Annotated in this window: 55 protein-coding genes and 1 tRNA gene (2 of these 56 running past the window's edge); 30 read left to right on the forward strand and 26 right to left on the reverse strand. The window is 67.3% G+C overall.

All coding sequences use genetic code 11. The features are described from left to right. The 3 genes in view from coaD to HNP47_RS00825 are tightly spaced (at most 25 nt apart) and all read left to right on the forward strand, a layout consistent with a single transcriptional unit that may run on beyond the window. Positions 1-14, forward strand: partial view of a pantetheine-phosphate adenylyltransferase gene (gene coaD, locus HNP47_RS00815; protein ID WP_017504115.1) — the end only. The gene continues 472 nt to the left of window position 1, outside the view; the window shows 14 of its 486 coding nt (coding positions 473-486); its start codon lies beyond the left edge, outside the window; its stop codon occupies positions 12-14. Positions 15-27: 13 nt separating this feature from the next. Beyond that, entirely contained in the window at positions 28-903 is an 876-nt protein-coding gene (locus HNP47_RS00820) for a peptidylprolyl isomerase (protein ID WP_184277593.1), read from the forward strand. A 25-nt stretch (positions 904-928) separates the two neighbouring features. Further along, on the forward strand, positions 929-1,804 hold the full coding sequence (locus HNP47_RS00825) for a peptidylprolyl isomerase (protein WP_221414876.1): 876 nt from the start codon (positions 929-931) through the stop codon (positions 1,802-1,804). Here HNP47_RS00825 and HNP47_RS00830 read toward each other — a convergent pair whose 3' ends face one another. Further along, complete coding sequence (locus HNP47_RS00830; protein WP_184277596.1) at positions 1,805-2,905, reverse strand: Ppx/GppA phosphatase family protein; 1,101 nt, start codon at positions 2,903-2,905, stop codon at positions 1,805-1,807. Between the two features lie 145 nt (positions 2,906-3,050). Between HNP47_RS00830 and hspQ the strand changes: the two genes are divergently transcribed. Together hspQ and phhA are read left to right on the forward strand one after the other, a co-directional pair. After that, complete coding sequence (hspQ, locus tag HNP47_RS00835) at positions 3,051-3,359, forward strand: heat shock protein HspQ (protein WP_017504111.1); 309 nt, start codon at positions 3,051-3,053, stop codon at positions 3,357-3,359. Positions 3,360-3,414: 55 nt separating this feature from the next. After that, positions 3,415-4,290, forward strand: a complete 876-nt coding sequence (phhA, locus tag HNP47_RS00840) for a phenylalanine 4-monooxygenase (RefSeq protein ID WP_184277598.1) — start codon at positions 3,415-3,417, stop codon at positions 4,288-4,290. A 6-nt stretch (positions 4,291-4,296) separates the two neighbouring features. On the opposite strand, the gene HNP47_RS00845 is transcribed toward phhA, so the two are convergent. Genes HNP47_RS00845 through HNP47_RS00865 form a run of 5 tightly spaced genes read right to left on the reverse strand, consistent with a single transcriptional unit; the run spans position 4,297 to position 10,596 of the window. Beyond that, on the reverse strand, positions 4,297-5,583 hold the full coding sequence (locus HNP47_RS00845) for an MFS transporter (RefSeq protein ID WP_184277600.1): 1,287 nt from the start codon (positions 5,581-5,583) through the stop codon (positions 4,297-4,299). Positions 5,584-5,590: 7 nt separating this feature from the next. Then, complete coding sequence (astB, locus tag HNP47_RS00850; protein WP_184277602.1) at positions 5,591-6,928, reverse strand: N-succinylarginine dihydrolase; 1,338 nt, start codon at positions 6,926-6,928, stop codon at positions 5,591-5,593. Then, complete coding sequence (astD, locus tag HNP47_RS00855) at positions 6,925-8,340, reverse strand: succinylglutamate-semialdehyde dehydrogenase (protein ID WP_184277604.1); 1,416 nt, start codon at positions 8,338-8,340, stop codon at positions 6,925-6,927. The genes astB and astD overlap by 4 nt, the downstream gene beginning before the upstream one ends. Further along, positions 8,337-9,344, reverse strand: a complete 1,008-nt coding sequence (locus tag HNP47_RS00860; protein WP_184277606.1) for an arginine N-succinyltransferase — start codon at positions 9,342-9,344, stop codon at positions 8,337-8,339. The genes astD and HNP47_RS00860 overlap by 4 nt, the downstream gene beginning before the upstream one ends. A 1-nt stretch (position 9,345) precedes the next feature. Continuing rightward, complete coding sequence (locus HNP47_RS00865; protein WP_184277608.1) at positions 9,346-10,596, reverse strand: hydrolase; 1,251 nt, start codon at positions 10,594-10,596, stop codon at positions 9,346-9,348. Positions 10,597-10,692: 96 nt separating this feature from the next. Between HNP47_RS00865 and HNP47_RS00870 the strand changes: the two genes are divergently transcribed. Then, on the forward strand, positions 10,693-11,235 hold the full coding sequence (locus tag HNP47_RS00870; RefSeq protein WP_184277610.1) for a hypothetical protein: 543 nt from the start codon (positions 10,693-10,695) through the stop codon (positions 11,233-11,235). Continuing rightward, positions 11,235-11,576: an arsenate reductase (glutaredoxin) gene (gene arsC / locus HNP47_RS00875; RefSeq protein WP_184277612.1), complete on the forward strand. Its 342-nt coding sequence runs from the start codon at positions 11,235-11,237 to the stop codon at positions 11,574-11,576. Before HNP47_RS00870 ends, arsC begins: the two co-directional genes overlap by 1 nt. A gap of 312 nt (positions 11,577-11,888) precedes the next feature. On the opposite strand, the gene HNP47_RS00880 is transcribed toward arsC, so the two are convergent. The 4 genes from HNP47_RS00880 to HNP47_RS00895 all read right to left on the reverse strand — a co-directional run bounded on the left by HNP47_RS00880 (position 11,889) and on the right by HNP47_RS00895 (position 19,378). Further along, positions 11,889-16,127, reverse strand: coding sequence for a translocation/assembly module TamB domain-containing protein (locus HNP47_RS00880; protein WP_184277615.1), 4,239 nt, complete (start codon positions 16,125-16,127; stop codon positions 11,889-11,891). Continuing rightward, positions 16,124-17,914: an autotransporter assembly complex family protein gene (locus HNP47_RS00885; protein ID WP_184277617.1), complete on the reverse strand. Its 1,791-nt coding sequence runs from the start codon at positions 17,912-17,914 to the stop codon at positions 16,124-16,126. The genes HNP47_RS00880 and HNP47_RS00885 overlap by 4 nt, the downstream gene beginning before the upstream one ends. A gap of 44 nt (positions 17,915-17,958) precedes the next feature. Beyond that, positions 17,959-18,222 (reverse strand): hypothetical protein, encoded by a 264-nt coding sequence (locus tag HNP47_RS00890; RefSeq protein WP_184277619.1) that lies wholly within the window; start codon positions 18,220-18,222, stop codon positions 17,959-17,961. 73 nt (positions 18,223-18,295) lie between these two features. After that, positions 18,296-19,378, reverse strand: coding sequence for a CaiB/BaiF CoA-transferase family protein (locus HNP47_RS00895; protein ID WP_184277621.1), 1,083 nt, complete (start codon positions 19,376-19,378; stop codon positions 18,296-18,298). 94 nt (positions 19,379-19,472) lie between these two features. Here HNP47_RS00895 and HNP47_RS00900 point away from each other — a divergent pair. Continuing rightward, positions 19,473-19,549, forward strand: a tRNA-Lys gene (locus HNP47_RS00900). Between the two features lie 45 nt (positions 19,550-19,594). Here the strand turns inward: HNP47_RS00900 and HNP47_RS00905 are convergent. After that, positions 19,595-22,024, reverse strand: coding sequence for a PAS domain-containing protein (locus HNP47_RS00905; RefSeq protein WP_184277623.1), 2,430 nt, complete (start codon positions 22,022-22,024; stop codon positions 19,595-19,597). 112 nt (positions 22,025-22,136) lie between these two features. Between HNP47_RS00905 and HNP47_RS00910 the strand changes: the two genes are divergently transcribed. Further along, on the forward strand, positions 22,137-22,676 hold the full coding sequence (locus HNP47_RS00910) for a hypothetical protein (RefSeq protein ID WP_184277625.1): 540 nt from the start codon (positions 22,137-22,139) through the stop codon (positions 22,674-22,676). Between the two features lie 3 nt (positions 22,677-22,679). Here the strand turns inward: HNP47_RS00910 and tgt are convergent, their stop codons facing one another. The 3 genes from tgt to HNP47_RS00925 all read right to left on the reverse strand — a co-directional run bounded on the left by tgt (position 22,680) and on the right by HNP47_RS00925 (position 25,088). Next, positions 22,680-23,792 carry a tRNA guanosine(34) transglycosylase Tgt gene (gene tgt, locus HNP47_RS00915; protein WP_184277627.1) on the reverse strand — a complete coding sequence of 371 codons (1,113 nt, stop codon included), beginning with the start codon at positions 23,790-23,792 and terminating at the stop codon, positions 22,680-22,682. Next, entirely contained in the window at positions 23,793-24,266 is a 474-nt protein-coding gene (locus tag HNP47_RS00920; protein ID WP_161638665.1) for a hypothetical protein, read from the reverse strand. Positions 24,267-24,329: 63 nt separating this feature from the next. After that, the gene (locus HNP47_RS00925) at positions 24,330-25,088 is read right to left on the reverse strand and encodes a tRNA1(Val) (adenine(37)-N6)-methyltransferase (protein WP_184277629.1); all 759 of its coding nucleotides are present in this window, start codon (positions 25,086-25,088) and stop codon (positions 24,330-24,332) included. Between the two features lie 198 nt (positions 25,089-25,286). Between HNP47_RS00925 and HNP47_RS00930 the strand changes: the two genes are divergently transcribed. The 4 genes from HNP47_RS00930 (at position 25,287) to HNP47_RS00940 (ending at position 28,196) form a co-directional block, all read left to right on the forward strand. Next, positions 25,287-26,228 carry a polyprenyl synthetase family protein gene (locus tag HNP47_RS00930; RefSeq protein WP_260394661.1) on the forward strand — a complete coding sequence of 314 codons (942 nt, stop codon included), beginning with the start codon at positions 25,287-25,289 and terminating at the stop codon, positions 26,226-26,228. Then, entirely contained in the window at positions 26,225-26,860 is a 636-nt protein-coding gene (locus tag HNP47_RS00935; protein ID WP_184277633.1) for a squalene/phytoene synthase family protein, read from the forward strand. The genes HNP47_RS00930 and HNP47_RS00935 overlap by 4 nt, the downstream gene beginning before the upstream one ends. 131 nt (positions 26,861-26,991) lie before the next feature. Beyond that, positions 26,992-27,351 (forward strand): hypothetical protein, encoded by a 360-nt coding sequence (locus HNP47_RS16155; RefSeq protein WP_221414877.1) that lies wholly within the window; start codon positions 26,992-26,994, stop codon positions 27,349-27,351. Beyond that, positions 27,336-28,196 (forward strand): MFS transporter, encoded by an 861-nt coding sequence (locus HNP47_RS00940; RefSeq protein ID WP_221414878.1) that lies wholly within the window; start codon positions 27,336-27,338, stop codon positions 28,194-28,196. Before HNP47_RS16155 ends, HNP47_RS00940 begins: the two co-directional genes overlap by 16 nt. 19 nt (positions 28,197-28,215) lie before the next feature. Here HNP47_RS00940 and trmFO read toward each other — a convergent pair whose 3' ends face one another. Continuing rightward, on the reverse strand, positions 28,216-29,610 hold the full coding sequence (gene trmFO, locus HNP47_RS00945; protein ID WP_184277635.1) for a methylenetetrahydrofolate--tRNA-(uracil(54)-C(5))-methyltransferase (FADH(2)-oxidizing) TrmFO: 1,395 nt from the start codon (positions 29,608-29,610) through the stop codon (positions 28,216-28,218). Between the two features lie 76 nt (positions 29,611-29,686). Between trmFO and HNP47_RS00950 the strand changes: the two genes are divergently transcribed. Continuing rightward, positions 29,687-30,466 (forward strand): hypothetical protein, encoded by a 780-nt coding sequence (locus HNP47_RS00950; RefSeq protein ID WP_184277637.1) that lies wholly within the window; start codon positions 29,687-29,689, stop codon positions 30,464-30,466. 20 nt (positions 30,467-30,486) lie between these two features. Here the strand turns inward: HNP47_RS00950 and HNP47_RS00955 are convergent, their stop codons facing one another. Continuing rightward, on the reverse strand, positions 30,487-31,143 hold the full coding sequence (locus HNP47_RS00955; RefSeq protein ID WP_184277639.1) for a 3-oxoacid CoA-transferase subunit B: 657 nt from the start codon (positions 31,141-31,143) through the stop codon (positions 30,487-30,489). A gap of 2 nt (positions 31,144-31,145) precedes the next feature. Next, positions 31,146-31,871: a CoA transferase subunit A gene (locus HNP47_RS00960; RefSeq protein WP_017504088.1), complete on the reverse strand. Its 726-nt coding sequence runs from the start codon at positions 31,869-31,871 to the stop codon at positions 31,146-31,148. 332 nt (positions 31,872-32,203) lie between these two features. Here HNP47_RS00960 and HNP47_RS00965 point away from each other — a divergent pair, with 332 nt between their 5' ends. From HNP47_RS00965 to HNP47_RS00995, 7 genes are all read left to right on the forward strand, one after another. Next, positions 32,204-33,229, forward strand: a complete 1,026-nt coding sequence (locus HNP47_RS00965) for a cyclopropane-fatty-acyl-phospholipid synthase family protein (RefSeq protein ID WP_184277641.1) — start codon at positions 32,204-32,206, stop codon at positions 33,227-33,229. Between the two features lie 11 nt (positions 33,230-33,240). After that, positions 33,241-33,654, forward strand: a complete 414-nt coding sequence (locus tag HNP47_RS00970) for a DUF2177 family protein (protein WP_184277643.1) — start codon at positions 33,241-33,243, stop codon at positions 33,652-33,654. Positions 33,655-33,758: 104 nt separating this feature from the next. Further along, on the forward strand, positions 33,759-35,009 hold the full coding sequence (locus HNP47_RS00975) for an oligosaccharide flippase family protein (protein WP_184277645.1): 1,251 nt from the start codon (positions 33,759-33,761) through the stop codon (positions 35,007-35,009). After that, positions 34,993-36,141 (forward strand): UDP-galactopyranose mutase, encoded by a 1,149-nt coding sequence (gene glf, locus HNP47_RS00980; RefSeq protein ID WP_184277647.1) that lies wholly within the window; start codon positions 34,993-34,995, stop codon positions 36,139-36,141. Before HNP47_RS00975 ends, glf begins: the two co-directional genes overlap by 17 nt. Continuing rightward, positions 36,138-37,052: a glycosyltransferase gene (locus HNP47_RS00985; protein ID WP_184277649.1), complete on the forward strand. Its 915-nt coding sequence runs from the start codon at positions 36,138-36,140 to the stop codon at positions 37,050-37,052. The genes glf and HNP47_RS00985 overlap by 4 nt, the downstream gene beginning before the upstream one ends. After that, positions 37,037-38,275, forward strand: coding sequence for an O-antigen ligase (locus HNP47_RS00990; RefSeq protein WP_184277651.1), 1,239 nt, complete (start codon positions 37,037-37,039; stop codon positions 38,273-38,275). Before HNP47_RS00985 ends, HNP47_RS00990 begins: the two co-directional genes overlap by 16 nt. Next, a complete protein-coding gene (locus HNP47_RS00995; RefSeq protein WP_184277653.1) occupies positions 38,251-39,483 on the forward strand; it encodes a glycosyltransferase family 4 protein in 1,233 nt (410 codons plus the stop codon). The genes HNP47_RS00990 and HNP47_RS00995 overlap by 25 nt, the downstream gene beginning before the upstream one ends. On the opposite strand, the gene HNP47_RS01000 is transcribed toward HNP47_RS00995, so the two are convergent. The 3 genes from HNP47_RS01000 to HNP47_RS01010 all read right to left on the reverse strand — a co-directional run bounded on the left by HNP47_RS01000 (position 39,429) and on the right by HNP47_RS01010 (position 42,158). Further along, positions 39,429-40,484 (reverse strand): glycosyltransferase family 1 protein, encoded by a 1,056-nt coding sequence (locus HNP47_RS01000; protein WP_221414879.1) that lies wholly within the window; start codon positions 40,482-40,484, stop codon positions 39,429-39,431. The two genes, HNP47_RS00995 and HNP47_RS01000, sit on opposite strands and share 55 nt — an antisense overlap. Further along, positions 40,477-41,568 carry a glycosyltransferase family 4 protein gene (locus HNP47_RS01005; protein ID WP_184277655.1) on the reverse strand — a complete coding sequence of 364 codons (1,092 nt, stop codon included), beginning with the start codon at positions 41,566-41,568 and terminating at the stop codon, positions 40,477-40,479. The genes HNP47_RS01000 and HNP47_RS01005 overlap by 8 nt, the downstream gene beginning before the upstream one ends. Before the next feature lie 128 nt (positions 41,569-41,696). Beyond that, complete coding sequence (locus tag HNP47_RS01010; protein ID WP_017504078.1) at positions 41,697-42,158, reverse strand: peptidylprolyl isomerase; 462 nt, start codon at positions 42,156-42,158, stop codon at positions 41,697-41,699. A gap of 72 nt (positions 42,159-42,230) precedes the next feature. Here HNP47_RS01010 and HNP47_RS01015 point away from each other — a divergent pair, with 72 nt between their 5' ends. Further along, complete coding sequence (locus HNP47_RS01015; protein ID WP_055753232.1) at positions 42,231-42,941, forward strand: RlmE family RNA methyltransferase; 711 nt, start codon at positions 42,231-42,233, stop codon at positions 42,939-42,941. A 4-nt stretch (positions 42,942-42,945) separates the two neighbouring features. Here the strand turns inward: HNP47_RS01015 and HNP47_RS01020 are convergent, their stop codons facing one another. Then, a complete protein-coding gene (locus HNP47_RS01020) occupies positions 42,946-43,491 on the reverse strand; it encodes a DUF2061 domain-containing protein (protein WP_184277657.1) in 546 nt (181 codons plus the stop codon). A 127-nt stretch (positions 43,492-43,618) separates the two neighbouring features. Here HNP47_RS01020 and guaB point away from each other — a divergent pair, with 127 nt between their 5' ends. From guaB to guaA, 5 genes are read left to right on the forward strand one after another with little or no spacing between them, the layout of a single operon-like run. After that, the gene (gene guaB / locus HNP47_RS01025) at positions 43,619-45,076 is read left to right on the forward strand and encodes an IMP dehydrogenase (RefSeq protein WP_066550937.1); all 1,458 of its coding nucleotides are present in this window, start codon (positions 43,619-43,621) and stop codon (positions 45,074-45,076) included. A gap of 6 nt (positions 45,077-45,082) precedes the next feature. Beyond that, on the forward strand, positions 45,083-45,478 hold the full coding sequence (locus HNP47_RS01030) for an MAPEG family protein (protein WP_184277660.1): 396 nt from the start codon (positions 45,083-45,085) through the stop codon (positions 45,476-45,478). Positions 45,479-45,487: 9 nt separating this feature from the next. Further along, positions 45,488-46,897, forward strand: a complete 1,410-nt coding sequence (locus HNP47_RS01035) for an RsmB/NOP family class I SAM-dependent RNA methyltransferase (RefSeq protein ID WP_184277662.1) — start codon at positions 45,488-45,490, stop codon at positions 46,895-46,897. Beyond that, entirely contained in the window at positions 46,894-47,607 is a 714-nt protein-coding gene (locus tag HNP47_RS01040; protein ID WP_184277664.1) for a 5'-methylthioadenosine/S-adenosylhomocysteine nucleosidase, read from the forward strand. Before HNP47_RS01035 ends, HNP47_RS01040 begins: the two co-directional genes overlap by 4 nt. Next, positions 47,604-49,166 (forward strand): glutamine-hydrolyzing GMP synthase, encoded by a 1,563-nt coding sequence (gene guaA, locus HNP47_RS01045; protein WP_184277666.1) that lies wholly within the window; start codon positions 47,604-47,606, stop codon positions 49,164-49,166. The genes HNP47_RS01040 and guaA overlap by 4 nt, the downstream gene beginning before the upstream one ends. A gap of 237 nt (positions 49,167-49,403) precedes the next feature. Here the strand turns inward: guaA and HNP47_RS01050 are convergent, their stop codons facing one another. From HNP47_RS01050 to HNP47_RS01070, 5 genes are read right to left on the reverse strand one after another with little or no spacing between them, the layout of a single operon-like run. Then, entirely contained in the window at positions 49,404-49,838 is a 435-nt protein-coding gene (locus tag HNP47_RS01050; RefSeq protein ID WP_184277668.1) for a heme-binding protein, read from the reverse strand. A gap of 18 nt (positions 49,839-49,856) precedes the next feature. After that, a complete protein-coding gene (locus tag HNP47_RS01055) occupies positions 49,857-50,576 on the reverse strand; it encodes a hypothetical protein (protein WP_184277670.1) in 720 nt (239 codons plus the stop codon). Positions 50,577-50,609: 33 nt separating this feature from the next. After that, a complete protein-coding gene (locus HNP47_RS01060) occupies positions 50,610-51,437 on the reverse strand; it encodes an alpha/beta fold hydrolase (RefSeq protein WP_184277672.1) in 828 nt (275 codons plus the stop codon). 48 nt (positions 51,438-51,485) lie between these two features. Continuing rightward, a complete protein-coding gene (gene tehA, locus HNP47_RS01065; protein ID WP_184277674.1) occupies positions 51,486-52,499 on the reverse strand; it encodes a dicarboxylate transporter/tellurite-resistance protein TehA in 1,014 nt (337 codons plus the stop codon). Further along, positions 52,492-53,388, reverse strand: coding sequence for a hypothetical protein (locus HNP47_RS01070; RefSeq protein ID WP_184277676.1), 897 nt, complete (start codon positions 53,386-53,388; stop codon positions 52,492-52,494). Before HNP47_RS01070 ends, tehA begins: the two co-directional genes overlap by 8 nt. Positions 53,389-53,624: 236 nt before the next feature. On the opposite strand from HNP47_RS01070, the gene HNP47_RS01075 reads away from it, so the two are divergent. The 3 genes from HNP47_RS01075 to HNP47_RS01085 all read left to right on the forward strand — a co-directional run. Then, on the forward strand, positions 53,625-53,990 hold the full coding sequence (locus tag HNP47_RS01075; protein WP_184277678.1) for a response regulator transcription factor: 366 nt from the start codon (positions 53,625-53,627) through the stop codon (positions 53,988-53,990). Positions 53,991-54,358: 368 nt separating this feature from the next. Then, a complete protein-coding gene (locus HNP47_RS01080; RefSeq protein WP_260394665.1) occupies positions 54,359-56,020 on the forward strand; it encodes an ATP-binding protein in 1,662 nt (553 codons plus the stop codon). Between the two features lie 160 nt (positions 56,021-56,180). After that, positions 56,181-56,603 carry the start of an aldo/keto reductase gene (locus tag HNP47_RS01085; protein WP_184277682.1) on the forward strand. 450 nt of this gene lie beyond the right edge of the window, so the window shows 423 of its 873 coding nt (coding positions 1-423); the start codon lies at positions 56,181-56,183; the stop codon falls past the right edge of the window.

Consider the following 56,603-nt stretch of genomic DNA (forward strand, 5'->3'; position numbering starts at 1 on the left):
TCAAGAACGGTTAGGGTACATAAGACCATGCGTAAGGCCATCATCGCAGCGACCGTCGCCGCTCTTCTCGCGGCTGGCGCGGCCCAAGCCCAGACACAGGCCCCCGCTGTGGCGCAAACGGCGCCGGCGGCGTCCGACTGGCGCGCCATTGCGCCGGAAAACCTGCTCGTTATCGATACGTCCAAGGGCCGGGTGCTGGTCGAACTGATCCCCGTCGCCGCGCCCAACCATGCGGAACGCATCCGCACCCTGGCCAATCAAGGCTTCTACGATGGTCTGAAGTTCCATCGCGTCATCCCTGATTTCATGGCGCAAACCGGCGATCCTAAGGGCACGGGCGAGGGCGGCAGCGAGTTGCCGGACCTGAAGGCCGAGTTCAGCTTCCGTCGTGGGCGCGACGCCGGCTTCGTCGCGGTGCCCAGCGTCGGCGCGGGCGTGCGCGGCCTGGTCGGCGATCTGCCGGTCCAGACCCAACCCGACGCCCAAATGATGGTCACCGCCGACTTCAAGGTCGACGCCCACGGCCTGTTCTGTCCCGGCGTGCTGGGCATGGCCCGCTCGGGTTCGCCCGACAGCGCCAACAGCCAATTCTTCCTGATGATGGGCGCGCGCGAACAGTTGGACGGTATCTACACCGCCTTCGGTCGCGTGGTGTCCGGCCTGGATGTGGTCGGCAAGCTGAAGAAGGGTTCGGACGCCGAGGACGGCAAGGTGACCGATCCCGACACCATGACCCGCGTCCGCATGGCCTCGGCTCTGCCCGAAGCCGAGCGGCCGACGGTACGCGTCCTGAACGCCGGCAGCGCCTCCTTCGCAGAACGGATCGCCACGACGCGCGCCGCGCGCGGCGCCGCCTTCAGCGTCTGCGATGTTCAGCCGGTCGCCGAGGTGACGGGCGGCTGACGCTTCTTAAACGGGGGAGGGGACGATGACGATACGAACGATGGCGATGGCGGCGGCTTTGCTGGCTGCGACGGCGGGCGCCGCCCTGGCGCAAGACGCGACCGCCGTCCCCGCGCCTCCGCCGCCGCCTGGTGAATGGAGGACCATCGCGCCCGAGAACCTGCTGGTCATCGACACCAACAAGGGGCGGGTTCTGGTCGAACTGGCGCCCGAGATCGCGCACGCCCATGTCGAACGCATCAAGTTGCTGGCGTCGCGCGGCTTCTTCGACAATCTGGTCTGGCACCGGGTGATCGACTGGTTCATGGCCCAGACCGGCGATCCGCTGGGCACGGGCGAGGGGCAGAGCTGGTATCCCGACCTAAAGGCCGAGTTCACCTTCCGCCGTGGCGCGGACATGGCCTTCACTCCCGTGGCGGCCCCGGTCGGCGCCCTGGTCGGCTTTGTCGATTCCATCCCGGTTCAAACCCAGCCCGACGCCCTGATGTCCGGCACCAGCGACAAAAAGGTCCACGGTTGGGCTCTGTATTGCCCGGGCGTCGCGGGCATGGCGCGTGACGAGGGCAATGACACCGCCAACAGCCAGTTCTTCCTGATGCGTCAGGCCTATCCGGCGCTGGACAAGCGCTACACCGTCTGGGGCCGCGTCGTGTCCGGTTTGGACATCGTGCGATCGCTGAAGGCCAGCGACACGCCGGATGGTCTGGTGCAGGGACCGGATCAGATGACCCGCGTTCGCGTGGCGTCGGATCTGCCCGCAGCCGAACGTCCGACGGCCGCCGTCCTCAACACCAACTCCGCCACCTTCCAGACCCTTGCGCAGCAGGCGCGTCAGGCGCGTGGCGCGGATTTCTCGGTCTGCGATATCGAACTGCCGGTGCGCGTCACGCCCGCCGCCTGATCAGGCGGCGGGGGCCGGCCGCCCCCGACCGCGCCGCCGACGCCGTCCCCTCGGCGGCTTCTTGTCCTCGCGCATCCTTTGCAGCAGCAGGCCTTCGCGCAGGCCCCGATCCGCGACCCGCACCCGTTCCGACGGCCAGGCGCGCTGCACCGCTTCCAGGATGGCGGCGCCCGCCAAAACGAGGTCCGCCCGATCGGGACCGATGCAGGCCTCGCGCGCCCGGCCGTCCGGACCCAGCGCCTTCAGCCGATCCGCCGCCGCCTCGCAGTCGGCGCGCGTCATCCACAAGCCATCGACCCGGTCGCGATTGTAGCGCGGCAGGTTCAAGTGAATGCCCGCCAAGCTGGTGATTGCACCCGAGGTGCCGACCAGATGCGCCCGGTTCTGCCGGAACAGGTCCAGCATCGGTTCGTCGACGATCCCGCCCGCTGCAATGGCCGCGCCCATGTCGGCGACCATCGCCTCGTACCAGGCCTCGCCGGAGTTCGGCGGCTCGGGATGCCGCTCGGCCAGGGTCACGACCCCCACCGGCGCCGACATCCAGGCGGTGGTCGTCCAGTCGGTCCCGCTGCGCTTCAGCCACGACATCTCGGTCGAGCCGCCGCCGACATCGATGACCAGCACCGCCTCGGCCTTGGGGTCGATCAGGTTCAGGCATCCCTCGACCGCCAGCCGCGCCTCCTCGGCGGGATCGATGATCCTCAAACGCAGGCCCGTGCCCTTGCGCACACGGTCGATGAAGTCGGCGCCGTTCTCGGCCGCCCGGCAGGCCTGGGTGGCGACGGCGCTCAATCGCGCCGAATCGACGCCTTTGCGCACGATCCGCTCGGCGCACAGGGCCAGGGCGTCATAGGCTCGGTCCATGGCGCGCGGGTCCAGAAGGCCCGTTCGCGACAGCCCTTCGCCCAGCCGCACGATGCGGCTGAAGCTGTCGACCACGCGAAAGCCTTCGCGTGACGGCCGCGCGATCAGCAGCCGGCAATTGTTGGTCCCCAGATCGAGCGCGCCATACAGCGGCGCATCTCGACCCGACGCATCCCGTGAACGGGAAGGCTGGGACCGCTCGTCGCGCCGTCGAGGCGCGCCGTGGGTCTCCGGCATGGGCCGTCATCCGTTGTGGGCGGTCCAAAGCGGCGCCCGTCCTGATCAGCCTAACCTGCCAAGATCGTCCGCGCCAAGCCATTCTGTCAGGAAGATGAACAGACCGGCAGGCATTGGGGTCATACGCTGAATCGTATGAAGCGCGATGACCCGCATTCAGACCGCACGTTTCGCCATCGGCCAGATCGTCCGCCACCGCGACGACGCCTTTCGTGGCGTCGTGATGGATGTCGATCACGCGTACGAGGGACCGGCCGGTGAAAGCGGCTTGGTCAGACCGGACCAGCCCTTCTACCGCGTCTTCGCCCTGGGAGAGGATGGAGGCTTCGTCGCCTACGCCGCCGAGGGCGCTCTCGAAGACGGCGATTCCGTCCTGCTGCCCGACGACGCCGAGCGGTGGTTCACCACCGACGGCATGGGCCACCACGCACCGCTGGACGAACGTCTGCACTGACGGTTGGAAGCCGTGGCGGCTCCGGGCTAGGATGGCGGCAAAAGAGGAATACGCCATGTCCGACTTCGAACACGTCTTCGAAAAGCCGCCCGAGGGCGCGGCCGCCGACTGGACCATTCCCCAGAACTGGGCCGCCTATACTGAGGTGGAGCACCAGACCTGGGACACGCTTTACGCCCGGCAGATGAAGATCCTGCCGGGGCGCGCCTGCGACGCCTTCATGCGTGGACTGGACGCGCTGGATCTGAATGCTGGCGGCATTCCCGACTTCGACGTGATCAATCCCAAGCTTCAGGCCCTGACCGGCTGGACGGTCGTCTGCGTGCCGGGCCTGGTCCCGGACGAGGTCTTCTTCGACCATCTAGCCAACCGCCGCTTCGTCTCGGGTCAGTTTATCCGCAAGCCGGACCAGCTGGATTACCTCCAAGAGCCCGACATCTTCCACGACGTCTTCGGCCACGTTCCGATGCTGACCGACCCCGATTTCGCCGCCTATATGGAGGCCTATGGCAAGGGCGGACAGCGCGCGGCCAGCGTGGGCATGCTGCCGAACCTGGCGCGCCTGTACTGGTATACGGTCGAGTTTGGCCTGATGAAGGAGGCGGACGGCCTTCGCATTTACGGCGCCGGCATCGTCTCCTCGGCGACCGAGAGCGTCTTTGCTCTGGACGATCCGTCGCCCAACCGCCTGGGGTTCGACCTGGAGCGGGTGATGCGGACCCTGTACCGGATCGACGACTTCCAGCAGGTCTATTTCGTCATCGACAGCCTGGAAGCTCTGAAGGACGAGACCCTCAAGGACTTCGGCCCGGTCTATGCGGCGTTGAAAGGCAAGGACGACCTTGCCATCGAAACCGTTCTGCCGACCGACCAGGTCTTCACCCGCGGCACCCAGGCCTACGCCCAGCGCGGCGGGCGGTTCGCGGCGTGATCGCCGTCAGGTGTGCGTGATCAGGCTGTTGTGCTTGGTGTCGCGCATGCGGATGAAGGTCAGCAGCGACAGCCCGATCATCCCGGTCACGTACCAGAAGAAGACGCTCTCGACGCCCGCGCCCTTCAGCCACAGCGCCACATATTCTGCCGTGCCTCCGAACACCGCATTGGCGATGGCGTAGGGCAGCGCGACGCCGAGGGCGCGGATGTGGGCAGGAAACAGCTCGGCCTTCACCACCGCATTGATCGCGGTGTAGCCCGACACGATCACCAGCCCGGCCAGCGCCAAGAGGAAGGCGATAAACGGGCTCTCGACCGTCGATAGGGTTGTCATGATCGGCACAGTGCACAACACCCCCAGCACGCCGAAAGCGATCATAACGGGACGCCGTCCCACCCTGTCCGAAAGCGCGCCGACCGCCGGCTGAAGCAGCATGAAGATGAACAGGGCCGCCGCGCTGATTTCTGTCGCCGTGTTCTTGGAAAATCCGCTCGTATTGACCAGGAACTTCTGGAGATAGGTCGTGTAGGTGTAGAAGGCCAAGGTGCCGCCGGCCGTCAGACCCAGCACCATGAACGCCTCTTTCGGGTGTTTCAGGATCAACTGCACGGCGCTGGATTTCGGGGCGTCCTTGGCCGCGGTCGCCTTATGCGTCTCGTCCAGCCGGCGACGCAGCCAGAAGACGACGACCGCCAGGCCCGCGCCGACGAAGAAGGGAATGCGCCAGCCCCAAGACGCCAGCGCCGTCTCGCTCAACGTATTTTGCAGCACGATCAACAGCAGCAGGGCGATCAACTGACCCGAGATGAGGGTGACGTACTGGAAGCTGGACCAGAAGCCCCGGCGATGCGGCTCGGCCATTTCGGACAGATAGGTGGCGCTGGAACCGTATTCTCCGCCCACGCTCAGCCCCTGCAACAGCCGCGCGAACAGCAGCAGCGCCGGCGCCGCCAAGCCGATGGCGGCATAGCCGGGCGTCACGCCGATGATCAGCGAACCCGTGCACATCAGGGTCACCGAGAGGGTCAACCCCGCCTTGCGACCTTTGCGGTCAGCATAGACCCCCATGATCCACGCCCCGATGGGCCGCATCAAGAAGCCCACCGCAAAGACGGCGGCGGCGCTCAGCAGTTGCGCCGTCGGGTCTTCGCTGGGGAAGAAGACCGGCGCGAAATACAGGGTGAAGGCCGCATAGGCGTACCAGTCGAACCACTCCACCAGATTGCCGGCCGATCCGCCGACGATATTTCTTAATCGGCGGGCGGGGCTCATGGGCGCTGCGGTCGTCATGGCCGGATCAGCCTCTCTGGAAGGGGTAGAAGTCGCCGCCTAGTCCCAAGATCGCCGTCAACTCGTCCAGCGCACCGCGGCTTTCCGTGAGCAGATCAGGGTCGGCCAGGTCGGCGGGGCGCAGTTCGTCGCGGTACCAGCGCCCGGCCCAATCCGACAACCGCGCATGCAGATCGTCGGTCAGGCGCATGGCTGGGTTCGTCGCTGCCAACTCGGCCTCGGTCAGCACGACACGCAGGCGCAGGCAGGCCGGTCCGCCGCCGTTGCGCATCGACTGGCGCACATCGACGTAACGGACCCGGCCGATCGGACCGTTGGAGGCGGCCAACGCTTGCGCCACCGCATGGCTGCGCGGGTTGTCGCGGGTCTCGGTCGGACAGATCAGGGTCAGGCGATCCTTGCCCGGAACCTGGATCAGCATGGAGTTGAACAGATAGCTCGAGATCGCATCGGCCAGCGGCAGGTCGGCGGCCGAGACCTCGACGAAGATCGGCTCGAACAGCCCATCGGCGGCGCGGCGGATGGCGGCCTGGGTTGCGGCCGTGTCCTCGAACGCCAACTCGTGGAAGAACAAGGTGTCCAGCGCGCCGACGCATACCACGTCGTTGTGGAAGGTGCCGCCAGCGATGGCGGCGCGGGATTGCTGGGCCAGGACCGGCCGTCCGGCTTCGTGGCGGCGGACGATGGCTTCCGACGCTTCGCGCGTCTGGCGGGCGGGGAAGGGGCCGTCCCAAGGCTCGAACGCCTCGCGACCCCACACCAGCAGATTGACGCCGCGGCCGCCCTGCTCGGCGCACAGGCGAACGTGGTTTGCGGCGCCTTCGTCGGCCAGATGCGCGACCGCGGGCAGGGCGTCGTGGACGGCGAACCGGCTGGCGTCGGGAAACAAAGCATCCAGCGCGCGCTTCGTTTGCCGGTGCTCCAGGCTGCGGTGCAGATTGGTGTGCAGATTGGCCGGGGTGAAGTGCACCCGGCCGTCGGCGGCGTCGGCGCTGGGCGTCACGGTCGCGGCGTTGGCGGCCCACATCGGCGAGGCCGAACAGGCGGCGGCGGCGAACGACGGCGCGCTCCGCCAGGCCCGCTCCAGGACCTGGGCGTCCGATCCGGCGAAGCCCAGGGTCCGCAGGAAGGGAATGTTCGGCCGCTCGTGCGGCGGGAGGACGAACTGGGGCAGGCCCAGATCCGCCAGGGTCTTCATCTTGTCGAGGCCCTGAAGCACGGCTGCGCGCGGGTTGGACGCCTCGCCCTTATTCAGGCTGGAGGCCAGATTGCCGGGCGACAAACCGGCGTAGGAATGGGTCGGCCCGATCAGACCATCGGCGTTGGCCTCGACAGCGCTGATCATCGCAATCCCTTAATCTCGCCTTCGATGTTGGCGACGGCGTCAGCCTCGAAACTGGCGACCGGATAGGCGCAATAGTCGGCGGCGTAATAGGCGCTGGGCCGGTGGTTGCCGCTAGCCCCCAGGCCGCCGAACGGCATGTCGCCGGCGGCGCCTGTCGTAGGCCGGTTGAAGTTGACGACGCCCGCGCGAATGCGGCGGATGAAGTGGTCCCAGTTCTTCGGATCATCGCTGACCAGACCGGCGGACAGGCCGTAGCGGGTCGCGTTCGCCGCCTGGATCGCCGCCTCGAACGACCCCACGCGCGTCACCGACAGGAAGGGAGCGAACATCTCTTCGTCCGGCACGTCGATCCCGGTCACGTCGATGATGGCCGGCTTGACGAAGGCGCCCGGAAGGTTGGCGACCGGCCCCGACGCGCGGATGACCTTGGCCCCGCTGTCGATCCGTTCCTGCAACGCCTTCAGCGCGGCCTCAGCCGCACGCGCCGAGATCAACGGGCCGGCATAGGGTTCGGGATCGCTGTCCCACGGGCCGAAGATCAGCCGGTCGGACAGGGCGGCGATGGCTTCGATGATCGCATCGCCCTGCGGCCCTTCCGGCACGATCAGGCGACGCGCGCACGAGCAGCGCTGGCCGGTGGTGATGAAGGCGGACTGAACCGCAATGCCCGCGACGGCTTCAGCATCCGCTGCGTCCCACACCACCAGCGGATTGTTGCCGCCCAGCTCTAGCGCCAGGATGACATGCGGATTGTCGGCGAACTTCCTGCGGAAATGCGCGCCCGCCGCACCTGATCCGGTGAACATCAGAGCGTCGATGCCGGCGTCCAGCAGGGCCGCGCCCGTCTCGCGCCCGCCCTGGACCACATTGACCACGCCGGTCGGCAGATCGGCGGCGGCGAAGGCTTCGGCCATCACCTGACCGACCAGGGGCGTCTCTTCCGACGGCTTGAAGACGACCGTGTCGCCCGCCAGCAGGGCGGGGACGATATGGCCGTTCGGCAGATGGCCGGGGAAGTTGAACGGGCCAAGCACCGCCGCAACGCCGTGCGGACGGTGCCGCAGGGTCGCGCGGCCGAACGCCGTGTCGCTGGTCCGTTCGCCGGTGCGCTCGTCATAGGCGCGGATCGAGATGTCCACCTTGCCGATCATGGCGGCGGCCTCGGTTTTGGTCTCCCACAGCGGCTTGCCGGTCTCGCGGGCGATGGCCTCGGCGATCTGGGGCGCGCGGTCTTTCAGGACGGCCTGATAGCGCTTCACCGCGTCGATCCGGTCGGCGCGCGGCGCATCGGCCCAGGCGGGGAAGGCGGTGCGGGCGGCGTCGACGGCGGCCTGAACCTGGGGCGGGCTGGCGGTCTCGCCCTCCCAGTTGGTCGCTTCGGTGGCGGGATTGGTGGAGGTGAAACGGGTCATGATTTTACTCGCACAGTGTCTCCGCTGCGCACCTTGAGCGCGGCGGCGGTTTCGGCGGTCAGGCGAACGGCGTCGCCATCGATGTCGGCCTTGGCGCGAACGGCGCGGAAGGCGACGACGCTGTCGGTCGAGATCAGGGCCGGCAACTCGGCTTCAACCCCCTCGACGATCTGAACCGTCAGGCGCCGAGCGTCGCGCACGGTCCGGATATTGTCGCGGCCGCAGGCGACGGTCGGACCGGCGTCGAAGATGTCGACCAGACCATTGGGCCGGAAGCCCTCGCTTTCCAGCAGGGCCATGGCCGGCACGCCTTGCGGATGGACTTTGCCGATCACCGCGCGGGCCGGTTCGGGCAGCAACTCGGTATAGATCGGGTGGCGTGGCGCCAGGTCGAGGATGAATTGCTTATCCGTCGAGCCGGTCATCCGGTCGGCGTGGTCGAACTCCATCGGGAAGAACTTGTGCGCCACATGGTCCCAGAACGGGCAGGCGCCGTCGGGCGTGAAGACCCCGCGCAACTCGGCCAGCACATTGTCGGCGAACAGCTCGGGCTGGGCGCCGATCAGCATATATCGCGACTGGCTGAGCAGACGGCCCGCGCCGCCCTTTCTCCGATCCGCCTTCAGGAACAGCGAACCGACCTCGGTCCAACCCGTGCATTCATTGACCAGAACCAGCGTCTGGTGGTCCAGCTTCACCCCCAGCGAGGGCGACTGGACGGTGTTGTTGACGACGCGGAACGAGAAGAAGGGGCGCTTCAGCCCCACCGTCGCCTTGACCGAGCCGACGCCGTCGATGTCGCCCGTGTCGCCGTCTTCCAGCATCAGGGTGTACCAGGCCTCTTGCCAGGGCACGCGACCTTCGAAGCTCGCCTGGCTCAGCTCCAGCCGATCGGCCAGGGCGTCGGGATCTTCAGGCAGGCTGGTGAAGCCGGGGCCGGACAGGATGGCCAGTTCCAGCAGATGATCGAGATCGGCGGGGCCGGCGGGACGGACGACAAGCATTCTACAGGGTTTCCATCCGCAGGGACTTCAGTTTGGCGGCGTCGATTTCACCCGATGCGATCTTGCACAGGATCAGGGCGCTCAGCTGGGCGCGCTCGACGAAGCTATCGGGCCAGGCGAACTCCTGATCCGAATGGATGTCGCCGCCGCGGACGCCCAGGGTGTCGATATTGGGTAGGCCGGCGGCGTGCAGATTGTTGCCCTCGCACACCCCGCCCGAGGGTTTCCAGGCGATGGGCTGGCCCAGCAGGGCGCCGGCTTCCTTCACCGCCTCGAACAGAGCGGTTTGGGCGGCGTCCATCGGTTTGGGCGCACGGGTGAAGCCGCCGTGCAGATCCAGCGTCAGGCCCTCGAACGGCGGCGTCGCGGCGATGGCCCGCACCGATGCGTCGATCCAGTCGGCCGCCGCCCTGTCCGGCACCCGGACGTTGAACCGCACCACGGCGTTATCGGCGACGACGTTCAGCGCGCCGCCGCCCGAAATCTTGGCGACGTTGACGGTCACGCCCTCGTGCTGACCGTTCAGGCCGTGCAGGGCTGCGGCGATGATGGCGGCGCCGGCTACCGCATTGCGGCCTTCGTCGAAGGCGCGGCCGGCGTGCGCGGCGCGGCCCGTCACGATCAGATGATAGTTGCCGCTGCCCTTGCGCGCCCCCGCCAGCGTGCCGTCCGCCAGCGCCGGCTCGTAGGTCAGGCCGACATGGCCGCGCGCGCCCAGCTCGGCCAGCAGCGGGGCGGACGCCGGCGAGCCGATTTCCTCGTCGGGGCTCAGCAGCACGGTCCAGCCGACGCCGTGTCTGTCTGGATGGGTTTCGAACGCCTCCAGCGCGGCCAATAGCACGCTGATCCCGCCCTTCATGTCGGCGACGCCCGGCCCGTTCAGGGCGCCGTCGGCGCGCGTGGTGACGGTCTGGAACCGGCTGTCGGCGGGGAAGACGGTGTCATAGTGGCCGGTCAGCACGACCTGGATCGGCGCATCTGGCCGGGCGGTGATCTTCAGCGCGTCGGCATGGGCCTCGGTCCGTACCGATCCGTCGTCGGCGACGGTGGTCGAACCCTGTGTCGGGACGCGTTCGACCCTTGCGGGTAGGGCGCTCGCCGCCGCTTCCAGAACATCCAGCACAGCATTCAGCCCGGCGGCGTTGCGGCTGCCGGAGTTGATGTTGGCCCAGTCGATGGTGCGGCCGATGATCGTCTCGCGTCGCGCGGCGACGTGGTCGAGGACGGCCTGGTCCGAGGTCAGAATCCGCATCGGCCGGACCCTAGACGCCTCGCTTCCAAAGGTGAAGGTCGGGGCCTGTAAGTCGTCGCCGATCACCGCTAGGTTCCGCTCGAAACGAGGGCCCCAATGCAACGCAACAAGATCGACCTCTGGCTCCGCGCCATGAACCCGCTGAAGCTGCCGCGCGGCATGGCCGAGGCCCAGCGTTCGGCGCGGTCGATGGTGATCGGCCTGGTCATCGCCCTGATCGTCGGCCTGATCCCGACCTGGTGGATGTTCACCTCGGGCTGGTTCGAGACGGCGATGAGCGCGGAGTACGCCAAGATGGGTTTGTCGGCGGATCAGGCTGCGATGCAACGCGAGTTCATGAAGGTCATGTGGCCCTACTTGATCGCCTCGAGCGCCATCTTCTCCGTCCTGCTCTACGGCGTCTTGGCGGTGGTTCAGTGGCGCATGATGACGCGCGCCATACCGATCATAATGCTGGCGGTAATCGCCTACAGCGTGGTGGCCAATCTTGGCATGCGGCTACTGAGGACCATGCCGTCGCCGGACCTTCCGCTGTGGATCAACCTGACGACCTGGCCCGCCATGATCGTGTCAGGCGTGATCTATGTCGCGTCGCTTCAGGGCGCCATGCTGCTGCATCGCCTGAAGCAGGAGGCGTGATGTCGGTCGTCCTCTACCACAATCCGAAATGCAGCACGTCACGCAACGCCTTGGCTCTGCTGCGCGAGCAGGGCGTCGAGCCGACGGTGGTCGAATATCTGAAGACCGGATGGGACCGCGAAACGCTTGAGCGATTGGCGTCCAGAACCGGCGTCGGTTTGTCCGGCCTGCTGCGTAAAAAGGAGGCAGACGCCAAGGCTCTGCTAGACGCCGGCGCAGATGACGAAGCCATACTGGCCGCAGTGATCGCTCAGCCGATCCTGATCGAACGTCCGATCGTCGAGACGGGCAAGAGCGCCGTGATCGGCCGCCCGGTCGAGCGGGTGCTGGAGATTCTTTAGCCTCCGGCTGACGGGTTGCGCCTCGCAGCCAGCACAGGTGCAGAGACAAACCTACGTCTTTTCCGTGGCTTGAAGGCTGGGATCGGCTTTTATCTGAGCGCGATGTCGAACGGGCTTATATTCGGCGCCCGGTCTTTGACATCGCCAACCCCAGACGAGACGCTGTGACTGCTGCGGTAGAATTGCACGTCGTAGCGCAGTGCAATTCGCCCAAACCTTTTTAATCCATGGAAACAACCGCGCGCTGGTCGAATTGCACGCCGTTGCACGATTTATGGCCCGTGCAATTAAGCTGTGCATGGGGCGCCGCACCTACCGGTTGCGGCCGCCCCGGTTCGGACGACGGTCGCCCGCCTCGCGGCTTTCGTGACGCCAGCGGATCGCCAGACTGGTCTGGCCCTGGCCGCCGAACTGCGAGGCGATGGCGACGTTGCGCCGAGGCTGCCATTCGACCTTGACCGCCGCACCGTTCTGACCGCCGCCGATGACCTCCAGATAGACGTCGTCGGTGATGTAGCGCCCACCCGCGACCGTGACCGCAGACGCGTCGCCGCCGAACGACAGCCGGTCCAGCCCCGCCAGTTCGCGCAGGTTGCCGATCACGTCGAATCCGCCGCCGCCCGCCAGGGCCGCGACCCCGGCCGCCAGCTGCGCCGCCTCGAAGGCCGACAGCTGCGACGCCGACCGTCCGAACAACACCTGCGACAGGATTTCGTCCTGGGGCAGGGACGGGGTGGAGGTCAGGGCGATCTTCGGTTCGGCGGCCGTTCCGGTGACGTTGATCGAGGCGGTCAGGGCCGCGTCCTCACGCGTCGCCGCCAGGTTCAGACGGATTTGCTTGGGATCGGTGGACAGGGTGACGCGTCCGGTGTCGTCGAACACAAACCGCTTGCCCGCGAACTCATAATCGCCGCGCACCACATTGGCCGTCCCGGTCAGCTGCGGCTGGGCGATCGTGCCGCGCACCCGGGCGTTCACGTCCAGGATCACGTTCAGGCCGCGACCGTTGACCCGCACCTTGCCGCCGCTGGATCGCAGGACGATGTCCATGCCGATCTGCGGGCCGCGCGCCTTCTGCTCGGTCTCCTCCGGATCGCCGCCGGGACGATTGATCTCGACCACATCCATCGAGACGATGCCGGTCGCGCCGGGCAGTTCCGGTTCGATCTTGGCCTCGTCGATATCGATCCGGCCGCCCAGCTGAATATTGCCGTCGGCGCCGCGAACGATGGTGATCGGGCCCGAGGCGCGCGCCTCGGCGATATCGTTGTCGATGACCCGGAAGCGGTTCAGCATCAGTTGCGCGTTCGATCCCGACCCCTGGCGCAGACCGATGCGGCCCTGGCCGGACACTGTGCCGCCCTTGCCGTCATTGGCCGTAAAGGTCTCGATCTGGGCGGCCGTGTCATCGAAGCGCGTCCGCAGCGTCAGGTCGCTCAGCACCAAACCGACCGCATTCTCGCGATAGGAGCCTTGGCTCAGATCGAACCGGCCGTTCAGACGCGGCGCGTTCAGCGTCCCGCCGATCGTCGCCTGACCCGCCACCTGACCGGCCAGGCTGCGGTCGCCGCCCAGGAACAGGTCCCAGATCGGCTGGATCTGGCCGTTGATCGACACCCGGCCCGACATCTCGCGCGTCCGGGCGATGGCCAGCCGCAGCGGCGCGGCCGAGGCCTCGACCGGCAGGACGACGTCAGCCGAGGCCTGAACCGCGCCCTCGTCGACGGCCGTCGCCTTGATGCTCAACCGGTCGCCCGCCAGGGTGGCGTCTACGCGTCCGTCGACGGCCAGGCCTCGCGGAGCATCAATGCTGCGCACGTTCTGGAGCGCGATATTGGCTGTGCCCGACAGGTCGCTGCCGGCGCCGCGCAGGGCGATTTGACCGGTCACGCTGCCGCGTAGTTCAGGCGAGATGGAGCCCAGATCGACCCGCGTGAGGTCGGCCTGGATCGCGGCGCCGCGCGCATCCTGACGCAGGTCGGCCAGCAGCACGCCGCCGCCCACGCCCAGATCCAGATGCGCCGTGCGGGTGGCGCCGTTCAGGGTGATCGAGGCGGGACTGCGGGTCGTGAAGGCCACCTCGCGCACCCGGCCGCCGCCGCGAAGCGTCAGACCGTGCGTCGTATTCTGCCGGGAATAGACGCCCGTGCCGTTGAATTGGGCCGGGTTGGGGCCGCCCACGTCTAGCGCCAGGGTGAAGGGCAGGTTGTTCAGCGTGCCGCGCCCGTCCAGATCCAGATTGCGAATGATCCAGCTCTGACCCGCCAGCCGGACATTGCGACCGCTGACGTCCAGAATGGCGCTGTCCGATCCGCCGCCGTCGGTCAGCCGCACCCGTCCGTTGGCTTCGCCCGAAGCCAGGAAGGCCCCCGCGCGCGCCGAGAAGGTCAGGTCCGCGCTGGAGGGAATGCTGTCGGACAGGGCGATGGAGCCCCTGGCCGTCACGCCGCCGGCGTCCACGTCCAGATCGCTCAATCGGATGCGCTTGCCGCCCAGGAAGAAGTTGCCCGAGGCGCGCGCCGGACCATAGTTCGAGCCGCTGACCACCGAAATCCGCCCGTCCGACGCATCTGCGCCCTTGCGGAAGCTGAGCGTCAGGTCGGCGTTTTTCAGCGTCAGAGCGCCGGCCGTGACCTGCTGGAAGCCGGCAGTCAGATCGACGCGCGGCTGGGCCAGTGTGCCGGTCAGGGCGCCGCGTCCGTTCATGTCGCCGCCGATCTCGACCGGCCCGGCCGCGAACGGGCCACGCGCGTTCCAGTCCAGCGCCAGCCTCAGCTTACCAGCTGTTTCGATAATGCCCTTGGCCCCCGCGCGACCGGCCGCGCCGGTCAGTTCACCGCGCTCGACCTCGATGCGTCCGCCGTTCAGCTTGCCGGCCAGTTGCAGGCGCGGCGTCTTGCCGAGCAGGCGATCCAGTTCGTCCAGACCCACAGTCAGGTTGCGGCCCCGTCCGTCGAAGTTCAGCATCCACGGCGCGCCGGCCCGCGCCGACGAGGCCCGGATCGGACCGCCGAAGGCGCCGCGCGCGTCAGGCAGCACGCGCCTAGCGTCGGTCAGTTGCGCCTCGCCGCGGAAGTTCATCCCGCCCAGCAGATTGCGCGAGCCCGAGCCATTCAGCGTCAGGCCCTGGCCCTGCAGATCGACCTTGGTCAGCAGGATGGCGCCGTCCTTCATCCGCGCCGCCTTCATCTGCACGCGCGGGGCGGGACCTAAGAGGCCGCCGATGATGCCTTCGCCCGATCCGCCGTTCGCGCGAATGTCGCCGTCCAGATCGATGCGGCCGTTTTTGACCGCGACGTTCAGCGGTCCGGCGATGCGCGTGGCGCGATAGCTGGCGACATTGGCGTTCAAGAGGGTGACCTGGCCGTCCAGCGTCCAGGTCTGGGCGTCGCCCTTGAACAGGCCGGAATAGGCCGCAGGTCCCGCCACATCGGACCCGACCAGCCGGCTCAGCGAGGCCGTCTGAATATTCAGACTGATTCCGTCGGGCGAGCTGCGATCGGAGTTGCGGATCAGGCCGCGCGCCTCGGACTGGACGTTGTCGGAAAGCAGCTTCCACGCCACGCCCTGGCTGGCCTTGTCCGGCGTAGGAACCATGGCGAAGCCGAACCGCGCGGTGCGGCCGATCTTGGTCACGAAGGGTGCCAGCAGGTCCGAGTTGCTGAAGTCGGCGAAGCCCGCGACGCGAGAGCCCTTGGCGCCGAAATGGCCCTGGACGATCAGGGGGACGAACTGTCCCGTCTGAACCCGCGCATTGACGACGTCGGCGTTCAGAACCGCAACCGCCGAGAAGGGCTGATCGGGCGAATAGCCCAAGGCCCCCGCCAGCGGTCCGCCCTGAGCCTCATTGGCGCGCAGATTCAGGCGCGTGTCTTCCAGCTTGCCGCCGAAGGTCGCCGCCAGACGCAGGAAGTCACCCGGCCGGTTCAGGCTGTCGGCGTTGACCGTCGCGCTCTTGGCGCCCGTGCGTGGCAGGCTTGCGTTCCCCGACAGGCTCCAGCGGCCGTATTCCTTTGAGAAGCCTTCCATCAGTTCGATGTTGGCCGCGAACTTGTCGATGCGGACCGAGATCGGCTGGGGGCTGGGCGGCTCGCCGGTGGGCGGCTCGACCACGGGCCGACGCAGGACGCGAATGGTCTCGGCCTTGATGTCGTTCGCATGGAAGCTGCGGCCCAGCAGGGCCAGATACGACCAGTCCATGCTGAGGTTGTTCGCCTCCAGCCAGATGCCCTGACTGTCGGCCAATGTGATGCGGTCGATGGTGAAGTCGCTGAGCAAGTCGCCCTTCAGCCCATAGACCTTCAGCCGGCCGTAGCGGCTGATCTTCAGGTCCTGAAGCCGTTGCAGCACCATTTTGCGACCGCCGTCCGAGGCGATGTAGTAGCGCCCCCCGACCAGGGCGGCGGCGATCAGCACCAGCAGTCCGGCCAACACCACGCCCAGGCCCAGGGCGATGCGTCTGAGCAGCCTGCGACGCGGCTTTGCGGGCCGCGCGGCCTTGGCCGGCGTCGCTGCGTTTTCAGGCGGGGCTTCGGGCGGTGTATCGGTCAAAACGCCTGCCCGATGCTGATATAGATCTGGAAGGCGGAATCGCCCTCGCGCTTGTTGAGCGGCATGGCGACATCCGCCCGGATTGGCCCGAACGGCAGCATGTAGCGCACGCCCACGCCCGCGCCGTAGCGCATGTTGGTCAGGTTCGGCGTCTCCTGGAATCCAACGGACCCGGCATCGACGAAGGCGACGGCCTGGAAACTCTGACCGATCGACTGGCGCACCTCGAACGAGGTTTCGAACAGCGACAGACCGCCCCGCGGCGTGCCGTCCGGCAGCTGCGGATTGACGTTCTGGTACGAATAGCCCCGCACCGAACCCCCGCCGCCGGAATAGAACAGACGGTCGGCCGGCACGTTCAGCTCGCTGCCGCCGACGATGGAGCCGATCTTCATCCGCCCGGCCAGGATGGTGCGATCACCCGCGACCGGGAAGTAAGCGGTGCCCTGCGTTTCGGTGCGCAGGAAGAGGATGTTGCTCTCGCCGGTCACCGCCGTCGGCTGAACCGCCAGATTGACCCGCCAGCCCTTGGTTCGGTTCAGCGGATCGTTGGAGCGGTCGATGTAGGCGCTGGTCCGCGCGGTGATGATGGCCAGATCGCGGTCGAAGGTCACGCGCTGCGGCGGCAGGGTGGTGAAGTCGTAGCGAGTCTCGCTGTAGCGCCCGGCGTCCAGCCCGATTCCGTAGTTGAAATAGGAGGTCTTGCCGATCCGCTGTTGCAAGTCGGCGTACAGAACCACGGCGGTGCGCAAATAGGCGTCGGTGTCTTCGTTGACCACCGCCGCGCCCAGTTTGAGCGTCCGGCCGGGCCGACGCCAGTGCGGCAGAGACAGGTCGGCGCCGATCCGGCTGTCGATGTCAGCCAGTCGCGCCTCCAGCCTCAGGGTGTCGGCGCGGCCGAAGCGATTGTAGCGGGTCTGGATCACGTCCACGCCCGCGCCCTCGGCCGTCGACCAGGTGGCGCCGGCCTCCAGCACGCGACGGGGGCGGTCCTGCAGGCTGACCACGACCGGGCGATGACCATCGGCGGTGATCTGGTCCAGCGGCGACAGCGCGACGCTGACGCCGTCATAGACGCCGGTGTCCAGCAGCCGGCGTTCCAGCTCCGCGACCATCTCAGGATCGTAACGATCGCCCTCGTTCCACGGCGCCAGGCCCGCGACCCACGCTGGATTAGTGCGGCCCTGGCTGGTCAGGCGCACGCCGTCCAGACGCACCAGCGCACCAGAGGCGATGCGATACTCGGGTGCGACGGTGAATGCCGCGTGATCCACCACCACACGGCGCGGATTGGCCTTGGCGTCGGCATACCCGTCACGCACCAACACCGCCACGGCCCGACCTTCGCCGGATATGACGTCTGCCGCTCTACCTGGATCGCCCGCCTTCAACGCGATCGCAGTCTTGGCCTTGTCCGCCGCCTCGGCCTCCGGCGCGGGATCAGCCCACTGGATCGTCGGATCGGTCAGCAGAAAACGGCGTCCCGGTTCGACCGAGACCACCGCGATCGGCGTCTCCTCGCCCTCGACGATGTCTTCGACGACCGGTTGATAGTAGCCTTCGGACCGCAGCAGGGCGGTCGCCGAGGTCACGGCGCTCTCGGCGCGACGACGGGCCTCGAAGCGGCTGGCCGGCGCGCCGTCAACCTCGCCCACGGCCCGCTCCAGCGCCCGCCGCAGATCGCCGTCCATGTCGCCCCGAATCTGCGCGCGAGGTTCCGCCGCCGCTGCATGGGCGCAGGCCGAAAACGCCGCGAGGGCGACCAGGAGGGTAGGCCTGAACGTCAAACTCGATCTTTCGTCAAAAGGACGCCCCCCGGCATACCTGTTCGTCAGTAGAACAGCGTCTCGCTCTCGGGCTGGACCGACTGTTCAGACGTGCGTTCCTCAGGCGGAAGCGTCGTCGATGGTGGGGGCGTGGGCGTCGGGTCCTGAACCTCGGGCGCAGGCGGGGGAGCTTCTTCCTTCACCGGCGGGGGCGCCGGCTCGACCGACATCTCGCGATAGTCGTCGTCCGAACGCGAAGGACGATCGTCGCAGGCCGACAGCGCGAGCACGCTTGCAACGGCGGCCAAGACAAAAATCGAGCGTGTCATGAAAGTCCCCGGTCTCCGCCGATCAAACGCCTGTCGCGCTAAGCTGTTCCCTTAGCGCCGAAATCTGCGTCGGTCATCCTGCGTGATCGGACCATTTTGTGACCATTTGAGCCAAGGTCAGTTCGGACTTGGGGACGGGTGCAGCACTTACGCCGTCGAAGCGGGGCGCGGGTTGCGGCAGGCCGCCGTGAAACGTTCCCCGCGCCTGATTGTGCGGATGATCCGGCGCCTCGGCCAGGCTGAGCACGGGCGTGACACAGGCTTCGGTGCCGGCGAAATGGGCGCTCCAGTCGTCGCGGTCTCGGCTTGCGAACAGGGCCGCAAGCCGCGCTTGTAGCGTCGGCCAGGCGGCGATGTCGTATTGAACCGCTTCGGCCGGATCGATCTCCAGGCCGGCCAGCAGCGCGGCGTAGAAACGCGGCTCCAGCGCTGCCACCGCCACGAACCCGCCGTCGCGACAGGCGTAGCAACGATAGAAGGGCGCACCCCCGTCCAGCAGGTTGGATCCGCGCTGGTCGCTCCACAGTCCCCGACCCCGCAAGGCCTGAAACAGGCCGCCTAGCAGGGCCGACCCGTCCGTCATGGCGGCGTCGACCACGCGTCCCTTGCCCATCGTCCTGGCCTCCACCAGCGCGGCCAGCACCCCGACCACCAGCAGCATGGCCCCGCCGCCATAATCCCCGACCAGGTTCAACGGCGGGGAGGGCGGACGATCCGCCTCGCCCATGGCGTGCAGCACGCCGGACAGGCCGATGTAGTTCAGATCGTGCCCGACCGCGTTCGCCAGCGGCCCCGTCTGGCCCCATCCGGTCACACGTCCGAACACCAGCGCGGGTTTTCGCGCCTGGAGGACGTCGGGACCATAACCCAATCGCTCCATGACGCCGGGCCGAAAGCCTTCGATCACCGCGTCTGCCCCATCGATCAGCTGCAGGATGCACTCGCGATCGGCCGGTGATTTCAGATCGACCGGAACCGCCGCTCGTCCCCGATGCAGGACCTCGCCTCCGACCTCGTCGAAGACCGCAGGTCCGGCCGAGGCGTCGCGCGTCAACCGCACCACCTCCGCCCCCAAGTCCGCCAGCATCATTCCGGCGAAGGTGACCGGCCCTAAGCCGTCGAATTCGATGATGCGGACGCCATTTAACGGTTTCATGCCTAATGAGTAGCAGACCGGGTCTTGACCGGAAGGCCGGATTACAACAGAAGGCGCCCTTCGACGGTTCGGGCCAGCCCGGACGTCGCGCGGTGCGTCCTTAGCTCAGTTGGTTAGAGCATCTGACTTTTAATCAGAGGGTCCTCGGTTCGAGCCCGAGAGGACGTACCATTTAAAGCCCGCTTCGGCGGGCTTTTTGCTGTCCGGGCCTTGCCTTCAGTGGGTCGCGAAACGACCGGGCGCTGTCGTATCCGCCGCGATCGGAGCGTTCGATTTGTCGAGATACTTCGACAGGGTAGCGACCAGGGCGGGCAGTTGCAGCGGCTTGGCCAGATGATCGTCCATGCCGGCGTCTCGGCACAGCTGGATCTGGTCCGGCCGAACATTGGCGGACAGGGCGATGATCGGCAGTCGGCGTCCGCCGCCCTGCTCGAGGCGGCGAATCTCGCGCGTGGCCGTCAGGCCGTCCATGACCGGCATCTGCATATCCATCAGCACGAGGTCGTAGACTTCGGACTGCACCGCATGCACCGCCTCGGCTCCATCGCTGGCGGTGGCGACCTCCAGTCCCATGCCGACAAGGATGACGCTGATCAGTTCTCGGTTCGCCGGTGCGTCGTCGGCGATCAACACGCGGCCCTCGGGCATGACGCTGAGGCGCGGCCCCTCGGCTTTCAACCCGCCTTCTGCAATGTGCAGGGGGACGGTCACCTTGAAGGTCGATCCCAGGCCGGGCTGGCTGGTGACGACGATATCGCCGTCCATCGCTCGCGCCAGCCGTCGAGAGATCGCCAGCCCCAGGCCGGTGCCGCCATAAAGCCGGGTCGTCGACCGATCCGCCTGCGCGAAACGCTCGAACAGATGGGCCTGGGTCTGAGCGCTCATGCCGATGCCCGTATCGGTGACCTCGGCCTTCAGACGCCATGCGCCGTTCGCCTCCAAGGCGCCGCCGACCGACAGGCTGACCGAGCCCTGGCTGGTGAATTTCACGGCATTGCCCAGCAGGTTCAGCAGGATCTGTCGAAGACGGGCCGGGTCCCCCATCAGGCAGTCAGGCATGTTCGGCGCCAGGTTGACGTGCAGCACCAGACCCTTGGCCAGACACTGGGCTTCCATCATCTGGACCGTCTCGTGCGCCAGGGCGGCCGGGTCGAAAGGCTGGGGCTCCAGCTCGATCATGCCGGCTTCGAGCTTGGAATAGTCCAGCACGTCGTTGATGACCGACAGCAGGGCCTCGCTGGCCGTGGCGATGCGCGCGACATAGCCCTTCTCGGCTTCGGGCAAGGCCTCGCTGGCCTTCAGCAGGTTTGAAAAACCGATGACGCTGGTCAGGGGCGTGCGCAGTTCATGGCTCATGTTCGCCAGGAACTCGCTCTTGGCCGCCGCAGCCGCCTCGGCTCGGTCGCGCGCGGTGACCAATTCGTCGGCCAGGATCTTGCGATCCGTCATGTCACGGATCACCACCACCACCTCCGACGGCTTGCCCGCTTCGGCGTCCAGGGCGCGGAAGGTGCATTCGACCCAGACGATCGAACCGTCGCGATGAAGGGCGCGGTGCTCCAGCCGGCACGGCTCCTTGGTGTGGATGGTGCCCAGCACGGCCCGGGTCACCATTTCCCGATCATCAGGATGGACATAGTCCATGGGCCGACCGTTCATCTCTTCGGTGGTCCAGCCGAGCAGGCTTTCGATCGCCGGCGAGATGTATTTGCTGGTGCCGTCCGGGCGAACGCGGGTGATCACGTCGCCCACATTTTCGGCTAACAGCCGATAGCGCGCCTCGTCACGCTGAGCTCGGGCGATCTGGGCCTGTTGGTCGGTGATGTCCTGAAACACGCCGTAAAGGATCTTTACGACCCCTGCGTCGTCACGTTCGGTGCGCGCCTGGGTCAGAACCGCGCGCTCCTCGCCATCGGCGCGGATCAGCCGAAGACGTCTTTCGAAACCGTCGCCGGTTTCGGTCGAGTGAGCGATCGCCGCCAACAGACCGGGCCTGTCATCGGGATGATAGCGGTCGACGGCTGAATCGACCTGCGGATCGAAGGTCGCACGATCCAGACCATGGATGCGGAACACCTCGTTAGACCAATGAACCCTGCCGGTGGCCAGCTCCAACCGCCAATGACCGACGCCGGCCATGTTTTCGACCAGTTCTAGCGTGCCGTGGCGTTCATCGCTAACGCGGCCGATTTCCAACGCAGCGATGATGTCTTCGGCCATGGCGCCCAGCGTGCGCAGCGTCGCAATCTGGGAGTCGGAGGGGTGAGGGCGGGGCTGGCGATCCATGACGCCGAAGGCGCCCAGCGGCTGACCGTCGGGCGCGCAGATTGTTACGCCGGCGTAGAAACGCAGATTATAGGGCGCCGCCACCAGAAAATGATTGCGCGCGACCGGATCCGCCAGGCCGTTTTCGACCACGAGGACGGCGCCCTTGCCCTGGCGCAGCAGACGATCGCCGAGGGTGCGCTCGCGGGGCAGCCGCTGGACCACTTCGCGGTCGGTGCACCACAGGACGGCGTTGTCGCCGCTGACTAAGGTGACTACCGCAGCGGGCGCATCAAAAACCGTGCAGGCCAGTTCCGTAAGGCGTTGGAACGGTCCGGCAGGGGCGTCCAGGGCTTCCAGGCTCTTGGCGATGTAAGGCACGACCGAACTCCAAAGACCGGTCAAAGTGACATGAAATCAGAGAATCCTTCGTTACCGAGCGCTTCCGCCGCTACGCTTTGATCGCCAGCCCAGGCGTGGTCTAAGCCGTCCCATGAAACGCCTTCTTCTCGCGGTCAGCCTTGTTGCGCTCTCCGGTTGCAACGCCGGTCGGTCGGCGATTGGCGGCGCCGAACAGGTCGGGGCGGGCTTTGCGGCGGCGGCGACGGCTCCGCTGGAAGACTTCAACCTTCGTCGTCAGATGATCCCGACGGTCCTGCTTCAAGCCGAAGCCAATCCCTACGACCTGCGCAACCTGAATCAGTGCACGACCATCGGCGCAGAGGTCGCAAGGTTGGACGAGGCGCTGGGGCCCGACACCGACGAACCGCTGCGTCAGGACGGCTCCTATCTCAGCGAGCGGGCGGCCGATGCAGCCGCCAAGGCGGCGTTGAACGCCATTCGCGACACGACGACCGACTTTATTCCGGGCCGAAACTGGATCCGTCGATTGAGCGGCGCCGAACAGCATTCAAAGCACGTTCAGTCGGCCATCCAATCCGGCCGGATGCGCCGCGCCTTCCTGAAGGGCATGGGCATGCAGCGGAACTGCGCGCCGCCGGCGGCGCCCAGCTGGTTCAGACCGCACCCCTAGGCGTCAGCCGTTTAACGTGTGGCGCGCGTGGAAGTCGCGCCTGAACTGTTCGAACCGGCCCTCGGAAATCGCCATACGCATGGTCGCCGTCAGCGCCTGATAAAAGGCGATGTTGTGCCAGCTCAGCAGCACCTTCCCCAAGATTTCGTCGGCGCGGATCAGGTGGTGCAGGTAGGCCTTCGAATACTGCGCCGACGGGCCGTCGATGGTCGGGTCCAGCGGGTCCTGATCCTCGGCGAACCGGGCGTTCTTCAGGTTCAGGGGTCCGTCCCACGTCCAGGCCTGACCGTGACGGCCGGCGCGGGTCGGCAGGACGCAGTCGAACATGTCCACGCCGCGATACACCGCCTCGACCAGGTCGATCGGCTTGCCCACGCCCATCAGATAACGCGGACGGTCGACCGGCAGCATTTCGGGCGCATAGTCCAGAACCTCGCACATGGCCTGGTGGCCTTCGCCGACCGCCAGACCGCCGATGGCGTAGCCGTCGAAGCCGATCTCTTGCAACTGCTCCGACGATTGGCGGCGCAGGTCCTCGAAAGTAGACCCCTGCTGGATGCCGAACAGGGCCTGGTTTTCACGCTCGCCGAAACGGGCCTTGGACCGCGCGCCCCAGCGGATCGACAGCTCCATGGCCTTTCTGGCCGCATCCTTTTCGGCCGGATACGCGACGCACTGGTCCAGCTGCATCGAGATGTCGGCGCCGATCCGGTCGGCCTGAATTTCGATCGAGCGTTCGGGGGTCAGAACGTGTTTGGAGCCGTCGATATGGCTGGAGAAGGTTACGGCCTCCTCCTTGACCTTGGAGATGCCGGCCAGGGACATGACCTGGAACCCGCCGCTGTCGGTCAGAATCGGCTTGTCCCAGCCCATGAACGTGTGAAGCCCGCCCAGACGCTCCATCCGCTCGGGCCCAGGCCGCAGCATCAGGTGATAGGTGTTGCCCAGCAGGATGTCGGCGCCGGTCGCCTTGACCTGATCCACCGTCATCGCCTTGACCGTGGCGGCGGTGCCGACCGGCATGAAGGCGGGGGTGCGGATGTCGCCGCGCGCGGTCTTCAGCACCCCGGTGCGGGCGCGGCCCTCGGTGGCGGAAATCTGGAAGGGGAAAGGCATTCAGGCGATCAGTCGTTCAAGCTGTTCGACGCGCGCCAGATCCTTGGGGCGGCCGAATAGGCGATACAGGGCGATGTGGTCACGGATGTCCGGGACGAACAGGGGCGTGTCCTCGACGAAGACGCGGCGGCGCGAGCCGAAGGCGACCGGGGTCCAGTCGCCGCCGTCGCGGGTCTCCAGATCAGCCATGACCTCGACCAGGATCGGCTGGTCCGGCGCGCGCCCGAAGACGGCGGAGCGGAACAGACCTTCGCCCGGATCGGGTATCACCACGCCGCCCAGCGCGCCCAGCAGGCTGCGCGCATCCCGCGGCGCGCACAGCACGTCGATGTCGGGCACATGGATGTCGGTCAGGCCATAGAGCGCCATGGCCGCTCCGCCGAAGATCCACCACGGCTCGCGCAGGTCGCGCGCGGCCTCGCCGACGGCGATCAGGCCGTCTTGAAGATCATGCGGAAGGTCGTCGGGTGACACGGGGCGGGCTCTATTTCGTCAGGAGGCGGCATTTAGGCGTTCCGGTCGCGATTGACCACCCGATCACCATCCCAGCGACGCCTCGCCGCGCAGGATGGCCTCGGCCTGAGGGGTGTGCTTGCCGCCCTCGCGGTCGTGCAGGATCAGCGGCGGCAACAGCCGCAGCGGCGCGCGCCCGGTTTTGATGGCGTGCACCAGAACCCGCTTGGCCGGCTCGTCCGCGAAGGGATGGATGGGCCGCACGGCGAACGACCCCGCCTTTTCGCCCAACAGAGCCAGCAGATCGGCCAACCGGTCGGCGCGGTGAACGACCACGATGCGTCCGCCTTCCTTCACCGCCTTCAACAGGAAATCGGTCCACGCCTTCAGCCCATCGTCGGCCATCCAGGCGCCCCGCTTGCCCTCGGCTGGGGCGCGCAACGCCGTGGCGTCATCGAAGAAGGGGGGATTGGATATGGCCCAGTCGGCCGGCTCCAAGCGCAGGGCCCGAAACCCGGCCGCCACGTCGCCCTGACGAATCACGGCGGATCCGGCTGCGCCGTTCAGCGCCGCATTCTCGGTCGCCAGCGCCGCCATCGCCGGATCGCGCTCCAGTCCCGTCAGGGTCACGCCGGGCCGTCGCGACGCGATCTGCATCAGGACCGCGCCCGCCCCACAGCCCGCCTCGATCACGCTCTGACCCGCCTCGGCCGGGACCGCCGCCGCCAGCAAAGCTGCATCCATCCCGGCGCGATAGCCGCGCGCGGGTTGACGCAAGCGCACCCGGCCGTTCAACAGGCCGTTCTCGACGATCGTCGTCGGCAGGGTTTCGACCGGCTCCAAGCCTCAATCTCCTTGACCCTCAAGGGGTCGAACATCATTGTGCGCCGCAACTCGCGGGGGCAAGCCGGCCCGGCCGCAAAAAGCCATTCCCGCGGCCCGCCGCGCCAGTGAAAGAGTATTCGTTTGGACGTCGCCATCGCCGCCGCTCACCGCCCGAAGGGGGACGTCAACGCCCTTGTCCGGCTGGCTGAGGTCGATATGGCGGCTGTGGACGCCCTAATCCTGGATCGGATGCAGTCGGACGTGCCGATCATCCCGAAACTGGCTGAGCATCTCGTGTCGGCCGGCGGAAAGCGTCTGCGCCCCCTGATGACCGTCGCCGCCGCGCGCGCCGTGGGCGCGACGGACGACATCGTAGCGCCGCGCAAGTTGGCCGCTGCGGTCGAGTTCATTCACACCGCCACTCTCCTGCATGACGACATCGTCGATGCGTCCGAACTGCGTCGCGGCAAGGTCGCGGCCCACCTGATCTGGGGCGCCCCGACCAGCGTCCTGGTCGGCGACTTCCTGTTCGCCCGCGCCTTCGAACTGATGGTCGAGACAGATTCGATGCGCGCCCTGGGCATTCTGGCCGAGGCTTCGCGGGTCATCTCCGAGGGCGAGGTGCTCCAGCTGACGCGCGCCCACGACCTTAATCTGGACCAGGCCACCTATCTGCAGATCATCTCGGCCAAGACCGCCGAACTGTTCGCCGCCGCCGCCGAGGCGGGCGCTGTGGGCGCCGGCGGCGATCCGGCCGCGACCAAGGCTTTGCGCGACTACGGCATGGCCCTGGGCATCGCCTTCCAGCTGGCCGACGACGCGCTGGATTACGGTGCGACTGCCGAGGCCCTGGGCAAGAACGCCGGCGACGACTTCAACGAGGGCAAGGCGACCCTGCCGCTGCTGCTGGCCGTCGCCCGCACCAAGGGCCGTGAAGAGGCCTTCTGGGAGCGCACCGTGACCAAGGGCGAGCGCACGCCCGAAGACTTCACCCGCGCCCGCGAACTGATCATCGGTTCGGGCGCCATCGGCGCGACGCTGGACCTGGCCGGCGACTATGCCGATCAGGCCAAGGCGGCCCTGTCGGTTCTGCCGTCCAGCGACTGGCGCACGGCTTTGGAAGACCTCGCCGATTTCGCGGTGTCGCGCGCAGCTTGACCGAGGCTGCGGATACCCTCGACCAACAGGTCCGCACCGCCGACCTCGACCGCTGGCTGTCCAGCCGCCTGGTCGCGGATGTGCGCGCCCGCGCCGACCTGATCGCGCTCTACGCCTTCGAGGCCGAGCTGACGACCATCCCCGCGCGCGTGACCCAGCCGCTGCTGGCCGAGATGCGCTACACCTGGTGGGCGGAACAGATGGACGGTGTGTTCGCCGGGGCGCCGCGCAAGGGCCATCCGGTGCTGGAGGCCCTGACCGACCTCGTCGCCCGCCACGGCCTGGATCGCGCCCCGTTCGACGCCCTGATCGAGGCCCATATCGGCCGTGTGCGCGAAGAACCGCACGACCTGGACGCCTTCTACGTCGGGCCGATGCAGGTCGGGGTGCGAATGCTGGCAGGCGAGGGCCACGACACGGCCGTCGCCGACGCGGGCCGTGTCTGGGGACTGGCCCAGACCGGCCGAGCAGAAGAGGCGGCGGCCCTGCGATCCGCCGCCAACACCGCGCTGAAGCGTCTGCCGCCGGTCGGCTTCCCCGCCGTCGCCCACGCCGCCCTGGCCGACCCGAACCGGCCCGAACCGTTGAAGCGGCTGCGCCTGCTGTGGGCCGTTCTGCGCGGCCGGATCTGACCTAGCCGTTCAGGCCGGCGATCAAGCGGGTCAGCAGGGCGTTCAGCGTTTTCTGATCCTCGCGGGACAGGCCGCTCATCGAGATACTTGAGGTCGGGAGACTAGCGTGATTTTCAGTCGGAGCCCCCACCATGACCGCACGATCTGACGCCACGCCCGCGCGCGGCGCGTCGCTGCTGTTGCTGGCGGCCATCGTCGCCCTGGCGCTGAATCTGCGGCCGGCGATGGCGGCGGTGGGCCCGCTGCTGGATCTGATCGAGGGCGCAACGGGCATGGGATCGACCGCCGCCAGCCTGCTGACCACCTTGCCCGTGCTGATGATCGGTCTGGGCGCCTTGTCGATCCGCCCGTTGCGTCGGCGGTTGGGCGAGCGGCGCGGGATCTTGCTAGGCGCGCTTCTGATCGGCGGGGCCTGCCTGTTGCGGGTGGTGTTGACCGGTGCGACCGGCCTGATGCCAGCGCAGTGGTCGTCGGTGTGGGCGTCGCCTTAATCCAGGCCTTGGCGCCGGTCGTCATCAAACGGGCCTTTCCGGCGCAGTTCGGCACGGTCATGGCGCTCTACACCACCGGCATCATGGGCGGCGCCGCCGTCGCGGCGGCCACGGCGGCCGGTCTCGCCGAGACGATCGGCTGGGCCGGGACGCTGGCGCTGTGGAGCGCGCCGGCCTTTGTCGCCGCATTGGTCTGGCTGGCGGCGTCACGCGACCCTGCGGCTGAGGAGCCGAACCGCGCCGCGGTGGTCGAGGCGACGGACCCGGAGCTGCCCTTCTGGCGCCAGGGGCGGGCGTGGCGGCTGATCCTGATCATGGGCCTGGGGACCTCGGCCTATACATTGATGCTGGCCTGGCTGCCGCCCTTCTACATCGACCTGGGTGAGCCGAGGGCGACGGCCGGCTATCTGCTCAGCGGCATGACGGCTGCGGAGGTGACGGCCGGCCTGCTGGTGTCATTGACTATCGGGCGCTTTCCGGATCGGCGCGGACCGATCTTGACGGCGCTGATGCTGGCCTTGGCCGGTTTGGCCGGGCTCGTGGTCGCGCCCCTCGGCATGGCCGTGCCGATCGTGATCGTCCTGGGCCTCGGCATTGGCGCGATTTTCCCGCTCAGCCTGATCCTTGCGATGGACCAGATCGACGATCCCGGCCGCTCCGGCGATCTGCTCGCCTTCGTCCAGGGGGGCGGCTACATCATCGCCAGCCTTTCACCGTTGGGCGCCGGCCTGCTGCGCGACCACATGGCCGACCTGACCCAGGCCTGGGTGCTTATGGGCGTGGGCGTCATCCTGCTGGGCGTGATGACGCTGGGGTTCCGGCCGGGTATGCCCAAGCTGCGCTGAGCGGCCCGGCCCTCAGAAATCAGTCCGCGTCGCGCCAGGTCTTCAAGCTTTCCATCGCCCGGATGCTCATCAGGCGCTTCTTGGCCCGGCCGCGTTCCTTCAGCGGAATCTTGACGCCCGCCTCATCGACCTTGGGCGCCTCGAGCGGCGGCAGCAGGCCATAGTTGATGTTCATCGGCTGGAACTTGGATCCTGCCAGATGCCCGCCGGTGATGTGCTCGACCAGGGCTCCCATGGCGGTCTCGGGCGGCGGCGGGGCCAGGTCACGACCCAGCGCTTGCGCGGCGGCCAGGCGGCCGGTCAGCAGGCCCATGGCCGCGCTTTCGACATAGCCCTCTACCCCTGTCACCTGGCCGGCGAAGCGCAGGCGCGGCATGGCCTTCAGCCGCAGCTGCGTGTCCAGCAGTTGGGGACTGTTCAGATAGGTGTTGCGGTGCAGACCGCCCAGCCGCGCGAACTGGGCGTTCTGAAGCCCCGGTATCATGCGGAAGACCTCGGCCTGCGCGCCATGCTTCAGCTTGGTCTGGAAGCCGACCATGTTGAACAGGGTGCCCAGCGCATTGTCCTGGCGCAGCTGGACGATGGCGTAGGCCTTGACCAGCGGGTCGCGCGGGTTGGTCAGGCCGACCGGCTTCATCGGGCCGTGACGCAGGGTCTCGCGACCCCGTTCGGCCATGACCTCGATGGGCAGGCAGCCGTCGAAATAGGGGACGTGTTCCCAGTCCTTGAACTCGGCCTTCGGGCCACTCAGCAGGGCGTCGATAAAGGCCTCGTACTGGGCCTTGTCCATCGGGCAGTTGACGTAGGCGGCGGCGTCGCCGCCCGGACCTTCCTTGTCATAACGCGACTGACGCCAGGCGATGTCGAAGTCGATCGAATCAGCGTGAACGATGGGGGCGATGGCGTCGAAGAAGCTCAAGGACTCTTCGCCCGTCGCCTTCAGGATGGCGTCGGCCAGGGCAGGGGAGGTCAGGGGGCCGGTGGCGACGATGACATTGTCCCACTCCTGCGGCGGCAGGCCGGCGATCTCTTCGCGCACGATGGTGACCAAGGGGTGGGCGGTCAGTTTTGCGGTCACCGCTTGGGAGAAGGCGTCGCGGTCCACAGCCAGGGCGCCGCCGGCCGGCACCTGGTTGATGTCGCCGCAGGCCATGATGATCGAATCCAGCGCCCGCATCTCGGCGTGCAGCAGGCCGACCGCATTGAACTGCCAGTCGTCCGAGCGGAAGGAGTTGGAGCAGACCAGCTCGGCCAGGCCATCGGTGTGGTGGGCGTCAGTCTTGACGCCAGGCACGCCGCGCATCTCGTGCAGGACGACGGGCACGCCGGCCTGGGCGATCTGCCAGGCGGCCTCGGAGCCGGCCAGGCCGCCGCCGATGACGTGGATGGGGGAAGGAGAGGGGGAAGCGCTCATCGCGGCCTTCTAGCGGGCGGGTGGCGTGGTGTCATGGCCCCCTGCTATATCCGCCGCCGGTCATCGGGGGCGTAGATTGAGCGAGCATCGGATTTTGCGACTGAGCGAGACGCTGTCGGCGGCGGCCCACGCCCTGCCTCGCCTGTGGCGAGGGGCTTGCGGCGCGATCGTGCTGGCGGCCGTGGTCTGGAGCCTCAAGCCGCTGGCGGCGGGCGCAGCGGGCCTGATCTGGGCGGCGTGCGCTCTGGCGTCGACCCTGGTGCTGGCGGGCGCGCTGGCGCGGATCGCCATCACCGACGATCTGGCCGGGGCGCGACGACTGGGCCTGGGGCCGGTTGGTTTGCAGTTCGGTCGACCGGAGGTGCGGCTGCTGGGCGCGGGCCTGCTATGCGCGATCTTTCTCGCCATGATCCTGTCGGTCGTGGCCCTGGTCCTGTTGGCGGTGTTCGGCATGGCCGAGTTGAACGCCCGGGCTATCGAGATGCGCCAGTGGGCCGCGGTGGGACCGGCGTGGAAGTTGACCCTGCTGGCGGTCGTCACGGCCTTCGCCCTCTTCGCCGTGATCGCCTTCGCGGTGCGCCTGTCCCTGTTCGCGCCGGCGACGATCGGGCGCGGACAGATGGTGTCGCTGCAGAGCATGAGCATTGCGCGCGGCGGCTTCTGGCCCCTGCTGGTCGGACTTGTCGTTACGGCGGCGCCGAAGATCGCGCTGGTGTTGCTGTGGGGCGCGGGGCTGCTATCGGGGACGGCGGGCTGGATCGTCTTCGCCGTCGTGCTGACGGGCTTTCAGGCTCCGCTGACGATGGCCTTTGTGAGCGCCGCCTATCGCCGGCTGGAGCCCGCGCCGCCCCGGTAAGCCGAGGCGACGCAGGGCAATCAGGCGGCCTGCAAGCCCGGTGCGACGCTGTATGCCGCCTCGGTCTTGGCGGCGACTTCGTCGAGGGTGACGCCGTCGGCCAGTTCGATCAGCTCGAGGCCCGCGCCGTCCGACTTGACGTCGAAGGTGGCCAGGTCGGTGATGATGCGGCTGACGACGCCGGTGCCGGTCAGAGGCAAGGTGCAGGCTTTCAGCACCTTGGACTGGCCGTGCTTGTTGGCGTGCTCCATGACGACGACGACGCGCTTCACGCCCGCGACCAGGTCCATGGCGCCGCCCATGCCCTTCACCAGCTTGCCGGGGATCATCCAGTTGGCGATGTCGCCGTTCTGGGCCACTTCCATCGCGCCCAGGATGGACAGGTTGATGTGGCCGCCGCGGATCATGGCGAAGCTGTCGGCGCTGGAGAAGTAGGACGACTCCGGGATCTCGGTGATCGTCTGTTTCCCGGCGTTGATCAGGTCGGGATCCTCGTCGCCGTCATAGGGGAAGGGCCCCATGCCCAACATGCCGTTCTCGGATTGCAGGGTCACGGTCATGCCGGCGGGGATGTAGTTGGCGACCAGAGTCGGGATGCCGATGCCCAGGTTCACATAAAAGCCGTCCTGCAGTTCCTGGGCGGCGCGTTTGGCGAGTTGTTCGCGGGTGCGGGGCATGATCAGACCTCCGATCCGGCGGCGGCGCCGGCGGCACGTTGACGGACGGTGCGCTGCTCGATGCGCTTTTCGGAAACGGTCTGGACCAGGCGGTCGACATAGACGCCGGGCGTGTGGATGTGGTCGGGATCGAGCGAGCCGACGGGGACGATCTCCTCGACCTCGACGACCGTGACCTTGCCGGCCGTGGCCATCATGGGGTTGAAGTTGCGGGCCGTCTTGCGGAACACCAGGTTGCCGCGCTCGTCGGCCTTCCAGGCCTTGACGATGGACAGGTCGGCGACCAGGCCCGTTTCCATGACGTAGTCACGGCCGTTGAAGTTGCGAACCTCCTTGCCCTCGGCGACCAGGGTGCCGACGCCAGTGGCGGTGAAGAAGGCGGGAATGCCCGCCCCGCCGGCGCGGATGCGCTCGGCCAGGGTGCCTTGGGGGTTGAACTCAAGCTCCAGCTCGCCGGCGAGATACTGGCGTTCGAACTCCTTGTTCTCGCCGACGTAGGACGAGATCATCTTGGCGATCTGGCGAGTGCCCAGCAGTTGGCCCAGGCCGAAGCCGTCGACGCCGGCGTTGTTGGAGATGACCGTCAGGCCCTTGACGCCGCTGTCGCGCAGGGCGGCGATCAGGTTCTCGGGGATGCCGCACAGGCCGAAGCCGCCGGACATGACCGTCATGCCGTCGAAGGTCAGGCCCTCCAGCGCGGACGTGACGTCAGCGTAGATCTTTCCCATCGCTCTCCCTTTTTTCACTGCCTGATGAATATCGGCTTTTGACCACGCCTAACGCGGGGGCGGGCGGGGGGCAAGACGCGGCGTCGATCCGACGCGGCGATTTCAGACGGTGAAGACGAAAAACAGAGTCTAATTCGTCTAATTCGTCTGAATCGACGGCGAGCCAGTTTCGAAAAAGAGGGTGCAATTGGTGCACTTTCTTCGGAATCGGTCGGCGCGGGCGACTGATGTCGGCATCCTTGGGATCGGGTTCAAGGGGGCAGGCATCCATCAGGGGCGAGGCGTCGTATTGCAGTCAAGCCTGCAGCAAGATCCGACGATCGAGGACGCCGATGAACCTGACCAATGTCGCCATTCGCCAGCTTCAGGACGCGCCGTTCCCGGACTTCGTGACGCGTCCGGCGATCGACAGCCTGGTGACGGAGGCCAGGAAGCGTCTGGATCGCGACGGGCCGCACGACGAGGCGGCCTTTGCGCGCGAAATGGCCCAGCGCGCCATCGCCGAACATACGGATGCGGCGAACCAGCAGCATTACGAACTGCCGCCCGAGTTTTTCCAGCTGTGCCTGGGCAAGCGGCTGAAATACTCCTGCTGCCTCTATCCCACGGGTCGCGAGACGTTGGATCAGGCGGAGGAGGCGGCGCTGGCCGAGACCTGCGCCCATGCCGATCTGAAGGACGGTCAGACGATTCTGGAAATGGGCTGCGGCTGGGGCTCGCTGTCGCTGTGGATGGCCGAGACCTATCCGAATTCGAAGATCACGGCGGTGTCGAACAGCCACGGCCAGCGCGGCCATATTGAAGCCCAGGCGGCGGCGCGGGGCCTGACCAATCTGACGGTCATCACCCAGGACATGAACGCCTTCGACACCAAGCAGCGGTTCGACCGCATCGTCTCGGTGGAGATGTTCGAGCATATGGCCAACTGGCGCGCCCTGCTGACCAAGGCGAGACGCTGGCTGACGCCGGACGGACGCATGTTCATCCACGTCTTCACGCACCGCAACGCGCCCTATCGGTTCGACCATACCGACAGCGGCGACTTCATCGCCCAGCACTTCTTCACCGGCGGCGTCATGCCCAGCCACGGCCTGATCCGGCAGTTTACCGACCTGTTCGCGGTCGAGCAGGAATGGACCTGGAACGGCGGTCACTATGCGAAGACCGCCAATGACTGGCTGGCGAACATGGACCGGAACGCCCCGCGGATCGCGGTGTTGATGCGTGAGACCTATGGCGACGACGCCAAGCTTTGGACCCGTCGCTGGCGGCGGTTCTACCTGGCGACGGCCGGTCTGTTCGGAAACGACGAGGGCCGCACCTGGGCGGTCAGCCACTATCGATTGAAGCCGGCTTAAGGGAGACGAGGATGATCAAATATGTCGCGGCCTATCTTGGGGCCGGCCTGACCTTTGCTGCCATCGATTTCGTCTGGCTGACGACCATGACCAACCGGCTGTATAAGCCCGTCATCGGGCCGATCATGGCCGACAAGCCGGACATGAAGGCGGCGGTGGCCTTCTATCTGATCTCCATCGCCGGGACGGTGTTCCTGGCGATCGCGCCGGCCCTGAAGGAGGGGAACTGGACGCGGGCGGCGATCAACGGGGCGGTGCTGGGCTTCGTCGCCTACGCCACCTACGACCTGACCAATCAGGCGACGCTGGCGGTATGGCAGACCAAGCTGACGATCATCGACCTGATCTGGGGCACGACCCTGACGATGCTGTCGGCGACCGGCGGCTATTTCGCCGCGCGCTGGGCCGAGGGCCGTCTCGGCTAAACAGCCCGGCTGAGCCCGCGCTTGCGATTGCAGCTGCGCGTGTCTAAAGCTCGCGCCAGGGTTGATCGCGGGGGCGGCAGTTGGGGGATGGCAGGCATCGATTGATGTCGGCGCGCGGCGCGGCCGATGTGGGCTGGGCCTATGGCGCGCACGTCGCCCGCTATGTCTCGCCGCTACTGCTCTATCCGGTTCTGACGCGACGCCTGGGGCTGGAAGGGTTCGGGGTGTTCGCCTCGGCCATCGCCCTGGCCTTGGTCGTGTCGGTGGTCGTGGATTATGGGCAGTCGCTTTCGGGGCCGCGCGACGTCGCCGGAGCCGTCGAAGGGCGCGGCGTCCTGGTCGGTCAGGCCCTGGCGATGCGCGGCGTGCTGATCCTGCCCGCCGCTGCGGTCGGCGTCGGTCTGGCGGCCTTCAATCCAGTTCTGGAAGGGGCGAGCAGCGTCGTGGCCATGGCGGTCGTGCTGGGGATCGGGCAGGGGGCCAGCCTGCTGTGGTTCTTTCAGGGCATTCGCGGTCCCGGTTTGGCAGCGATGCTGGAGGTTGGCTTCGCCTTGGCCGCGACGGGCGTCGTTCTGGCGATGCCCGGTCTGACCGTCGGCGGCGTGATGGCCGTCCAGGCGGGCGGTGTCTGGGCCGGCTTGGTCGCGACCGGCATCCTGTTGTTGCGACGGCAGAGGGTTCAAGCGCCGGAGCGGGGCTTTGTGAGGCGCGCCCTGATCCAGGGCGGTCCACTGTTCGCCAGTCGAGCGGTCATCGTCGCCTATACGGGGGCGGGCGTTCTGGTGGTCGCGGCGCTGGCCGGGCCGGCGCAGGCGGCGCTGTACGGGGCGGCGGACCGGCTGGTCGCGGCGTCCGGATCGCTGATGCGGCCGCTGGCGGGCCTGATTGCGCCCCGGATCGCCGGACTGCTGGGACAGGATCAGGCGGCGGCGTTTCGCACGGCGCGGTGGACGCTGGCCGCCTCGACAGGGGCGTTCATGCTGCTGGCGGCGGGACTGACGCTGGCAGCGCCGCTGCTGATCAGACTGTTGTTCGGGCCGGGGTTTGCGGGGGCCGTCGAGGTGCTGCGTCTTCTGGCCTGGGTGTTGCCGCTGGTGGCCGTCAGCCAGGTGTTGGGGCTGCATCTGATGAACCCGCTGCGGATGGATGGACGGTTCGCGCTGATCGTGGCCCTGGGCTGTGTCGCTACGCTGGGGCCGGCGGTGGTGTTAGCGCCCGGCCTTGGCGCGGTCGGCATGGCGCGCGCGCGGATCATCGGCGAGGGGGCGGTGGTCGCGGCGTGTGTGATCGGGTTGAGGGCGCATTGGGGCGCGCTGTTCCAGACCGGCGGGAGGCGCGATGTCCCGGCGATATGACTGGCTGATCGTCGGCGCCGGTTTCACCGGGGCGGTGGTCGCCGAACGGCTGGCGCGCGGGCTGGACCAGAGCGTGCTGGTGATCGACCGGCGCGACCATGTCGGCGGCAATGCGCACGACCGGCGCGATGTGGGCGGACGGCTGATCCATCCCTATGGCCCGCACGTGTTTCACACCAACAGCGCGCGCATCTTCGACTATCTGAGCCAGTTCACAGCATGGCGGCAATACGCCCATCGGGTCCAGGGGCAGGTGGACGCACAGTTGGTGCCGCTGCCGTTCAATCTGGGTTCGATCGAGACGTTGTTTCCCACAGCGATGGCTGGGCGGATGACGCAGGCCCTGGTCAAGCGGTTTGGTTTCGGGGGGCAGCCCAGCATCCATGACCTGCGACAGGCGGGGGACGATCCGGATCTGAGGCGGTTGGGCGACTATGTCTTCGACAAGGTGTTCGCCGGATACACCGCCAAACAGTGGGGGCTGCCGGTCGAGGCGCTGGACGCCTCGGTCACCGCGCGGGTGCCGATCGCGGTCAGCCGGGACGACCGCTATTTCGTCGACCGCCATCAGGCCATGCCGCGCGACGGCTATGGGGCGCTGTTTGAGCGGATGCTGGACCATCCGAACATCACGGTGTCGCTGAACACGCCGATGGAGCAGGTGGGGGCGGGGGCGTGGGACCGGATGGTCTATTGCGGCGCGCTGGACGACTATTTCGGCCGGTCGATTGGGGGCTTGCCCTATCGCAGCGTGCGGTTCGACCATCAGGTCGTGGATGCCGAGGACGGTCTGCCGGTCGGGACGGTCAACTATCCCAGCGACTTCGACTTCACGCGCATCACCGATTTCCGCCACCTGACCGGCGAGGGCGGGCCGACGACGGCGACGGTGATTGAATATCCGATGGCTTATGAGGCGGGCGTGAACGACCCCTATTATCCGATCCTGACGGAAACGTCGCGCGCGTTGGCGGGGGAGTATCGCGCGATGGCGGCGACGCTGGCGGGGAAGGTGTGGTTCGCCGGGCGGCTGGCCGATTTTCAGTACTACAACATGGACCAGGCGGTCGGGCGGGCGCTGAGCCTGGTCGAGAAATCGCTGGCGCCGGCCATCGCCCGGATGGCGGCATGAGGGCGTCGGTGTGGGCCGTGGTGGTGACGTGGAACCGGCGCGCCCTGCTGGAGCAATGTCTGGCGCATCTGATCGCCCAGACGCGGCATTGCGACGGGGTGGTGGTGGTCGACAACGCCAGCGACGACGGCACCGCCGAGATGCTGGCTGACGCCTGGGCGGGGCAGGCGATGGTGGTGCGGATGCCGATCAACACCGGCGGGGCGGGCGGCTTCAACGCCGGCATCCGCGCGGCGATCGAGGCGGGGGCCGACCGGGTTTGGCTGATGGACGACGACGTGCTGGCGGCGCCGGATGCGCTGGAGGCCTTGCTGGCGGCGGAAGCGGCGCTGGCGGATGAGGGCGTCGTTCCGGCCTTCCTGTGTTCCAGCGTGAGGTCGCCTGAGGGGCATCTGACCAATACGCCCGAGATCGACCGGCGGTGGAATGTCTTGGGCTACCCCGATTGGGGCGAGCGGTTGGAGCAGGGAATGATACCGGTGCGGCAGGCGACGTTCGTGTCGGTTCTGGTCAGCCGGGCGGCGGTGATGCGGCACGGCCTGCCGCTGGCGCCCATGTTCATCTGGGGCGACGATACGGAATATACGCTGCGGCTGTCGCGCGACGAGCCGGGCTATCTGGTCGCGGCCAGCCGCGTCGAGCATGTGCGCGCGGCGCCGGGACGGCTGACCATCGAGACCGAGCCGGATGCGCGGCGCGAGCGGCTGCATCGCTATCTGACGCGCAACGTCATCCTGGCCAAGCGGCGGCACGAGGGACGGCGCTCGGCGCTGCGCTATGCCGCCTCGAGGCTAAGGCTGGCGGGGCGGCTGGCGCTGAGCGGACGCTGGCGAAAGGCCGGGGTGCTGGTCGCGGGCGTGGTGGACGGGGCGCGGTTCGATCCCGAGGTCGAGCATTGCAGGCCGTCCTGAGCGCATCGCGGCGCCGAACGGTGCGCTGGTCGCAGGTGCGCGCGGCCTATGAGCGGCTGGCGTTGGGCTTGCTGGGCCTGGGCGTGACCTTGCCGCTGTTTCTGACGCCGGGGCAGGTCAGCGGGCCGCGGCTGGGCGATCTGGCGCTGATCGTCGCCTTGCCGCTCGCAGGTATGACGTGGCGAGGCATGGCGCCGGTTCTGAGGGTGGCGGGCGTGGTCGCGGCGGGGTTTCTGGCGATGACGCTGCTGGTGCAGGCCGCGCAGGGCGGAGACCGGCTGAACATCGGGGATGCGGCCTTCTGGTTTCGGTGGATCGCCTCGGCGTTGGCGGCGCCGGCTGCGGCGAGCCTGATCCTGAGGGACGAGCGACGGCGGCGGCTGTTCCTCTGGGCCGTGCTGATAGGCGCAGCTTGTCACCTGGCGACCTACGGGCTGGCTATGCAGGTAGGCCTGGAGCCTTTGCAGGCCCTGGGGCTGGCGTCGCCGCGCGCAATGGTGACCACGACGGCCGCTCAGGTGCGTCTGACGACCCTGGCCGAGCATCCGAATGCGGCGATGGCGATGATCGGACTGGCGGTCCCGGCCGGCATGATGGCGGCGGGGCGGCGCTGGGCGCGGCGCGGGACGACGTGGGGCGGCGTCGGCGTGGCGGTTCTGGGGTTCGTCAGCACCCTGTCGCGGGGAGGCATGATGGCTGCGATGCTGGCGGGGCTGGCGAGGATGCTCGTCGGTTGGCGATGGCGCGAGCGGGCTCGACCGCTGGCAATGGTGCTGGCGGTCTGCGTGCTGGCGGCGGGCGTGGCGGCTTTGCAGGCGGGGCGGTCTGACCTCGACGGCGGCCGGTTTGCGGGGCGGTTCGACGGGGCGGCGCTGCGGGACAATCTGGCCGGACGGATGCTGACCTGGCGGCGGACCGTCGATCTGGTCGTGGAGCACCCCATGGGGACGGGGTGGTCGTCGGCGGACGAGATGGGGGCGTTCCGGGCGCTGTCGGTCAGCCACAACGGCTATCTGTTCACGGCGCGGACGGCGGGCGTGGTGAGCGCGCTGGTGCTGCTGGGGCTGCATCTGGCGTCTGCGGTGCGGCTGGACGCGCTGACGCCGCTGTCGGTCTATGTACTGGCGGCGATGTTCGGAGAGGACCTGACGCAGGGGGCGGGGATGGTCTTCCTGTGCTGTCTGGTCGGCGCCCTGGCGTGGCGAAGGCCGCTGGCGCCGTGAGGGTGCTGATCGTCAACACCCTGTATCCGCCGGCGCAGGTCGGCGGGGCGGAACGAAGCGTGGCGCAGTTGGCCCAAGGGTTGACGCGGGCCGGCGTGGAAGCGTCGGTGCTGACGCTGAAGCCGGGGCGCGAAACGGTGAACGAGCGGATCGACGGCGTCCCCGTGCAGCGGCTGCCGCTGCGAAATCTGTACTGGCCCTATGACGGCGCGCGGCGGCCGGCGTTCCGGCAGGCGATCTGGCATGGGCTGGAGGCGGCCAATTCGCTGATGGATGATCAGGTGGATCGCGCGGTCGCGCGGGTGCGGCCGGATCTGATCCACCTGCACCTGACGACGGGGTTTTCGCTGTCGGTCTATCGCGCGGCGACGCGGCGAGACCTGCCGATGGTGCAGACGCTGAGGGACTGGTCGATGCTGTGCGCGCGGGCATCGCTGTTTCGGCGCGGACGGCGATGCGACCGGCGGTGTGGATCGTGCGTGTTGCTGACGGCGGGCAAGCGGGCGCGATCACAGGGGGTGGATCATGTCATCGGCCTGAGCCGGCCGGTACTGGAGACGCATCGGGCGGAAGGGTATTTTCGGCGGACGCCAGGGTCGGTGATCGGCAATGCGGCGGGTGTGGCGGCGATCGCGCCGAAACCATCGCTGGCCGAAGCGCCGACGATGCGGTTCGGGTATCTGGGGCGGATCGAACCGGAAAAGGGGAACGAGGTTCTGCTGGCGGCGACGAGAGGGTTGGCTGGCGACTGGAGGCTGATGATCGGCGGTCGGGGCGAGGCGGACTGCTTGCAGGCCTTGAGGCGGACGTACGATGATCCGCGCATCGTCTGGCTGGGGCAGGTGGAGGCGGAGGCGTTCTGGCCGAGGGTGGATGTGCTGGTCGCGCCGGCGGTGTGGGCCGAGCCGTTCGGACGCAGCGTCGCGGAGGCGGTTCAGCAGGGACGGGGCGTGATCGCCTCACGCATCGGCGGATTGCCGGAGGCGGCGCAGGGCGCAGGCATGTCAGCGCTGGTGGAACCGGGGGATGCGGGTGCGCTCACCGCGGCGATGCAGGCGGCTGTGGACCAGCCGGAGCGCTGGCGTTTTGCGGCGGTCGGTGCGTCGGCCTGGACCGAGGCGTCGATCGTCGAGGCGCACAGGGCCGTCTATCGTCAGGTGCTGAGCAGAAGGTCTTCGATGATTTCGGCCGAGCCGGACCAGGCGTAACGGTCGGCGCGGCGAAGGCCGGCGTCGCGGCGAGCGTCATCCGGTGGGCTGAGCAATTCAGCCATATGGGCAGCCAGGGCTGCGTCGTTCACGGGATCGAAATAGAGGGCGGCGTCGGCGCAGACCTCGCGCGTTGGTGGGATGTCGGAGGCGATGACCGGACAGCCGAGGGTCATCGCCTCCAGCGGCGGGATGCCGAACCCTTCGTACAGACTGGGAAAGACCAGGGCCTGCGCCCCGCCGAGCAGGGCGGCGATTTCGGTGTCCGAGCGACGGCCGGCGAAGATCAGGCGCGGGTCGGCCGGGAAGGCGGAACGGTCGAAGACTGCGCCGGGCCGGTCGCCGATGAGGACCAGCCGAATGGCGGGGTCGGCAAGATGGGACAGGGCTTGGATGGCGACGGCGAGGTTCTTGTTCGGCGTCAGATTACCCAGTGCTACGAAGTAGGGGCGGGTCGTCAGACCGAGGCGTTCGATGACGGCTGGGTCTGGCGTGATGATGCGAAGATGGTCGGCGCTGTTCGGGGCGACAGTGATGCTGTCGGGTGACAGGTTCAGGACCGAGGCCAACTCGCGGCGAGAGAAGTCGGAGACGGTCGCCAGTCGCGCCCGGCGTGCCAGGATCCTGTTCAGGGCGCGGTGGAAGGCGGCGTAGCCTATTCGGAAATGCTCAGGATGACGAAAGACGGCGGCGTCGTGGATGACGACGATCTGCCGCCGGTGCAGCACCGGACCCGAACCCGCTAAGGAAAGCAGCCGACCATGGCGCGCGGTCCAGGCTAGGGCAGTCTGTTCCCAAAGATGGCCACCTGCGCGCCCGATCGTGCGGGTCGGGATGTTGAGCAGGTTCAGGCTATTGGCGCCGGGCGGCGTCAACAGGACGTAGCGGTCGGCGGCGCCGGGGCGCTGGTCCAGGGCGTGCACGATCTGACGCGCATAGCGCTGAACCCCGCTCATCGGCTGGGTCAGGAAGCGGCCGTTGATGAAGACTGGCTTAGCCACCCAGGCGTCGGCGGGCAAAGGCGTCGCGGTAGATCCGAACCGTCTGGTCGGCCATGCGTGTGGCGGACAGCAGGCCCGGCGCGATCGGCAGGGGAACGACGCGGCTGGCCAGCGCGGCGCGCATCGCCTCGGCCAGATGATCGGGCGAGGCGTCGACGGGCAGGCGGTCGATGCGCGCGCCGGTCTGGGTCAGGCGCGCGATCCCGCCGACGTCGGTGCAGACGATGGGCAGGCCTAGGGCGGCCGCCTCAATCATGGCGTAGGAATCGGCCTCGTAACGGCTGGTCATGGCGAACAGATCGAAGCCCGCCATCAGCGGCCCCGCGTCGCGTGCGCCCAGCAGACGGAGTGCGTCGCCGCCGGCGGTCCTGACCGACGGGGCCAGATCGCCATCGCCGATCATGACGCCGATGATGCGCGGATCGATGGCGTTCGCTCGGTGAACGGCCTGAGCGAAACGGACCGGATCTTTCTGGGCGCAAAGCCGGCCGACGAAGCCAACGACCAAAGCGTCTTCGGGAACGCCGAGGGTCTGGCGGGCTGCGAGACGATCGTTGGCGGGCGGAGCGGCCAGGCCGTTGGGGACGATGTGCAAGCGGTTTCCGCCGAGCCCCCAGCGACGGGCGACAGCGGCCTCTTCCTCGGAGATGATGGCGTCGCCGGACCGGGCCAAAAGCGCCTCGGCCGCGCCTGCAACAATCGTCGCCGGGCTGGCCGGGCCCATCATCGGCAGGGCGTGAGGGGTGTAGATCTTGGCGGCGCCGGGCGCGTGGGCCAGGCGGACCAGGGCGCCGGCCTTGGCGCTGTGGCCGTGAACGATCTCGAACGGGCCGAGGCGGGCGATCAGGCGGTTCAGGGCGTGAAGGGCGGCGACGTCCCACGGTCCGACGCGGCGTCGCATAGGCAGGCGTTCATTGGCGTGGAGGGGCAGAGCGGCGACCCCGGCCTCGAACCAGGGCTCGGCGCGGCGCGGCGACCAGATCAGGTACACCTGATGGCCGCTTCCGATCAGGGGGTGGGCCAGATCGACCACATGACGCCCCGAGCCGCCGCCGGACGGCTCGATGACCAGAAGAATGCGCAATGTCGTCCCCCGACGATGGCTCAGCGCTGCAACTGAAAGCCATCATCGAGAAACGTCAAGATTGCGCACATTCTCGTTGCGCGAAATCTAATCCGAGTTGGACGAAGTCCAACTCTGCCGCTTTCGCTTTAGTTGACCGTCGCCTTGACGATCTTGCCGGGGCTGCGCGGCGGCTCGCCCTTGGGCAGGGCGTCGACGTGTTCCATGCCCGATTCGACCTGGCCCCAGACGGTGTACTGGCGATCCAGGAAGGTGGCGTCGTCGAAGACGATGAAGAACTGCGAGTTGGCGCTGTTGGGGTCCGAGGTGCGAGCCATCGAGCAGACGCCGCGCACGTGCGGCTCGGCCGAGAACTCGGCCTTCAGGTTCGGCTTCTTGGAACCCGAGGTGCCGGTGCCGGTCGGATCGCCGCCCTGGGCCATGAAGCCCGGGATCACGCGGTGGAAGACCACGCCGTCGTAGAAGCCTTCCTTGGCCAGCTCGGTGATGCGTTCGACGTGGCCGGGGGCCAGGTCGGGGCGCAGCTTGATGACCACGTCGCGGGCTTCGCCGTCGCCGGTGTCCAGGGTGAAGGTCAGGGTGTCGGCCATGTCGGTCGTCCTCTTTGGGTTGATTTGAGGCGGGACATAGCCCGCAACGCCGGTCGGGGCTATGTGGGAACGATGAGCGAAGACGAAAAGCCCCAGGAACGCCGCCGGATGGTGAAACCGCCCACTGGCGGAACCGCCGCCGGACGCGGCATGGGCACCAAGATGAAGACGGCCGACACCAAGTCGATGTCGAGCCAGCAATGGATCAAACGCCAGCTGTCGGACAAATGGTCCGAAAAAGCGCGGGCCGAGGGCTGGCGCTCGCGCGCGGCGTTCAAGCTGATCGAGATCGACGACAAGTTCCGGCTGATCAAGCGCGGCTCGAAGGTCATCGACCTGGGCGCGGCGCCGGGCGGCTGGGTTCAGGTGGCCTTGAACCGGGGTGCGGGCGCGGTGGCGGGCGTGGACCTGCTGATGATCGCGCCGATCCCGGGTGCGACCCTGCTTCAGGCCGATTTCACCCATCCGGGCGTGGACCAGCAGCTGATCGACGCCATCGGCGGGGCGCCGGACCTGGTGCTGTCGGACATGGCGCACAATACGGTCGGCCATCGCCAGACGGACCATTTGAAGATCATCGCCCTGATCGAGATCGCCGCCGACTTCGCCATCCGCACGTTGCGGCCGGGCGGAAACTTCGTCTCCAAGAACTTCCAGGGCGGGGACGCCGGCGGGGTTCTGGCGCGGCTGCGCGAAGAGTTCGAAACGGTGAAATACGTCAAGCCGGCGTCGAGCCGCAAGGACAGCGCCGAGGTGTTTCTGGTCGCGCTGAACAAGCGCTGACGCGTCAGGCGGCGGCTGCGCTCGCGCGGGCCCTACGGTCCTCCATGCGGGACCAGATGCGGTCGTGCAGGGTGAAGAAGAGCGTTTGGACCAAGGGCTCGACCATGCCGATGGTCAGCGCCGTGCGGATGTTGTTGGTCAGGGCGTAGGCGACGGCAACCGCCACGGCGAAGTGCATGACGCCATAGGTCACGGTCTTCAGCGCGATCTGTTTGAACGACCGGGGCAGGGTGTGGCTGTGGCCGTGATGGGCGTCGTGCGAGCGGCGCTGTTCCTCGGGCGACATGATGTCGAGGCGGGCGGTAAAGGCCTCGGTCGCTTCCTCGATATTGGAGGCCATGCGACGCCGCTCGACCTTGTGCCAGACGCGGTCGTGGACGGTGTAGGCGATGGTCTGAAAGATCGGCTCGACCATGCCGACGGCCAGGGCGATGCGCCAGTCGCGGGTGATGACGAAGGCGACCAGGATGGCGACGATCAGGTGCATGACGCCATAGCTGGCGATCTTCAGAGCCAGTTTGCGCGCGGTGCTGAGGATGACGCCGACCATGCGGAGAGAATGGTGAGCGGCCCTGCGGGTTGCAAAGCAATAAAATCTATCGGGCCTATAACCGCAATCGGCCTTGCCCCCGACCCCCGCATCCCGTTATACGCGGCCCGCAAAACGGAGACTCCCTATGGAGATACGCGAAGGACTGACCTTCGACGATGTTTTGCTGGAACCCGGCGCATCCGAGTTCATGCCGGCGATGGTCGATGTCTCGACCCAGCTGACGCGCGACATCAAACTGAACATCCCGCTGCTGTCGTCCGCCATGGACACGGTGACGGAAAGCCGTCTGGCCATCGCCATGGCCCAGTCCGGCGGTCTGGGCGTTCTGCACCGCAACATGACCATCGAGGAGCAGGCCGACGAGGTCCGCGCCGTCAAACGCTATGAGAGCGGGATGGTGGTCAATCCGGTGACGGTCGGCCCGCAGACGACGCTGGGCGAAGTGCGCGAGATCGTGGCGCGCAAGAAGATCACCGGCTTCCCCGTCGTGGATCCGGCGACGGGCAAGCTGGTCGGCATGCTGACCCACCGCGACATGCGCTTCGAGAGCGACCTGAACGTCACCGCCGCCTCGCTGATGACCACGGGCGACCTGATCACGGTCCGCGAGGGCGCCAGCCGCGACGAGGCGCGCGAGCTGCTGAAGACCCGCAAGATCGAACGCGTCATCGTGGTGGACGAGGATTATCGGGCCGTCGGCCTGATCACCATGAAGGACATCGAGAAGGCCCAGGCCTTCCCCAACGCCGCCAAGGACGAGCAGGGTCGCCTGCTGGTCGGCGCAGCCTCCACCGTCGGCGACGCCGGATACGAGCGCGCCATGGCGCTGGCCGAAGCGGGTTGCGACGTGGTGGTGATCGACACCGCCCATGGGCACTCGGCCTCGGTCGCCCAGGTCGTCGAGCGGATCAAGCGCGAGAACAACCGGCTGCAGATCATCGCCGGCAATGTCGCCACCTATGATGCGACGCGGGCCCTGATCGACGCAGGCGCGGATGCGGTGAAGGTGGGCATCGGTCCCGGCTCCATCTGCACCACCCGCATTGTCGCCGGCGTGGGCGTGCCGCAGCTGACGGCGGTGATGGACTCAGCGCGCGCGGCCAAGGGCACGGGCGCCTCGGTCATCGCGGACGGGGGCATCAAATATTCGGGCGACCTGGCCAAGGCCATCGCGGCCGGCGCCAACGTGGCCATGATGGGCTCGATGTTCGCCGGCACCGACGAAAGCCCCGGCGAGGTCTTCCTGTACCAGGGCCGCAGCTACAAATCGTATCGCGGCATGGGCTCGGTCGGGGCCATGGCGCGCGGCTCGGCGGATCGGTATTTCCAGAAGGAAGTCTCGTCCGAGAAGCTGGTGCCCGAGGGCATCGAGGGTCAGACGCCCTACAAGGGGCCGATCAGCCCGGTCCTGCACCAGATGGTCGGCGGCCTTCGCGCCTCGATGGGCTATGTCGGCGCCGGCACGATCCCGGAGTTCCAGGAACGCGCCCGCTTCGTGCGCATCACCGGCGCGGGTCTGCGTGAAAGCCACGTCCACGACGTGATGATCACGCGTGAAGCGCCCAACTATCGGCAGGGTTAGGCGACCTTGACGACCGAACTCACCTATCTGGCCCTGACGCTGATCCTGGCCCTGGTTCAGATCTTCCTGCCCGCCGGGGCGCGGACGGCCGAGTTCGGCTCGAAATGGAATGCGGGTCCGCGCGACGAGACGCCGGAGGCGAAGAAGCCGCTGACCGGTCGTCTCGAACGCGCCCAGGCCAATCTGTACGAGACCCTGCCGCTGTTCATCGGCGCGGTGCTGATCGCCCATGTCATCGGCGCGTCCAGCGCCCTGACGGTGTGGGGCGCGGCGCTCTATTTCTGGGCGCGGGTGGTTTATGTGCCGTTCTACGCCTTTGGCGTTCCCTATGTCCGGTCGCTGGTCTGGGTGGTCTCGCTTGCGGGACTTGTCATGGTCCTGGCGTCCCTGTTCTTCGTATGAAAGCCTGAATTGACTCCAGCCGCTCGCCTCGCCGCCGCCGCCTCCGTCCTGGACTCCATCGCCCAGGGCCGCCAACCGGCCGAGGCCGTCATGAAGGCCTGGGGCACCGCCAACCGGTACGCCGGGTCCAAGGACCGACGCGCCATCGCCGACCGAGTCTATAAGGTGCTGCGCGCGCGCGGCCGCCTGTCGTGGATCATGGGCGGGCGCGAGGACGGCCGGGCCCTGGTCATCGGTTCGCTGCACGCCATCGACGGCCTGTCGCTGGAAGAGATCGAGGCCCTGCATTCGGGCGACGGCTATGGTCCGCGCCCGCTGTCCAAACAGGAGCGCAGCCGCATCACGGCGGGGCAGGGCGAACTGCCGGGCTGGGTCGCCGCCGGCCTGCCCGAGTTCGTGGTCGAGGATTTCAAAGCCACCTTCGGCGATCGCTGGGCCGAGGAAGCCCACGCCCTGATGGCGCCGCGCGCGCCGATCGACCTGCGCGTCAACGATGCGGCCGCCACGGTCGATGAGGTCGAGGCCGAGCTGAAGGCCGCCGGCCTGGACGTTTCGCGCACGCCCTGGTCGGCCGTCGGCCTGCGCGTGCCGTCGGAACCGCCGCCCAACATCCAGGCGCTGGAAGGCTTCAAGGCCGGCCGGTTCGAAATCCAGGACGAAGGCAGTCAGGTCGTCTGCTGGCTGGCTGGGGCGCAACCCGGCATGGCGGTGGTGGATTACTGCGCCGGCGGCGGCGGCAAGACCCTGGGTCTGGCCCAGGCGATGACGGCGCAAGGCAGGCTGGTCGCCTCCGACGTCGTCAACAAGCGGCTGGAGAACATCCGTCCTCGGCTACAGCGCGCGGGCGTCGAGGCGGAACTGGTCCTGATCGGTCAGAACGGCGGTGGCCTGGAAGACCTGAACGGGCAGGCGGATCTGGTCTTCGTCGATGCGCCCTGTTCGGGGTCCGGCACCTGGCGTCGCCGCCCCGAGGACGCCTGGCGTCTGACTGCCGAAGAGGTCGAAAAGCTGCACGGTCTGCAGGTGCGGATTTTGAGCCAAGCGACCAAGCTGGTGAAGCCGGGCGGCCGACTGGTCTATGTCACCTGTTCGATGCTGGCGCGCGAGAACGAAGCCAGCGTGGACGCCTTCGAGGCTTTGCATCCAGAGTTCCGGCCCGTTCCGATCCTCCCCCGCGAAGCGGGGGAGGGGGACCACGCGCAGCGTGGTGGAGGGGGCGAACGCAGTTCCGGCGCCGGGGAGGTGTCCGCCCCCTCCACCGCTTCGCGGTCCCCCTCCCCCGTGGACGGGGGAGGATTTTTGACGCCGGCAGCTCGCGCTAAGTTTGCCGAGCTGGCGTCCGGGGCGCGGCTGCGCCTGTCGCCGGCCTCGGCCGACACTGACGGCTTCTTCGCCGCCGTCTACGAGCGCGCGGCATGAAGCTGGCGCGGCATGGCGGGGTGTCGCTGCTCTACGTCATGGCCGCGCCTGCTGAATACGGCCTGCACCTTAAGGCCCGGATCGCGCCGTTGATGACCGGCGTCGGTCCGGTGGAGGCCGCCGTGAGCCTGAGCGCCGCCCTGGCGCGGCTGGAGGCGGCGGGCGGGCTGCCAGATCTGATCGTATCGCTGGGCTCGTGTGGGTCGCGGGTGCTGGATCATGCGGCGGTCTATCAGGCCGCGTCCGTCGCCTATCGCGATATGGACGCCAGCCCGCTCGGTTTTTCGAAGGGCGTGACGCCCCTGTTGGACCAGCCCGCCGTCCTGTCTTTGCCTTGCCCGATCCCCGGCGTGCCGACCGCGACGCTGTCTACGGGTGCGAACGTCGTGTCCGGCGCCGCCTATGACGGCATCGACGCCGAGATGGTGGACATGGAGACCTGGGCGCTGGTCCGCGCCGCCCAGACCTTCGACGTGCCCCTGATCGCCCTACGCGGCGTGTCGGACGGGCGCGCCGAGTTGACGGCGTTGGAGGACTGGACCTCGACCCTGCATCATGTGGACGAGAACCTGGCGGCCGCCTTGGATCGGCTGATCGCCTTGCTGAAGGCCGACGGCCCCGCCGCTCTTGAGCTGCCCGCCCTTGAAATATCGGCCCCGCCCCGCCAAGACCCCGCCCATCTTCCTGCCCCGGATTCGATCACGCCATGACCACGCCGCAAGACCACCAAAAGGTCCTCATCGTCGACTTCGGCAGCCAGGTGACGCAGCTGATCGCGCGGCGCCTGCGCGAGGCCAGCGTCTATTGCGAGATCCATCCGTTCCAGAAGGCGGAAGCCGCTCTTGCGGCCATGAATCCGGCGGCCATCATCCTGTCGGGCGGTCCCGAGAGCGTGCATGAAGAGGGCAGTCCCCGCGCGCCGCAGGGCGTCTTCGAGGCGGGCGTGCCAGTTCTGGGCATCTGCTACGGCGAGATGACGATGTGCGAGCAGCTGGGCGGCAAGGTCGAGGGCGGCCACACGCGCGAGTTCGGCCGCGCCGAGATCACCGTCCAGAAGGCCTCGCCCCTGCTGGCCGACCTGGCCCCCGTTGGCGAGAACGAAGAGGTCTGGATGAGCCACGGCGACAAGATCGTCGCCATTCCGCAAGGCTTCGACGTGGTGGCCTCATCCGAGGGTTCGCCCTATGCGGTGATCGCCGACGAGACCCGCCGCTTCTACGGCGTGCAGTTCCACCCTGAGGTGATGCACACGCCGCGCGGCCATCAGATGCTGAAGAATTTCACCCACGGGGTCGCGGGATTGAAGGGCGACTGGACTATGGCCGCTTATCGCGACGAGAAGATCGCCCAGATCCGCGAACAGGTCGGCGACGCCAAGGTGATCTGCGGCCTGTCCGGCGGCGTCGATAGCTCGGTCGCCGCCGTCCTGATCCATGAGGCCATCGGGGATCAGCTGACCTGCGTCTTCGTCGACACCGGCCTGTTGAGGAAGGACGAGGCGACCCAGGTCACGAACCTGTTCCGCGAACACTACAACATCCCGCTGGTGCATGTTGATGCGTCGAAGGAATTCCTCGGCGAACTGGCCGGGATTTCCGACCCCGAAACCAAGCGCAAGACCATCGGCCGGCTGTTCATCGAAGTGTTCGATCGCGAGTCCGCCAAGATCGAGGGCGCCGAGTTCCTGGCCCAGGGCACCCTCTATCCCGACGTGATCGAGAGCGTCTCCTCGTCCAGCGGCAAGGCCCACGTGATCAAAAGCCACCACAATGTCGGCGGCCTGCCCGACTATATGAAGTTGAAGCTGGTCGAGCCTCTGCGCGAGCTGTTCAAGGACGAGGTCCGCGCTCTGGGTCGCGAACTGGGGCTCAGCGACGCCTTCGTGGGTCGCCACCCGTTCCCCGGACCGGGCCTGGCTATCCGCATCCCCGGCGAGATCACGCCGGACGCCGTCGAGACCCTGCAACAGGCGGACGCCATCTATCTGGACGAGATCCGCAAGGCCGGCCTCTACGACAAGATCTGGCAGGCCTTCGCCGTTCTGCTGCCCGTCAAGACCGTCGGCGTCATGGGCGACGCCCGCACCTATGAAAAGGTCCTGGCCCTGCGCGCCGTCTCCTCCACCGACGGCATGACCGCCGACTTCTACCAGTTCCCGTGGGACGTCCTGTCCAAGACCGCCACCCGCATCATCAACGAGGTCCGCGGCGTCAACCGCGTCGTCTACGACGTGACGTCCAAGCCGCCGGGGACGATCGAGTGGGAGTGAAGGGGAGGGCATGCGGGTGCGGCCTCTGACGAGAGGCTTCGTTGGTGAGAGGCGATACTAACTTTAGGGTTGGGGCATGGCGATCCCGTAGCCGTAGGGTGGTAGAGCGTGGCAGGGAGGCATAAGCTCTGGTTCGTTCTCAAGGTCCGAATGACTCGCTGTTGACCTTCCGAAAGTCTGCCCTTGGCTTGGTGCTTGAACTTAGTCGATGGGCGGTGGGATAGTCAGGTCAAAAGGTCAAAAGGTCCCGAGCGCCGCAAGGGCGATGGCGGCGTCCTGGTCAGTGTCTCCGCCGCTGACCCCGATGGCGCCGACGACATGTCCTGAGACGCGGATTGGGAGCCCGCCGGGCAGAATGACGTATTTTCCGGCGCAAGCGGTCCCGATGCCGAATAGGTTGGCCCCCGGCTGGATAAGGGAGACGAAGGCGGCGGACGGAGCGTGGAACGACCTGGCGGTCTGCGCCTTGCCGAGGGCGAGATCGAAGGCGCCGGGCCAGGCGCCGTCCATGCGCGCCATGGCGACCTGTTCGCCGCCCCGATCAAGCACAACGACGGTGGCGCGGACGCCGATCTCGGTCGCCTGCATTTCCGCGGCGATCACGGCCGCCTTCGCTGCGGCCAGTGTGATCTCTGGGGCGCAGGCGTTTGTGTCTGATGAAGTTGAGCGCATCGCGACAGCTCTTCCTGCCTACCTCAATGTGATGTTGGACAGGTCTATCGAGACGACCAAGGGTTCCCGTAGGGATGTTCCGTCGGGGTGGCGCGGATAGATACGGCGTCTTGTCGGGAAACGAAGACCGGACACGGTCGTGTAGTCCGAGATGTAGTGCGCGCCCGGCGTGTCGCCGGCGATCTCGACGTCGTAGTCGTGGCGTTTGAGCAGGCCGTTCACGTCCGCATAGAGGGTCTGAACGGTGCTGTGGGTCGCGATCTCTTTCGGGAAGACGACCCTCAGGCGGCTCCAGGTTTCGCCATTCTCGCTCCAGTCCGACAAGGGTTCACTCTCGACGCCGTGGTAGGCAAGCAGGAACGGTGTGTTCAGATAGGTCCACATCGCGATCCCCGCGAAGTAGGCGAGCTGCGGTTCGGTCCAGGGCGTCTCTAGGGCGTGGCCGGCGAAGGAGGCGCGAGGATCGTCGAGGGACTCAACCACTGCACCCGAACGGTCCTTGATCTCGACGCTGCCCGGCCTGAAATGCGTGACTTTGCCGTCGGGGCCGAACGGATGATGGGACGCCCATTCCTCCTGGAGCCCCACCGTCACATCGGTTTCGTCCAGCTTGCCGCCCTGGCCCTTGAGCGCCCAGAGCGCGCCGCCCTGCTTCAGATGCGCGGTAAGACTGGAGAACCTCCTCCAAATCTCAAGACCGCCGTGGGCGTCGATAATTTTCTGTGCGAGCGGGTTCATCGGCGTTTCTCTTGGAAAATGAGGCGTCGGCGCTCAGGCGCCGAGGAAGGTCTGGGCGTGAGCGACGAAGACATCGGCGTACTGGAAAAGAGCGCCGTGCCCAGAGTCGGGATAGAGAATGAGCGTGGCGTTGCTCATGTGTTTGAACATTTCGTAGGCGTTGATCGACGGGAACATCGTGTCGTCGCTGCCGTGCACGATAAGGGTATGCTGCTGGATGGACTTCAACATCTCGCCCCCGTCGTGCTTGGCGCACCAGGCGATGATGGCGGCGGCTTGCGGATTGCTCACGGCGTCGCCGCTTGCGGGGTCGCGATCGATCGTGCGCCTCGCCGCACGATCGATGAAGGCGGATCCGGCCGCCTGGCTCGCTTCGCTCGACGTGAAGAAGAGGGGGAGGCGGACGTCGCGAGCCTGCTTGGCGAAGGCGTCCTGGACCACCTGCAACAGATGTTCTTCTCCACCCCTCGGGGCTGACCCGGCGACGATCAGCTTGCGCACCGTGACAATCGCACGCGTCGCAAGGACCTGGGCGATGAAGCCGCCGAGGGAGAAGCCGAGGAGATCGACTTCGGTAAGGCCCAGCGCCGCCATGAAGGTCTCGGCGTCCACGGACATCTGCTCGACCGTGTCGGGCGTCGTTCCGGTGGACGTGCCCACGCCCGCGTTGTTGAAGAGGATGACGGGCCGGTCCTCGGCCAGGGCGTTTACGACCCGCGGATCCCAGGCGTCCATAGTGCCGGTGAAATGCTGGAGAAAGACGAGCGGTACGCCCGTGTCTGGTCCCAGCTTGCGATACGCGAAGCGGGTGCCGCCGGTCTCAACGAACTGAGTGGCTGCGGTTTCGAAGGGCGTGGTCATGTTCGACTTCTTTCGAGGACAAGGGAACGACAGGACGTACCGGTCGACCTACGGCTGTGCCGATTCTGAGGGTCTTGCCTCGGGCGGGCGTGGGAGGATCCTGCCCTGAAGCAGGAGTCCCAGGGTCCCGAGGCCAATCGACAGGACGAGGACGTTGGTCGCCGCGAACACCGTCAGCCCCAGCACCGTCTGGAATACAGATCCATCGTGGGCCAGTTGGATCGAGGCCCCCGCAAGCGCCGTCGCTCCAAAGGTGAAGGCCCAGTAGCTGACGTTGAAGGGCTGCTGCCGGATCCAGCCATTCATCCGGATCAGGAGAAGCGCCTGCAGCAGGGCGTAGCCGACCAGGGCGTAGGCGAAGACGTCGGGCGCGCCCGGATTGAGCGCCAGGTAGGCGCTGGCGCCGACGGCCGGCGGCGCAAGCTGGATGCCGAGCGTCGGACGCAAGGCGGGTGGAAGGGACTCCGACGTATAGAGCCTGTTCAGCAGGACGGACTCGATCGCGAGCCACGAGAACAACGCCGCTCCGAATGCGAGGTGGCCAAGGTCAGGCCAGTGGAAGGCCGCGGCGGTCGCGCCGACCGTGAACCCGCCGGCCACGGCCGGAAGGTACAGCACCGGCGTTGTCTCTGTCTGCGAGCGCTCGCCGCGCCACAGAAGGCCCGTGCGCCACACGGCGAAGCCGAGGGTGAAAAGCGCGCCCGCGACAAACAGCAGGGTCGCCAGGCCATGGGCGTCGGCGTCGGCGCCTTGCGCGATCAGGAGTGTGGCGACCCCGGCCAGGCCGATGAAGCAGCATTGCACCGGATGTCCGGCCTCAGCCCTGGCGACGTCCGGCGCTGTCAGCCATTTCAGGGCGTAGAGCACGGTGATCAGCGCCCAGGCGATCGTGGCGATCCCGAACAGGCTTTCGGCGATGACAGAGGGCGCTCCCCAAACCCGGTGAGCTGCGCGCCATGCGTTGGCCAGACCGGCCAGGCCGAGCACAACGCCGAACATCGAAGCAGGAATGAGGGGTATGGAGGCGATATGGGGACGCCGGGAACTCGACGCTTCACGCATGGCGGAGAACCTTTGGCGCGGTGGTTCCGGCCAACCAGAGCGCAAGGTTGACCACGTAGCGGTGCGTATCCTTCAGGGCGTCCGGATCGGTAGCCATGGTGTCGCCAGGAGGTTCGTCGACGAAACCGGGACAGCCGCTGAGCGGGTCCCAATTGTAATCCACAAAGTGATGGAAGGTGCTCTGGGCGACCGCCCGTCCAGCGCCGTCGTTTCCCTCCAGCGCCACAGCGATGTTGAAGCGGGCATCGGTGGCCTGGCTGACGCCCTGGGCGACGACCTGGCCGTCTGCTCCGCGTGGCAGGCTCACGGCGCCCTCATGAGGATGGGCGGGCAAACGTGTCAGCGGGCGCTCACCGCCCCAGGCCAGCAGGGGGTGGATCGGCGCCGTCGCCTCGATCACCTGAAAGTCGCCGTTGGGACCCGAGTGGTAGTTGGGCCAACTGATATGGGTCGTGAAGGGATCGTCTCGTTGACGCCGGTCTTCCAGTTCTTCCGGGTTTAGCGAGTGGAAATTGTGCGCAGCGCCGACGCCGCTTATGGCTCCGACCGACGCGCCCAGATCCATGTGATCGCGCGTGACCAGCAGCCCTCCGCCCCGCGCGCGAAAGCGGTCGATGCCGGCCAGGTCTTCGGGCTTGAGACCGCCGCCGGCGTCTACGCCGAACAACCACAACTGGTCGAACGGCTGGTCGTCCAGCGTTGACAGGATCGGGTCCGCGACGTCCATCGTCGAGCGGTCTCGGGCGGTGACGTGAAAGGCTGGCTCATCGTCAGACGTCACCTGCGACCGGAGCAAGTCGGCCAGAAGGCCGAAACGTCCAATCGACCAGTCATCCGGGGATGCCGTGATGGTGGTCTGCAACAGAATGCGAACTTGGTGCGCCGCCATGGCTCCAGGCTTTCCAACAGAGGGATCAGGCCAAGGCGCAGCCGCGCTCAGCGGCCGATGACATATCGCCCGCCCGCTAGGCGCCGCTATTCAACGCAGGGACGGGGCGACCATACTCTGGGATGGGGTGTCGGTGACCGGACGGGGCGCGCATACCTCGGTAGGGGGTTTTGTCGGGAGACGAGTTTGCTAGAGCTTGCAGGCGCTGGCGAACCTGCGCAGGCAGAGGATCCCCAGTGCCGAGTACCCCGCTCATTTCCGTCATCGACGACGAGGCGGACATCCGCCAAGCCCTCTACGAAATGTTCTTCGGCGCCGGCTACGCGGTGAACTGTTTTGAAAGCGCCGAGCAGTTCCTTGGCGCGGGGGCGCCAAACCCGTCATCCCTGATCATCAGCGATCTGCAGATGGGAGGCATCAGCGGGCTTGAACTCATCAGGACGTTGAGGGGGAGGGGCGACGCCACGCCCGTGATCCTGCTAACCGCATTCGCCACGCCCGCCATACGCACCTTCGCGGCGCGATCAGGCGTGTCGCGGATTTTTGAAAAGCCCTTCAAGACCAGTGAGTTGCTGGAGATCGTTTTGGAGATCGTAGGCTGACCGTTCCCGAGTAAGGTTGCACCCGGGCGGATTGGAGGTGCAGTTTTAGTCCCTGGAGGCCTGTTCCAACAATGACGCTCTCGGAGACACTTCACCGCTTTGGCCAGCTACTCGCGGGAGTGTTGGCCGCCGCCCTGCTCTGGATCGATCTTCAGGTCGGATTCGATGTCTCGATATCGGTCCTCTATGGCTTGGTCGTCGTCATCGCCTCGGTCGGCCGCAGGGAAGGCACCATCCGCCTTTGGGCAGCAGTCTGCTGCGGCCTGGCGATATCTTCCTTCCTGCACGTCCACTGGTCCGATCCGACCCTCCAGAGCACCTTGCGCCTCATCATCGCTCTCGTGGTGATCCTGATCACGAGCGCGCTGATGACCAGCCGGTTGAGACTGCAGCGAGCCCGCCAGGAGCTTGAAAGTAGTCGTCAGGAGCTCAGAAACTTCGCAGATTCGGTTCCGCACATCCTCTGGGCCGCCGGTCCAGACGGTCGGCTGGACTTCCTGAACCAGCGTTTCGAGGACTTGACCGGGCTTGATCCCAAGGAGGCTCTGCGCAACGGAACCTGGACTGCGCCACTGCACCCGGAAGACCGGGAGCCCTACGTCCGATCATGGCTTGAGGCGCCCCGTGACGGCTCCGAAGTCCGGTCCCATTTCCGCGCGCGGCACCGTGATGGATCCTACCGCTGGATGCACTCGGTGGGGCGGTCGGTTGTATCTCCAGAGACCGGGCGGGTCTTGCGATGGTATGGCGGTCTCACCGACGTGGACGCCGAGTTCAAGGCCCAGGAAATGGTGCGGGAGCTCAACCAGACGCTGGAACAGCGGGTCGAGGAGCGAACGCGTGAGATGCTCGGCGCCCGCTGGCGCTATCGCTCATTGTTCCATGACGAAAACATCGGAGTGCTGGAGTTGGACATCGCTCAGGCACGGGCGAAGGTCGAAGCGTTGCGCGCCGAGGGGTTCACGGATCCTTCAATCCTCGCCAAGACGCGACCCGCCTTGTTTGAGGAGGTCCTCGGTGAAATTCGTCTCGTCGAAATCAATGAGACCTGTTCCCGTATCTTCGGATACAGCGACGGCGGACAAGAGCTGTTGGAGCGAAGGCCGCAGGAAAATCGCCTCGGCGGTCGGCCTGTTCTCCTGAAGCATATCGAGGCGCTGTTCGCGGGCGAAGGCGGATTCAGCGGCTCTGTGGTAATGCGGCGCGCGGACGGATCCCGCCTGGTCGCGGCCTATACCGCCAAGCTGTCCGAAGAGGGAGTGTCCTTCGTCACGGTGGTTGACATCAGCGAGCGGGAAAAGACCCACGAACTGCTGCTGGCCGCTCAGAACGAGATGTCCAGGGCGAACCGCGTCGCGACGATCGGCGCCCTGTCGGTCTCAATCGCCCATGAGCTGAATCAGCCAATCACGTCGCTATCGGTGGACATCGACACCGCCTTGCGCACGCTGGATAAGCCGAGTCAGGACCCAGCCCTGCTGGGCCGCCTTCTGACCCGGTTGAAGCGCAACGCCGAGCGGCTCGCGGGCATCGTTCAACGTACGCGCAATCAGGCGTCGAACCAGCAGGCGGGGCTGGAGGAAGTCGAGCTGGACGCGATGGCTCGCGAAACAGCGGCGTTGCTGGAACGCGACGTCGAACGCCGGCACGCTGTCCTCCATCTGCGGATCGAGCCGGACCTGCCTCGCGTGGAGGCCGAGCCGGTGGCGGTTCAACAGGTTCTCGTCAATCTGATCGTCAACGCTCTGGAAGCCACTGAAAGCCTGCCCATCAAACAGCGCGTCGTGACCGTCTCCATCGCCCGCAAAGGGCCTCAGGCGGTCATGGTGAAGGTGACGGATGCGGGTAACGGGATCGATCCGGACATCCTGGAGAAGATCTTCGATCCGTTTTTCACCACCAAGGGTGAGGGGGTGGGGATGGGGCTGCAGATCTGCCGGTCGGCGATCGAGTCGATGGGCGGCGACATACGCGCGGGCGACGCCCCGGAAGGCGGCGCCCTGTTCGAGTTCACCCTGATGACGGTCTGACAGCCCCTACGAAAGCTGTCGGCGGACATACTTCCGTACAGATGTGCCGTCCCGGACGGCGTGGGAGGGTCGAGCGTCACGCGCCGCGGCGTCACGCCCTTGGCTAAGGCGCGACCGCGCTTCAGGTGCTTCGCCAATTTTATCCGCGGGATTTCCGATCATGACCGGCACTGAGGCCCTCTCCGATGTTCCGACGACCTTCACGATCGGGGGCGACCTTCCCGTCAGGCGACTGGGCTTCGGCTCAATGCGGATCGCCGGTCGCGGCGTCTGGGGCGAACCGACTGACCGGGAAGGCGTGCTTCGAACCCTGAAGCGGGCGGTCGAGCTTGGGGTCAACTTCATCGACACCGCCGACTCCTACGGCCCGTTCGTCTCCGAACAGCTTATCCGGGAGGCTCTGCATCCCTATCCGGGGGTTGTGGTCGCCACCAAGGCCGGCCTGACGCGGCCCGGGCCGGATCAGTGGGCCCCGCGCGGGGATCCCGACTATCTGATCGCCGAAGCCAGAGGCAGCCGCGAGCGGCTGGGCGTCGAGCGTATCGACCTGTGGCAGTTGCATCGGATCGATCCGACGGTTCCG

The organism is Brevundimonas vesicularis (genome assembly GCF_014204545.1).
Lineage (GTDB): Bacteria > Pseudomonadota > Alphaproteobacteria > Caulobacterales > Caulobacteraceae > Brevundimonas > Brevundimonas vesicularis_B.

Coding starts and splice junctions, on each gene's coding strand:
- HNP47_RS00820 (WP_184277593.1), top strand. CDS start 28: ATGCGTAAGGCCATCATCGCAGCGACCGTCGCCGCTCTTCTCGCGGCT.
- HNP47_RS00825 (WP_221414876.1), top strand. CDS start 929: ATGACGATACGAACGATGGCGATGGCGGCGGCTTTGCTGGCTGCGACG.
- HNP47_RS00830 (WP_184277596.1), bottom strand. CDS start 2,905: ATGCCGGAGACCCACGGCGCGCCTCGACGGCGCGACGAGCGGTCCCAG.
- hspQ (WP_017504111.1), top strand. CDS start 3,051: ATGACCCGCATTCAGACCGCACGTTTCGCCATCGGCCAGATCGTCCGC.
- phhA (WP_184277598.1), top strand. CDS start 3,415: ATGTCCGACTTCGAACACGTCTTCGAAAAGCCGCCCGAGGGCGCGGCC.
- HNP47_RS00845 (WP_184277600.1), bottom strand. CDS start 5,583: ATGACGACCGCAGCGCCCATGAGCCCCGCCCGCCGATTAAGAAATATC.
- astB (WP_184277602.1), bottom strand. CDS start 6,928: ATGATCAGCGCTGTCGAGGCCAACGCCGATGGTCTGATCGGGCCGACC.
- astD (WP_184277604.1), bottom strand. CDS start 8,340: ATGACCCGTTTCACCTCCACCAATCCCGCCACCGAAGCGACCAACTGG.
- HNP47_RS00860 (WP_184277606.1), bottom strand. CDS start 9,344: ATGCTTGTCGTCCGTCCCGCCGGCCCCGCCGATCTCGATCATCTGCTG.
- HNP47_RS00865 (WP_184277608.1), bottom strand. CDS start 10,596: ATGCGGATTCTGACCTCGGACCAGGCCGTCCTCGACCACGTCGCCGCG.
- HNP47_RS00870 (WP_184277610.1), top strand. CDS start 10,693: ATGCAACGCAACAAGATCGACCTCTGGCTCCGCGCCATGAACCCGCTG.
- arsC (WP_184277612.1), top strand. CDS start 11,235: ATGTCGGTCGTCCTCTACCACAATCCGAAATGCAGCACGTCACGCAAC.
- HNP47_RS00890 (WP_184277619.1), bottom strand. CDS start 18,222: ATGACACGCTCGATTTTTGTCTTGGCCGCCGTTGCAAGCGTGCTCGCG.
- HNP47_RS00895 (WP_184277621.1), bottom strand. CDS start 19,378: ATGAAACCGTTAAATGGCGTCCGCATCATCGAATTCGACGGCTTAGGG.
- HNP47_RS00910 (WP_184277625.1), top strand. CDS start 22,137: ATGAAACGCCTTCTTCTCGCGGTCAGCCTTGTTGCGCTCTCCGGTTGC.
- tgt (WP_184277627.1), bottom strand. CDS start 23,792: ATGCCTTTCCCCTTCCAGATTTCCGCCACCGAGGGCCGCGCCCGCACC.
- HNP47_RS00930 (WP_260394661.1), top strand. CDS start 25,287: ATGGCGGCTGTGGACGCCCTAATCCTGGATCGGATGCAGTCGGACGTG.
- HNP47_RS16155 (WP_221414877.1), top strand. CDS start 26,992: ATGACCGCACGATCTGACGCCACGCCCGCGCGCGGCGCGTCGCTGCTG.
- trmFO (WP_184277635.1), bottom strand. CDS start 29,610: ATGAGCGCTTCCCCCTCTCCTTCCCCCATCCACGTCATCGGCGGCGGC.
- HNP47_RS00955 (WP_184277639.1), bottom strand. CDS start 31,143: ATGCCCCGCACCCGCGAACAACTCGCCAAACGCGCCGCCCAGGAACTG.
- HNP47_RS00960 (WP_017504088.1), bottom strand. CDS start 31,871: ATGGGAAAGATCTACGCTGACGTCACGTCCGCGCTGGAGGGCCTGACC.
- HNP47_RS00965 (WP_184277641.1), top strand. CDS start 32,204: ATGAACCTGACCAATGTCGCCATTCGCCAGCTTCAGGACGCGCCGTTC.
- HNP47_RS00970 (WP_184277643.1), top strand. CDS start 33,241: ATGATCAAATATGTCGCGGCCTATCTTGGGGCCGGCCTGACCTTTGCT.
- HNP47_RS00975 (WP_184277645.1), top strand. CDS start 33,759: ATGTCGGCGCGCGGCGCGGCCGATGTGGGCTGGGCCTATGGCGCGCAC.
- glf (WP_184277647.1), top strand. CDS start 34,993: ATGTCCCGGCGATATGACTGGCTGATCGTCGGCGCCGGTTTCACCGGG.
- HNP47_RS00985 (WP_184277649.1), top strand. CDS start 36,138: ATGAGGGCGTCGGTGTGGGCCGTGGTGGTGACGTGGAACCGGCGCGCC.
- HNP47_RS01010 (WP_017504078.1), bottom strand. CDS start 42,158: ATGGCCGACACCCTGACCTTCACCCTGGACACCGGCGACGGCGAAGCC.
- HNP47_RS01015 (WP_055753232.1), top strand. CDS start 42,231: ATGAGCGAAGACGAAAAGCCCCAGGAACGCCGCCGGATGGTGAAACCG.
- HNP47_RS01020 (WP_184277657.1), bottom strand. CDS start 43,491: ATGGTCGGCGTCATCCTCAGCACCGCGCGCAAACTGGCTCTGAAGATC.
- guaB (WP_066550937.1), top strand. CDS start 43,619: ATGGAGATACGCGAAGGACTGACCTTCGACGATGTTTTGCTGGAACCC.
- HNP47_RS01040 (WP_184277664.1), top strand. CDS start 46,894: ATGAAGCTGGCGCGGCATGGCGGGGTGTCGCTGCTCTACGTCATGGCC.
- guaA (WP_184277666.1), top strand. CDS start 47,604: ATGACCACGCCGCAAGACCACCAAAAGGTCCTCATCGTCGACTTCGGC.
- HNP47_RS01050 (WP_184277668.1), bottom strand. CDS start 49,838: ATGCGCTCAACTTCATCAGACACAAACGCCTGCGCCCCAGAGATCACA.
- HNP47_RS01055 (WP_184277670.1), bottom strand. CDS start 50,576: ATGAACCCGCTCGCACAGAAAATTATCGACGCCCACGGCGGTCTTGAG.
- HNP47_RS01060 (WP_184277672.1), bottom strand. CDS start 51,437: ATGACCACGCCCTTCGAAACCGCAGCCACTCAGTTCGTTGAGACCGGC.
- tehA (WP_184277674.1), bottom strand. CDS start 52,499: ATGCGTGAAGCGTCGAGTTCCCGGCGTCCCCATATCGCCTCCATACCC.
- HNP47_RS01070 (WP_184277676.1), bottom strand. CDS start 53,388: ATGGCGGCGCACCAAGTTCGCATTCTGTTGCAGACCACCATCACGGCA.
- HNP47_RS01080 (WP_260394665.1), top strand. CDS start 54,359: ATGACCAGCCGGTTGAGACTGCAGCGAGCCCGCCAGGAGCTTGAAAGT.